This window comes from Pseudocitrobacter sp. 2023LY-00077, assembly GCF_055796175.1.
On the sequence record NZ_JBSPEI010000010.1, the window covers coordinates 1 to 57,671 of the forward strand.

At 54.5% G+C, this 57,671-nt stretch carries 52 protein-coding genes, 2 pseudogenes and 1 other annotated feature (1 of these 55 running past the window's edge); of the genes and pseudogenes, 39 read left to right on the top strand and 15 right to left on the bottom strand.

Annotated features, from left to right (window positions below; translation table 11 throughout):
• Positions 1 to 222 precede the first annotated feature (222 nt).
• On the top strand, positions 223 to 789 hold the full coding sequence (locus tag ACWWFX_RS13865) for a recombinase family protein (protein WP_473224065.1): 567 nt from the start codon (positions 223 to 225) through the stop codon (positions 787 to 789).
• A gap of 109 nt (positions 790 to 898) precedes the next feature.
• On the opposite strand, the pseudogene ACWWFX_RS13870 reads toward ACWWFX_RS13865, so the two are convergent.
• Positions 899 to 1,177 (bottom strand): annotated as a pseudogene (locus ACWWFX_RS13870) (DUF84 family protein); the annotation flags it as partial.
• A 52-nt stretch (positions 1,178 to 1,229) separates the two neighbouring features.
• On the opposite strand from ACWWFX_RS13870, the gene gpmB reads away from it, so the two are divergent.
• Positions 1,230 to 1,877 (top strand): 2,3-diphosphoglycerate-dependent phosphoglycerate mutase GpmB, encoded by a 648-nt coding sequence (gpmB, locus tag ACWWFX_RS13875; protein ID WP_015966010.1) that lies wholly within the window; start codon positions 1,230 to 1,232, stop codon positions 1,875 to 1,877.
• Here gpmB and robA read toward each other — a convergent pair.
• Positions 1,874 to 2,743 (bottom strand): MDR efflux pump AcrAB transcriptional activator RobA, encoded by an 870-nt coding sequence (gene robA / locus ACWWFX_RS13880; protein ID WP_108475467.1) that lies wholly within the window; start codon positions 2,741 to 2,743, stop codon positions 1,874 to 1,876. The genes gpmB and robA overlap by 4 nt on opposite strands.
• Before the next feature lie 212 nt (positions 2,744 to 2,955).
• Here robA and creA point away from each other — a divergent pair, with 212 nt between their 5' ends.
• The 4 genes from creA to creD are packed head-to-tail and all read left to right on the top strand — an operon-like array spanning position 2,956 to position 6,962.
• Positions 2,956 to 3,429 carry a protein CreA gene (gene creA, locus ACWWFX_RS13885; protein ID WP_015966008.1) on the top strand — a complete coding sequence of 158 codons (474 nt, stop codon included), beginning with the start codon at positions 2,956 to 2,958 and terminating at the stop codon, positions 3,427 to 3,429.
• A gap of 12 nt (positions 3,430 to 3,441) precedes the next feature.
• The gene (gene creB, locus ACWWFX_RS13890; protein ID WP_473224066.1) at positions 3,442 to 4,131 is read left to right on the top strand and encodes a two-component system response regulator CreB; all 690 of its coding nucleotides are present in this window, start codon (positions 3,442 to 3,444) and stop codon (positions 4,129 to 4,131) included.
• Positions 4,131 to 5,555: a two-component system sensor histidine kinase CreC gene (creC, locus tag ACWWFX_RS13895; protein ID WP_276221910.1), complete on the top strand. Its 1,425-nt coding sequence runs from the start codon at positions 4,131 to 4,133 to the stop codon at positions 5,553 to 5,555. Before creB ends, creC begins: the two co-directional genes overlap by 1 nt.
• A 57-nt stretch (positions 5,556 to 5,612) precedes the next feature.
• On the top strand, positions 5,613 to 6,962 hold the full coding sequence (gene creD, locus ACWWFX_RS13900; RefSeq protein ID WP_276221912.1) for a cell envelope integrity protein CreD: 1,350 nt from the start codon (positions 5,613 to 5,615) through the stop codon (positions 6,960 to 6,962).
• 88 nt (positions 6,963 to 7,050) lie between these two features.
• On the opposite strand, the gene arcA is transcribed toward creD, so the two are convergent.
• Positions 7,051 to 7,767 carry a two-component system response regulator ArcA gene (gene arcA / locus ACWWFX_RS13905; protein ID WP_015966004.1) on the bottom strand — a complete coding sequence of 239 codons (717 nt, stop codon included), beginning with the start codon at positions 7,765 to 7,767 and terminating at the stop codon, positions 7,051 to 7,053.
• Positions 7,768 to 7,862: 95 nt separating this feature from the next.
• Between arcA and yjjY the strand changes: the two genes are divergently transcribed.
• The 6 genes from yjjY (at position 7,863) to ACWWFX_RS13935 (ending at position 14,681) form a co-directional block, all read left to right on the top strand.
• A complete protein-coding gene (gene yjjY / locus ACWWFX_RS13910) occupies positions 7,863 to 8,003 on the top strand; it encodes a YjjY family protein (protein ID WP_001622273.1) in 141 nt (46 codons plus the stop codon).
• Between the two features lie 400 nt (positions 8,004 to 8,403).
• The gene (locus ACWWFX_RS13915; protein ID WP_276221916.1) at positions 8,404 to 9,090 is read left to right on the top strand and encodes a tRNA/rRNA methyltransferase; all 687 of its coding nucleotides are present in this window, start codon (positions 8,404 to 8,406) and stop codon (positions 9,088 to 9,090) included.
• Between the two features lie 220 nt (positions 9,091 to 9,310).
• Positions 9,311 to 9,428, top strand: a sequence feature (Thr leader region).
• A gap of 25 nt (positions 9,429 to 9,453) precedes the next feature.
• Entirely contained in the window at positions 9,454 to 11,916 is a 2,463-nt protein-coding gene (gene thrA / locus ACWWFX_RS13920; RefSeq protein WP_473224067.1) for a bifunctional aspartate kinase/homoserine dehydrogenase I, read from the top strand.
• 1 nt (position 11,917) lies between these two features.
• Positions 11,918 to 12,847: a homoserine kinase gene (thrB, locus tag ACWWFX_RS13925; RefSeq protein WP_276221920.1), complete on the top strand. Its 930-nt coding sequence runs from the start codon at positions 11,918 to 11,920 to the stop codon at positions 12,845 to 12,847.
• Positions 12,848 to 12,850: 3 nt separating this feature from the next.
• Positions 12,851 to 14,137: a threonine synthase gene (gene thrC / locus ACWWFX_RS13930; RefSeq protein WP_276221922.1), complete on the top strand. Its 1,287-nt coding sequence runs from the start codon at positions 12,851 to 12,853 to the stop codon at positions 14,135 to 14,137.
• 199 nt (positions 14,138 to 14,336) lie between these two features.
• Positions 14,337 to 14,681, top strand: coding sequence for a DUF2502 domain-containing protein (locus ACWWFX_RS13935; RefSeq protein WP_473224068.1), 345 nt, complete (start codon positions 14,337 to 14,339; stop codon positions 14,679 to 14,681).
• A gap of 36 nt (positions 14,682 to 14,717) precedes the next feature.
• Here the strand turns inward: ACWWFX_RS13935 and yaaA are convergent, their stop codons facing one another.
• Positions 14,718 to 15,494 carry a peroxide stress protein YaaA gene (yaaA, locus tag ACWWFX_RS13940; RefSeq protein WP_473224069.1) on the bottom strand — a complete coding sequence of 259 codons (777 nt, stop codon included), beginning with the start codon at positions 15,492 to 15,494 and terminating at the stop codon, positions 14,718 to 14,720.
• A gap of 77 nt (positions 15,495 to 15,571) precedes the next feature.
• Positions 15,572 to 17,002: an alanine/glycine:cation symporter family protein gene (locus ACWWFX_RS13945; RefSeq protein ID WP_276221927.1), complete on the bottom strand. Its 1,431-nt coding sequence runs from the start codon at positions 17,000 to 17,002 to the stop codon at positions 15,572 to 15,574.
• Positions 17,003 to 17,253: 251 nt separating this feature from the next.
• Between ACWWFX_RS13945 and tal the strand changes: the two genes are divergently transcribed.
• The 4 genes from tal to ACWWFX_RS13965 all read left to right on the top strand — a co-directional run bounded on the left by tal (position 17,254) and on the right by ACWWFX_RS13965 (position 21,339).
• Positions 17,254 to 18,207, top strand: coding sequence for a transaldolase (gene tal / locus ACWWFX_RS13950; RefSeq protein ID WP_276221929.1), 954 nt, complete (start codon positions 17,254 to 17,256; stop codon positions 18,205 to 18,207).
• 133 nt (positions 18,208 to 18,340) lie between these two features.
• Entirely contained in the window at positions 18,341 to 18,928 is a 588-nt protein-coding gene (mog, locus tag ACWWFX_RS13955; RefSeq protein ID WP_473224070.1) for a molybdopterin adenylyltransferase, read from the top strand.
• A gap of 102 nt (positions 18,929 to 19,030) precedes the next feature.
• Complete coding sequence (locus tag ACWWFX_RS13960; RefSeq protein ID WP_473224071.1) at positions 19,031 to 20,344, top strand: MFS transporter; 1,314 nt, start codon at positions 19,031 to 19,033, stop codon at positions 20,342 to 20,344.
• A 56-nt stretch (positions 20,345 to 20,400) separates the two neighbouring features.
• On the top strand, positions 20,401 to 21,339 hold the full coding sequence (locus ACWWFX_RS13965; protein ID WP_473224072.1) for an Rpn family recombination-promoting nuclease/putative transposase: 939 nt from the start codon (positions 20,401 to 20,403) through the stop codon (positions 21,337 to 21,339).
• 41 nt (positions 21,340 to 21,380) lie between these two features.
• Here ACWWFX_RS13965 and satP read toward each other — a convergent pair whose 3' ends face one another.
• From satP to ACWWFX_RS13980, 3 genes are all read right to left on the bottom strand, one after another.
• Complete coding sequence (gene satP, locus ACWWFX_RS13970; protein WP_231825430.1) at positions 21,381 to 21,947, bottom strand: acetate uptake transporter; 567 nt, start codon at positions 21,945 to 21,947, stop codon at positions 21,381 to 21,383.
• A gap of 141 nt (positions 21,948 to 22,088) precedes the next feature.
• On the bottom strand, positions 22,089 to 22,814 hold the full coding sequence (msyB, locus tag ACWWFX_RS13975) for an acidic protein MsyB (RefSeq protein ID WP_276221936.1): 726 nt from the start codon (positions 22,812 to 22,814) through the stop codon (positions 22,089 to 22,091).
• A gap of 38 nt (positions 22,815 to 22,852) precedes the next feature.
• Positions 22,853 to 23,257 carry a DUF2541 family protein gene (locus tag ACWWFX_RS13980; RefSeq protein WP_370516875.1) on the bottom strand — a complete coding sequence of 135 codons (405 nt, stop codon included), beginning with the start codon at positions 23,255 to 23,257 and terminating at the stop codon, positions 22,853 to 22,855.
• A gap of 374 nt (positions 23,258 to 23,631) precedes the next feature.
• Between ACWWFX_RS13980 and dnaK the strand changes: the two genes are divergently transcribed.
• From dnaK to nhaR, 4 genes are all read left to right on the top strand, one after another.
• Positions 23,632 to 25,554 carry a molecular chaperone DnaK gene (dnaK, locus tag ACWWFX_RS13985; protein WP_276221938.1) on the top strand — a complete coding sequence of 641 codons (1,923 nt, stop codon included), beginning with the start codon at positions 23,632 to 23,634 and terminating at the stop codon, positions 25,552 to 25,554.
• Between the two features lie 86 nt (positions 25,555 to 25,640).
• A complete protein-coding gene (gene dnaJ / locus ACWWFX_RS13990; protein ID WP_015965988.1) occupies positions 25,641 to 26,774 on the top strand; it encodes a molecular chaperone DnaJ in 1,134 nt (377 codons plus the stop codon).
• Positions 26,775 to 26,977: 203 nt separating this feature from the next.
• Positions 26,978 to 28,147: a Na+/H+ antiporter NhaA gene (gene nhaA, locus ACWWFX_RS13995; protein ID WP_456147105.1), complete on the top strand. Its 1,170-nt coding sequence runs from the start codon at positions 26,978 to 26,980 to the stop codon at positions 28,145 to 28,147.
• A gap of 71 nt (positions 28,148 to 28,218) precedes the next feature.
• Positions 28,219 to 29,115, top strand: a complete 897-nt coding sequence (gene nhaR / locus ACWWFX_RS14000) for a transcriptional activator NhaR (protein WP_276221943.1) — start codon at positions 28,219 to 28,221, stop codon at positions 29,113 to 29,115.
• Between the two features lie 64 nt (positions 29,116 to 29,179).
• Here the strand turns inward: nhaR and rpsT are convergent, their stop codons facing one another.
• Positions 29,180 to 29,443 (bottom strand): 30S ribosomal protein S20, encoded by a 264-nt coding sequence (rpsT, locus tag ACWWFX_RS14005; protein WP_041686324.1) that lies wholly within the window; start codon positions 29,441 to 29,443, stop codon positions 29,180 to 29,182.
• A 106-nt stretch (positions 29,444 to 29,549) separates the two neighbouring features.
• Here rpsT and ACWWFX_RS14010 point away from each other — a divergent pair.
• The 11 genes and pseudogenes from ACWWFX_RS14010 to caiF all read left to right on the top strand — a co-directional run bounded on the left by ACWWFX_RS14010 (position 29,550) and on the right by caiF (position 43,146).
• Positions 29,550 to 29,766, top strand: a pseudogene (locus ACWWFX_RS14010) (DUF2575 domain-containing protein).
• A 7-nt stretch (positions 29,767 to 29,773) separates the two neighbouring features.
• Positions 29,774 to 30,712: a bifunctional riboflavin kinase/FAD synthetase gene (ribF, locus tag ACWWFX_RS14015; RefSeq protein ID WP_276221946.1), complete on the top strand. Its 939-nt coding sequence runs from the start codon at positions 29,774 to 29,776 to the stop codon at positions 30,710 to 30,712.
• 40 nt (positions 30,713 to 30,752) lie between these two features.
• Positions 30,753 to 33,602, top strand: a complete 2,850-nt coding sequence (gene ileS / locus ACWWFX_RS14020; RefSeq protein WP_473224073.1) for an isoleucine--tRNA ligase — start codon at positions 30,753 to 30,755, stop codon at positions 33,600 to 33,602.
• Positions 33,602 to 34,099, top strand: coding sequence for a signal peptidase II (gene lspA / locus ACWWFX_RS14025; RefSeq protein WP_041686323.1), 498 nt, complete (start codon positions 33,602 to 33,604; stop codon positions 34,097 to 34,099). Before ileS ends, lspA begins: the two co-directional genes overlap by 1 nt.
• A gap of 117 nt (positions 34,100 to 34,216) precedes the next feature.
• On the top strand, positions 34,217 to 34,666 hold the full coding sequence (gene fkpB, locus ACWWFX_RS14030) for an FKBP-type peptidyl-prolyl cis-trans isomerase (protein ID WP_473224074.1): 450 nt from the start codon (positions 34,217 to 34,219) through the stop codon (positions 34,664 to 34,666).
• Position 34,667: 1 nt separating this feature from the next.
• Positions 34,668 to 35,618: a 4-hydroxy-3-methylbut-2-enyl diphosphate reductase gene (gene ispH, locus ACWWFX_RS14035; protein ID WP_473224075.1), complete on the top strand. Its 951-nt coding sequence runs from the start codon at positions 34,668 to 34,670 to the stop codon at positions 35,616 to 35,618.
• Between the two features lie 66 nt (positions 35,619 to 35,684).
• Entirely contained in the window at positions 35,685 to 36,599 is a 915-nt protein-coding gene (gene rihC, locus ACWWFX_RS14040; protein WP_473224076.1) for a ribonucleoside hydrolase RihC, read from the top strand.
• Positions 36,600 to 36,863: 264 nt separating this feature from the next.
• Positions 36,864 to 37,685, top strand: a complete 822-nt coding sequence (dapB, locus tag ACWWFX_RS14045; protein ID WP_473224077.1) for a 4-hydroxy-tetrahydrodipicolinate reductase — start codon at positions 36,864 to 36,866, stop codon at positions 37,683 to 37,685.
• Positions 37,686 to 38,140: 455 nt separating this feature from the next.
• Positions 38,141 to 39,289, top strand: coding sequence for a glutamine-hydrolyzing carbamoyl-phosphate synthase small subunit (gene carA / locus ACWWFX_RS14050; RefSeq protein ID WP_015965977.1), 1,149 nt, complete (start codon positions 38,141 to 38,143; stop codon positions 39,287 to 39,289).
• A gap of 18 nt (positions 39,290 to 39,307) precedes the next feature.
• Positions 39,308 to 42,529, top strand: coding sequence for a carbamoyl-phosphate synthase large subunit (gene carB, locus ACWWFX_RS14055; protein WP_276221959.1), 3,222 nt, complete (start codon positions 39,308 to 39,310; stop codon positions 42,527 to 42,529).
• A gap of 221 nt (positions 42,530 to 42,750) precedes the next feature.
• Positions 42,751 to 43,146 (top strand): carnitine metabolism transcriptional regulator CaiF, encoded by a 396-nt coding sequence (gene caiF / locus ACWWFX_RS14060; RefSeq protein WP_015965975.1) that lies wholly within the window; start codon positions 42,751 to 42,753, stop codon positions 43,144 to 43,146.
• 38 nt (positions 43,147 to 43,184) lie between these two features.
• On the opposite strand, the gene caiE is transcribed toward caiF, so the two are convergent.
• From caiE to caiT, 6 genes are all read right to left on the bottom strand, one after another.
• A complete protein-coding gene (gene caiE, locus ACWWFX_RS14065) occupies positions 43,185 to 43,775 on the bottom strand; it encodes a carnitine operon protein CaiE (protein WP_231825413.1) in 591 nt (196 codons plus the stop codon).
• Positions 43,776 to 43,846: 71 nt separating this feature from the next.
• A complete protein-coding gene (gene caiD, locus ACWWFX_RS14070) occupies positions 43,847 to 44,632 on the bottom strand; it encodes a crotonobetainyl-CoA hydratase (RefSeq protein ID WP_149463060.1) in 786 nt (261 codons plus the stop codon).
• 104 nt (positions 44,633 to 44,736) lie between these two features.
• A complete protein-coding gene (gene caiC, locus ACWWFX_RS14075; protein ID WP_473224139.1) occupies positions 44,737 to 46,278 on the bottom strand; it encodes a crotonobetaine/carnitine-CoA ligase in 1,542 nt (513 codons plus the stop codon).
• A gap of 60 nt (positions 46,279 to 46,338) precedes the next feature.
• Positions 46,339 to 47,559, bottom strand: a complete 1,221-nt coding sequence (caiB, locus tag ACWWFX_RS14080) for an L-carnitine CoA-transferase (protein WP_231825411.1) — start codon at positions 47,557 to 47,559, stop codon at positions 46,339 to 46,341.
• Between the two features lie 125 nt (positions 47,560 to 47,684).
• Positions 47,685 to 48,827, bottom strand: a complete 1,143-nt coding sequence (caiA, locus tag ACWWFX_RS14085; RefSeq protein WP_015965970.1) for a crotonobetainyl-CoA dehydrogenase — start codon at positions 48,825 to 48,827, stop codon at positions 47,685 to 47,687.
• Between the two features lie 30 nt (positions 48,828 to 48,857).
• Positions 48,858 to 50,372, bottom strand: a complete 1,515-nt coding sequence (gene caiT / locus ACWWFX_RS14090) for an L-carnitine/gamma-butyrobetaine antiporter (protein ID WP_276221963.1) — start codon at positions 50,370 to 50,372, stop codon at positions 48,858 to 48,860.
• Positions 50,373 to 50,854: 482 nt separating this feature from the next.
• Between caiT and ACWWFX_RS14095 the strand changes: the two genes are divergently transcribed.
• From ACWWFX_RS14095 to kefC, 8 genes are all read left to right on the top strand, one after another.
• Entirely contained in the window at positions 50,855 to 51,628 is a 774-nt protein-coding gene (locus ACWWFX_RS14095; RefSeq protein WP_015965968.1) for an electron transfer flavoprotein FixA, read from the top strand.
• 11 nt (positions 51,629 to 51,639) lie between these two features.
• Positions 51,640 to 52,581: an electron transfer flavoprotein subunit alpha/FixB family protein gene (locus ACWWFX_RS14100; protein ID WP_473224078.1), complete on the top strand. Its 942-nt coding sequence runs from the start codon at positions 51,640 to 51,642 to the stop codon at positions 52,579 to 52,581.
• A gap of 51 nt (positions 52,582 to 52,632) precedes the next feature.
• The gene (gene fixC / locus ACWWFX_RS14105; protein ID WP_473224079.1) at positions 52,633 to 53,919 is read left to right on the top strand and encodes an FAD-dependent oxidoreductase FixC; all 1,287 of its coding nucleotides are present in this window, start codon (positions 52,633 to 52,635) and stop codon (positions 53,917 to 53,919) included.
• A complete protein-coding gene (gene fixX / locus ACWWFX_RS14110; protein ID WP_149463066.1) occupies positions 53,916 to 54,203 on the top strand; it encodes a ferredoxin-like protein FixX in 288 nt (95 codons plus the stop codon). Before fixC ends, fixX begins: the two co-directional genes overlap by 4 nt.
• Before the next feature lie 123 nt (positions 54,204 to 54,326).
• The gene (locus ACWWFX_RS14115; RefSeq protein WP_473224080.1) at positions 54,327 to 55,658 is read left to right on the top strand and encodes an MFS transporter; all 1,332 of its coding nucleotides are present in this window, start codon (positions 54,327 to 54,329) and stop codon (positions 55,656 to 55,658) included.
• Positions 55,659 to 55,762: 104 nt separating this feature from the next.
• Positions 55,763 to 55,996 carry a YgdI/YgdR family lipoprotein gene (locus tag ACWWFX_RS14120; protein WP_276221975.1) on the top strand — a complete coding sequence of 78 codons (234 nt, stop codon included), beginning with the start codon at positions 55,763 to 55,765 and terminating at the stop codon, positions 55,994 to 55,996.
• Positions 55,997 to 56,133: 137 nt separating this feature from the next.
• Complete coding sequence (kefF, locus tag ACWWFX_RS14125; protein ID WP_276221977.1) at positions 56,134 to 56,664, top strand: glutathione-regulated potassium-efflux system oxidoreductase KefF; 531 nt, start codon at positions 56,134 to 56,136, stop codon at positions 56,662 to 56,664.
• On the top strand, positions 56,657 to 57,671 hold the 5' portion of the coding sequence (gene kefC, locus ACWWFX_RS14130; RefSeq protein ID WP_473224081.1) for a glutathione-regulated potassium-efflux system protein KefC. The gene runs 854 nt beyond the window's last position; the window shows 1,015 of its 1,869 coding nt (coding positions 1-1,015); it begins with the start codon at positions 56,657 to 56,659; its stop codon lies off the right edge, out of view. Before kefF ends, kefC begins: the two co-directional genes overlap by 8 nt.

Genomic DNA, 57,671 nt, shown 5'->3' on the forward strand with positions numbered 1-57,671 from the left:
CAGAGCCAAATCGAAACTTAACCAGTGGCGTGTCAATGAGGCCAACTCCGAACGTCCAGGAGGACATATCTGGTATCTGATTCGCACCAGTTCCCACGTTCCGTTTTGCGGCCTCTCCCAAACGAACCTTTTGTGGATGGCTCGATTTTAGTGTCGACGAACCTATTAGAAAAATGAGTGAGTCTGATAACCTGGTCTTACAGACACAGAGGAGAGCACTTTATGATTATTGGGTATGCGCGAGTATCGAGTAACCACCAGGACACGGAATTGCAGATGCAGGCTCTCACAGCAGCTGGATGCAAACTGATTTTTGAAGAGAAGGCATCTGGCCGTAAGACTAACCGTCCCATCCTCAAGAAGGTGGTGGACATGCTGGAACCAGGTGATGAACTGGTCATCTGGAAACTCGACCGTATTGGTCGCAACGTGCTTCATGCGCTGCTGACGTTCCAGAGCCTGGCTGAACGTAACGTTAATATTCGCTCTATTACCGACGGAGTCGACCTTAGTACAGCGAGTGGGCGGTATAATTTCCGTAATATTCTCTCAGCGGCGCAGTACGAATCGGACCTGAACAGTGAGAGGACATTAGCTGGCCTCGCAGTCGCTCGGGCTAAGGGGCGCGTGGGTGGCCGTAGACCTAAGTTTGATGATGAGCACTGGGCACAGGTTGAGGGGCTGCTTGATGCGGGATTATCGCATCGGGAGATCGCTCAGCAATTTGGTATCGGGCTATCGACTTTATACAAACGATACCCAGCCATGGGGGATGCAAGTTTGGGGTGATAAGGTCAGCGGCGATTAATTTTGCACAGTGCATAATGCAGGTTTTTGGGCTTCTGTTGGAGTGCAAAATCCAGCGCGTTTTGGTGCAAAAAAAATCGCCGCGCTACACTGCGCTCTCAATTACCACCCAACTGAAGGTACTACCTTCATCAATACCCGCTTCAATCGCCACCCAAAAATCGGCATTCGGGCGTACGGCACGGGCGTTCTCCACGCGATTTCGTGCGCCAGCGCGCGTTTCTACACTGCCAATCGGCTGTTCAGGCACGCCAGTGTCGACGGAGATAGCGTCAATATGGCAGGATCCTTCACCGTAGATCAGCTCAAATGCAGCAAGAATTGCCTGAATTTTGGCAGGATTGGTGGTAGCTGTGACAACATTGTGCATAATCAGAACAACTCATAAGATTTAACATCACCGCAGTATACGGAAGAAAGACATGTTACAGGTATACCTTGTTCGCCATGGCGAAACGCAGTGGAACGCCGAACGGCGTATTCAGGGCCAGTCTGATAGTCCGCTCACCCAGAAAGGTGAGGATCAGGCAAAGCAAGTGGGCGATCGCGTTCGCTCACTGGGGATCACCCATATCATCACCAGCGATCTTGGCCGTACCCGTCGCACTGCAGAGATCATCGCTGATGCCTGCGGTTGCGAAGTGATCGCCGACCCGCGTCTGCGTGAGCTGAATATGGGCGTGCTGGAACAGCGCCATATCGACACGTTAACGGCGGAAGAAGAAGCGTGGCGCCGTCAACTGGTCAACGGTACACCGGATGGCCGTATCCCGGAAGGGGAATCGATGCAGGAGCTGAGCGAGCGCATGCACAGCGCGCTGCAAAGCTGTCTGGAACTGCCGCCGGGAAGTCGTCCGCTGCTGGTCAGCCACGGTATCGCGCTGGGTTGCCTGGTGAGCACCATTCTCGGCCTTCCTGCGTATGCGGAGCGCCGTTTACGTCTGCGTAACTGCTCTATTTCGCGAGTTGATCACCAGCAGAGTGCCTGGCTGGCGTCGGGATGGGTGGTGGAAACCGCAGGCGACGTCTCACATCTGGACGCCCCTGCGTTAGACGAACTGCAGCGTTAACGACGAATTGGGATCAGGTATTCGCAGCGCAACTGAATTGGTGGCTCCTGGTCCCGCGCTTCGTCCTGCGGGAAGAAACGTTCGATATCCAGGCCCTTACGACGGGTCAGATTGAGCATTGGCATGCAGGTGCCGTAAAGCGTGAGGATAAATTCCTGTAGCCCCGTACCCAAACCTTCATACGTGAACATCACGTACTCGCCACCTTCCAGCGTCACCGGATGCGAATTATTCAGGTGGCCGTTAGCCATATCTGGCGTGACTGCCGTGGTGTAGAACACTTCCTGCTCATCGTCTTTTTCCAGACTCGGACGCGGCTCATGCAGGCCGTAAAGCGTTGGAGGAATAGACGGTGAATTGCCCAGAAACTCCTGCCAGAACTGCACGCGCATTTGCTGACGGAATTCGGAAATCTCTTCCAGTTTGCAGGTATAGCTTTGTGTTACCCCAACCAGCGGCGTAGCAGGCAGCGTGACAAACTCATACGGCGGCATGGTGAACTCACCCAGGCGCAGCGGCGGACGCATGCCGAAGGAGCTCCAGTCCGGCGAGCGGCGATAGAGCGCAGGCGTCAGAGCAAACTGCTTTTTGAATGCACGGGTAAAGGTTTGCTGTGAATCGAAGCGATATTGCAGCGCAATGTCTAAAATTGGGCGAGCAGTCAGGCGTAGCGCAACGGCGGATTTCGACAGACGTCGGGCGCGGATATAAGCGCCAATAGCATGACCGGTGACATCTTTGAACATCCGCTGCAAATGCCACTTGGAATAGCCCGCTTTTGCCGCAACATTATCAAGCGACAGGGGTTGATCCAGATGACCTTCCAGCCATACAAGGAGATCGCGAATAATCCCAGCCTGATCCATATAATGTCCTCGTCCTTAAAATTATAGGTGCCTGATACTAAGGTAGCGGATAATAGCATTTTTTGATGTTTTAGCATTCAGTGTTTTTTTTGTGCATTCATGCGCTTTTACATTGGGTTGCGGCGTAATATTTGTAAAGGTGTGATCTTTCAATACTTTATATCTGAAATGTTGAATAATCACTCAATCGAATCGTCAGGAATGGTAACAATATGAAATACAAGAAGTTAGTGGCGGGTCTGGTGCTGAGTGTCTGCGGTTTTAGCGCACATGCGGAACAAATTGGCTCGGTCGATACCGTTTTCAAAATGTTTGGCCCTGACCACAAAATCGTGGTCGAAGCCTTTGACGATCCGGATATCACCAACGTTACCTGCTACATCAGCCGGGCGAAAACCGGTGGCATCAAAGGTGGTTTAGGACTGGCGGAAGATACCTCCGATGCCGCGATTTCCTGCCAGCAGGTTGGCCCGATCGAACTCTCGGATAAGATCAAAAACGGGAAATCACAGGGTGAAGTGGTATTCCAGAAACGGACTTCTTTAGTCTTTAAAAAGCTGCAGGTTGTCCGCTTCTACGACAGCAAGCGTAATGCGCTGGTGTATCTCACCTATTCCGATAAAGTGGTCGATGGTTCGCCGAAAAACGCCATAAGCGCGGTGCCGATTATGCCGTGGGGCAAATAACAAGGAACGTCTATGCAACAACCGCTGATCTGGCTGGTGGAAGATGAGATAAGCATCGCGGATACGCTTATCTACATGCTTCAACAAGAGGGATTTACCGTCAGGGCGTTTGAGCGCGGCCTGCCCGCGCTGGAAGAGGCGCGGCATCGCTTGCCAGACCTGGCTATTCTTGACGTCGGCCTGCCGGACATCAGCGGTTTCGAATTGTGCCGCCAGCTGCTGGCGCGCCACGCGGCGTTGCCGGTGCTGTTTCTCACCGCGCGCAGCGACGAAGTGGACAAACTGCTGGGGCTGGAAATCGGCGCGGATGACTACGTCGCCAAGCCGTTTTCGCCGCGTGAAGTCTGCGCCCGCGTGCGCACGATCCTGCGTCGTTTGCAAAAGTTTTCCACGCCGCCTGCGCAGGTGCGCGTCGGTGATTTTCTTCTCGATGAACCCGCCGCGCAGGTGAGCTGGTGCGGCCAGCCGCTGTTGCTGACGCGCTACGAATTTCTGCTGCTGAAAACGCTGCTGCTGTCGCCAGGGCGCGTCTATTCGCGTCAGCAGCTGATGGATATCGTCTGGGGCGATGCGGCGGAAAGCTTCGATCGCACCGTGGATACGCACATCAAAACCCTGCGCGCCAAGCTGCGTGCGATCGACCCATCACGGCAGCCTATCAATACCCATCGTGGCCTCGGCTATAGTCTGGTGAAAGCCTGATGCGCATCGGCATGCGTGTACTGCTGGGCTACTTTCTGATCGTGGCGGTGGCGGGCTGGTTCGTGTTGTCGATCTTCGTGCAGGAGATCAAGCCCGGCGTGCGGCGCGCAACGGAAGGTACGCTGATTGACACCGCGACGCTGCTGGCGGCGCTGGCGCGTGATGACATGCTGGCGGGTAATCCGGCGCAGGGCAAGCTGGCACAGGCTTTTCGCCAGCTGAGCACGCAGCCGTTCCGCGCCAATATCAGCGGTATCCATAAAGTTCGCAATGAGTATCACGTCTACATGACCGATGCGCAGGGGCGGGTGGTCTTTGACTCGGCCAATATTGCCGTCGGGCAGGACTACTCCCGCTGGAACGATGTTTGGCTGACGTTGCGCGGGGAATATGGCGCGCGAAGCACCGCGCAGGACCCCAGCGATCCCGAAAGCACGGTGATGTACGTCGCCGCGCCGATTGTTGATAACGGCAGGATAATTGGCGTGCTCAGCGTCGGCAAACCGAATGCCGCCATCGCGCCGGTGATCAAGCGCAGCGAGCATCGTATGCTATGGGCGGCGGGCGCGCTGCTGGGTATTGCGCTGCTGATTGGCGGCGGCGTGATTCTGTGGATCAACCGCTCTATCGGTAAACTGGTGCACTACGCTGATTCGGTCACGCTTGAACAGCCGGTCCCGTTACCGGAACTGGGCAGCAGTGAACTGCGCAAGCTGGCGCAGGCGCTGGAAAGTATGCGCGTGAAACTGGAAGGCAAAAATTATATCGAGCAGTACGTTTATGCCCTGACGCACGAGCTTAAAAGCCCACTGGCGGCGATTCGCGGTGCGGCGGAGATCTTACGCGAAGGGCCGCCGCCGGACGTTGTTTTGCGCTTTACGGACAATATTCTTCAGCAGAACGCGCGAATGCAGGCGCTGGTAGAAACGTTGCTCCGTCAGGCGCGGCTGGAGAATCGCCAGGAGATTACGCTCATGCCGGTGTCTGTGGCGACGTTATTCAATCTGCTACAGGAATCACGTAGCGTCACGCTGGCGGCAAAACAAATTGCGCTGCATGTCGAACCGACAACCCTGAGCGTGGCGGCGGATGAAGCCCTGCTGATGCAGGCGATGGGCAATCTGCTGGATAACGCTATCGATTTTACGCCGGAGCAGGGGAGTATCACCCTTAGCGCCGATGCGCAGGGCGACAGCGTGGTGCTGAACGTTATCGATACCGGCAGCGGTATTCCTGATTTTGCCCTGCCGCGCATCTTTGAGCGTTTCTATTCGCTGCCGCGCGCCAACGGTCACAAAAGCAGTGGTCTGGGGCTGGCGTTTGTCAGCGAAGTCGCGCGTTTGCATCAGGGCGATGTCCGGCTACGTAATCGAGAGCAGGGTGGCGTGGAAGCCACGTTCACACTTCACCGTCCCTTCACATAACTTCAAACTCACCGCACATAGCCCGATTACTCTGCTGCCATTGCAAAGGAGAAGGTTATGTCGAAATCAAAATCACCGCTGGCTGTAAAAATTGTTACCCTCGTCGGCACTATGCTGTTGCTGTTAATCCCACTGATGGTGGTGAGAGGGCTGATTGTTGAACGCGCGGATTACCGCAGCGTGGTCGAAGAGGCGATCGGCCAAAGCACCAGCGGGCCACAAAAGCTGGTGGGGCCGCTGATCGCTATTCCGGTCACGGAAGTGTATAGCACACTGGAAAATAACCACGAGGTTTCGCAAAAGCGCACGTTTATACATTTCTGGCTGCCGGAATCATTGATGGTGGAGGGCAATCAGAACGTTGAACCGCGCAAAGTGGGAATCTATGAAGGGCAGGTGTGGAAGACGGACATTAACGTTAAGGCCGAATTTGATACTTCGCGGCTGGAGGCGCTCAACCGCGACAATATCACGTTAGGTAAACCGTTTATGGTGATGGCGGTGGGTGACACGCGCGGCATTGGTGCGGTGAATCCCCCGAGCCTGGACGGCACGCCGTTGCTGGTTGAGCCTGGCACCGGTATTGCCAGAGAGTCGCAGGGGTTGCACGTTCAGTTGCCGAATCTCCCCTTTACGCAGAAGAAATTTAACCTCGATTTCTCACTGGTTCTGAGTGGTACAGGCAATTTTTCGATGGTACCGCTTGGGCGGAACAGCGAGCTGGTGCTCAACAGCAACTGGCCGCATCCGAACTTTATCGGTGATTTTCTTCCCGTGACCCGCGAGGTCAGTCCCACTGGTTTTCAGGCACGCTGGCAGAGCAGCTGGTTTGCCAATAATCTGGGTGAGCGTTTCGCCGAGGCCGATAAATTTTCCTCACCAGCACTGCCTTCATTTAGCGTTTCCGTCGCGACACCCGCCGATCACTATCAGTTGACTGACCGCGCCACCAAATACGCGCTTTTGCTGATTGCCCTGACCTTTACGGCCTTCTTCGTCTTTGAAACGCTCACCGGGCGACGCATGCACCCGATGCAGTATCTGCTGGTCGGGCTGTCGCTGGTGATGTTCTACTTTTTGCTGCTGGCACTGTCGGAGCATATCGGCTTTACCCCGGCATGGGTCACCGCAAGCCTGGTCGGCGCGCTGATGAACGGCGTGTATTTGCAGGCGGTGTTGAAAAGCTGGCGCAGCAGCGTGTTGTTTACGCTGGCGTTGCTGGTGCTTGATGGCGTGATGTGGGGGCTTCTGCGTTCGGAAGAGAGTTCGTTGCTGTTGGGGACGGGCGTGTTGCTGATAGCCCTGTGCGGCGTGATGTTCCTGACGCGAAATCTTGACTGGTATGCGCTGGGTTTGCCAAAAGCTCCGAAACTGCCGGAAAGTGATGAGTTACGAATCTGGAAATAAGACTTTCAGGCCCGGGTAAGCGAAGCGCCGCCGGGCAACATCTGGATAACCGCAGAAACGAAAACGGCGCTTAACGCGCCGTTTTTAATTATTCCTGCAGTTCGCCGCAGAAGCGGTAACCTTCACCATGGATGGTGGCAATGATTTCCGGCGTGTCCGGCGTAGATTCGAAATGCTTACGAATACGACGAATGGTCACGTCAACGGTACGGTCATGCGGCTTCAGCTCGCGACCGGTCATTTTTTTCAGCAGTTCAGCACGAGACTGAATTTTGCCTGGGTTTTCGCAGAAGTGCAGCATCGCGCGGAATTCGCTACGCGGCAGCTTATACTGCTCACCGTTAGGGCTCACCAGAGAACGACTGTTGATGTCCAGTTCCCAACCGTTGAACTTGTAGCTTTCCACGCTGCGACGTTCTTCGCTGACGGTACCCAGGTTCATGGTACGAGAAAGCAGGTTACGCGCACGGATGGTCAGTTCACGCGGGTTGAACGGTTTGGTGATGTAATCGTCAGCACCGATTTCCAGGCCGAGGATTTTGTCGACTTCATTGTCGCGTCCGGTCAGGAACATCAGCGCTACGTTTGCTTGCTCGCGCAGTTCGCGTGCCAGCAGAAGGCCGTTTTTCCCTGGCAGGTTGATATCCATGATCACCAGGTTGATATCATTTTCAGAGAGGATCTGATGCATTTCCGCGCCATCGGTCGCTTCGAAAACATCGTAGCCTTCTGCTTCGAAAATACTTTTTAACGTGTTGCGTGTTACCAACTCGTCTTCAACGATAAGAATGTGCGGGGTCTGCATGTTTGCTACCTAAATTGCCAACTAAATCGAAACAGGAAGTACAAAAGTCCCTGACCTGCCTGATGCATGTCGTAAATTAACATCACCGGCGTAACATGACTAAAGTACGTAATTGCGTTCTTGATGCACTTTCCATCAACGTCAACAACATCATTAGCTTGGTCGTGGGTACTTTCCCTCTGGACCCGACAGTGTCAAAAACGGTTGTCATCCTAACCATTTTAACAGCAACATAACAGGCTAAGAGGCGCCAGACAGCCAATAAACCTACGCTTCGTTGACATATATCAAGTTCAATTGTAGCACGTTAACAGTTTGGTGAAATCATCGCTGCTAAATGCTAACGCTTATCACATTTTTTCCACAACTCAATTAGTTGCGTAGATTAACTGATAAATGCGTTGAATCCAATGGTGATGAGCTAAACAGCACGAAAATAGTATTTATAAACATGAGGATATATAAGCTCTGTTAACATTAAAGCACATAGTTTCCATCATGAATAGTTTAGTATCTTTTATATGTTATGAAACATCATTTCAGTGATTTTTGTTGCAATTTTGTAAATTCGCGCTGCGCAATATGTTGAACTACATCACATTTTTGCCGCGTCACCCGTGAGAAAGAGAACTTTAAATGCGCTTATCGATAGTGCTGGTTTCACCAGCAAGAGCTGAAAATATCGGCGCCGCCGCAAGAGCCATGAAAACCATGGGGTTTAGCGACCTGCGTATCGTGGATAGCGAGGCCCACCTGGAGCCAGCAACCCGCTGGGTCGCACATGGTTCTGGCGATATCATTGATAACATCACCTGCTATTCCACCCTTGCCGATGCGCTGCATGACGTTGATTTTACTGTCGCTACGACCGCACGCAGCCGGGCAAAGTTCCATTACTACGCCACGCCGCAGGAACTTTTGCCGATGCTTGTGGAAAAATCGCAGTGGATGGGACACGCCGCGCTGGTGTTTGGCCGCGAAGATTCCGGGCTAACCAATGATGAACTGGCGCTGGCTGACGTGCTGACCGGCGTGCCGATGGTGGCGGATTACCCGTCGCTGAACCTCGGCCAGGCGGTGATGGTGTACTGCTATCAACTCTCTTCCCTGTTGCAGCATTCGCCGCAACCGCTAACTTCCGGCGGTGAAAATCAGCTCCAGGCATTACGTGCGCGAATCACGGCGCTGCTGTCTCAACTTGAGGTCGCCGATGATGTAAAACTGGCTGACTGGCTGCAACAACGAATCGGCTTACTTGAACAGCGCGATACGGCAATGTTGCATCGTTTGCTGCATGATATTGAAAAAAAACTCACAGAGTAAAATTCTGTTAGTTTTTTGCTTTACGGTGAAAGTGTCTGCTTTGTTACGGTGGTGTTGGGTTTAAAGGTTGAAAATTCCCGCCCTGACGGCGGGTTGTGAAGTGGTTGCGAAACGTGACGAACTTAAAAATTCGTTGACTTAAGCGGGCAGATACTTTAACCAATATAGGTACAGCGCACAGACAGCGTAAAAATAACAGAGCACACAACATCCATGATTCGCATCAGCATGATTATCACCATGACAACCACCACTATTACCACAGGTAACGGTGCGGGCTGACGCGTACAGGAAACACAGAAAAAAGCCCGCACCTAAACAGTGCGGGCTTTTTTTTCGACCAAAGGTAACGAGGTAACAACCATGCGAGTCTTGAAGTTCGGCGGTACATCAGTGGCAAATGCAGAACGTTTTCTGCGTGTTGCCGATATCCTGGAGAGCAACGCCAGGCAGGGGCAGGTAGCGACCGTGCTCTCTGCCCCGGCGAAAATCACTAATCACCTGGTGGCGATGATCGAAAAAACCATCGGCGGGGTGGATGCCCTTTCCAATATCGACGACGCTGAACGCATTTTTTCCGAACTTCTTCAGGGGCTTGCTGCGGCCCAGCCGGGGTTCCCGCTGGTTGAACTCAAACAAACGGTCGACAGCGAATTTGCCCAAATCAAACACATTCTGCATGGTATCAGCCTGCTGGGTCAGTGCCCGGACGGCGTAAACGCCGGGCTGATTTGCCGGGGCGAAAAACTCTCTATCGCCATCATGGCGGGGCTGCTGCGTGCTCGCGGCCACAACGTGACGGTTATCGATCCGGTCGAAAAACTGCTGGCGACGGGCCATTACCTCGAATCTACCGTCGATATCGCCGAATCCACCCGCCGTATCGCCGCCAGCCAGATCCCGGCTGACCATATGATCCTGATGGCCGGGTTCACCGCAGGCAATGAGAAGGGCGAACTGGTTGTGCTGGGGCGTAATGGCTCTGATTACTCCGCCGCCGTGCTGGCTGCCTGTTTGCGTGCCGACTGTTGTGAAATCTGGACCGATGTCGATGGCGTGTATACCTGCGACCCGAGACAGGTGCCCGACGCCCGCCTGCTGAAGAGTATGTCGTATCAGGAGGCCATGGAGCTCTCCTACTTCGGCGCGAAAGTCCTTCACCCTCGTACCATTGCCCCTATCGCTCAATTCCAGATCCCTTGCCTGATTAAAAACACCGGAAACCCACAAGCGCCAGGTACGCTAATTGGCGGCAGCAGCGCGGAAGATGATTTACCGGTGAAAGGCATTTCTAACCTCAACAACATGGCGATGTTCAGCGTTTCCGGCCCCGGCATGAAGGGCATGGTAGGCATGGCGGCGCGCGTGTTCGCCACCATGTCGCGCGCGGGTATCTCCGTGGTGTTGATCACTCAATCATCGTCCGAGTACAGCATCAGTTTCTGCGTGCCGCAAAGCGATTGCGCGCGGGCGAAGAAGGCGATGGAAGATGAGTTCTATCTGGAGCTGAAAGAAGGGCTGCTGGAGCCGCTGGCGATCATGGAGCGCCTGGCGATTATCTCTGTCGTCGGCGACGGTATGCGTACCCTGCGCGGGATCTCGGCGAAGTTCTTTGCCGCGCTGGCGCGCGCCAATATCAACATCGTGGCGATTGCCCAGGGCTCGTCTGAGCGCTCGATTTCCGTGGTGGTCAGCAACGACGATGCCACTACCGGCGTGCGCGTCACGCATCAGATGCTGTTCAACACCGACCAGGTGATTGAAGTGTTTGTGGTTGGCGTCGGTGGCGTCGGCGGGGCGCTGCTGGAGCAAATCAAGCGCCAGCAGGCATGGCTGAAAAACAAACATATCGACCTGCGCGTGTGCGGCGTGGCTAATTCAAAAGCGCTGCTCACCAGTGTGCACGGCCTGAATCTTGAAAACTGGCAGGCGGAACTGGCAGAAGCAAAAGAGCCGTTTAACCTTGGCCGCCTGATTCGCCTGGTGAAAGAGTATCACCTGCTCAATCCGGTGATTGTTGACTGTACCTCCAGCCAGGCTGTTGCCGATCAATATGCTGACTTCCTGCGCGAAGGCTTCCACGTGGTCACGCCGAACAAAAAGGCGAACACCTCGTCGATGGATTACTATCACCAGCTGCGCCACGCGGCAGAGAAATCGCGGCGTAAATTCCTCTACGACACCAACGTCGGCGCGGGCCTGCCGGTGATCGAAAACCTGCAAAACCTGCTTAATGCGGGTGATGAGCTGCAACGCTTCTCCGGCATTCTTTCCGGCTCCCTGTCGTTTATCTTCGGCAAGCTGGATGAAGGCATGAGTTTCTCTGAAGCAACAAAAGTGGCGCGCGAAATGGGCTATACCGAACCCGACCCGCGTGATGACCTCTCAGGGATGGACGTGGCGCGTAAGCTACTTATTTTAGCCCGCGAAACCGGACGTAGCCTCGAATTGAGTGATATGGTGGTGGAGTCGGTGCTGCCGGAAAGCTTTGATGCTTCAGGCGATACTGAAAGCTTTATGGTGCGTCTGCCGCAGTTGGATGACGAATTTTCCGCCCGCGTGGCGAAAGCGCGCGATGAAGGTAAAGTGCTGCGCTACGTCGGTAACATTGACGAAGACGGCGTGTGCCGCGTGAAGATCGACGCCGTTGACGGTAACGATCCGCTCTACAAAGTCAAAAACGGCGAGAACGCGCTGGCGTTTTACAGCCACTATTATCAACCGCTGCCGCTGGTTCTGCGCGGCTACGGTGCGGGGAACGACGTCACGGCCGCCGGGGTGTTCGCTGACCTGTTACGTACCCTGTCATGGAAGTTAGGAGTTTAAGATGGTCAAAGTATATGCCCCGGCTTCCAGTGCCAATATGAGCGTCGGGTTCGATGTATTAGGCGCGGCGGTGACGCCCATCGACGGCAGCCTGTTGGGCGATAACGTGTCGGTAGACGCGGCGGAAAGCTTCAGTCTGCGTAATGTCGGGCGTTTTGCCGATAAATTACCGACTGAGCCAAAAGAGAATATCGTTTATCAGTGCTGGGAACGTTACTGCCAGGAAATCGGTAAAACCGTTCCGGTGGCGATGACACTCGAAAAAAACATGCCGATTGGTTCCGGGCTGGGTTCCAGCGCCTGTTCCGTGGTGGCGGCGCTGGTGGCGCTGAATGAATTCTGCGGTAAGCCGCTGGACGAAACCCGCATGCTGGCCCTGATGGGCGAGATGGAAGGGCGTATCTCCGGCAGCGTGCATTACGATAACGTTGCGCCGTGCTATCTGGGCGGCATGCAACTAATGATCGAGGAAAACGGCATCATCAGCCAGCAGGTTCCGGGGTTTGATGAATGGCTGTGGGTGCTGGCATACCCCGGTATCAAAGTATCGACGGCGGAAGCGCGGGCGATTTTGCCCGCCCAGTATCGCCGTCAGGACTGTATTGCGCATGGCCGCCATCTGGCCGGTTTTATTCATGCCTGTTATTCCCGCCAGCCTCTGCTGGCGGCGAAATTGATGAAAGATGTGATTGCCGAACCGTATCGCACCAAACTGCTGCCAGGCTTCAGCCAGGCGCGCCAGGCGGTGGCGGAGATTGGCGCACTCGCCTGTGGTATTTCCGGTTCCGGGCCGACGCTGTTCGCCCTGTGTGATAAACCAGATACCGCGCAGCGCGTGGCCGACTGGCTGGGCAAACATTATCTGCAAAATCAGGAAGGCTTCGTTCATATTTGCCGGCTGGACACGGCGGGCGCACGAGTAGTGGGATAACCGATGAAACTCTATAACTTAAAAGATCACAACGAGCAGGTCAGCTTCGCGCAGGCCATCACCCAGGGCCTGGGCAAGAATCAGGGGCTGTTTTTCCCGCACGACCTGCCGGAGTTCAACCTCACTGAGGTGGATGAGATGCTGGAAATGGACTTCGTGCCGCGCAGCGCGAAAATCCTCTCCGCGTTCATCGGCGATGAAATCCCGCAGGAGTTGCTGGAAGAGCGCGTTCGCGCAGCCTTTGCCTTCCCGGCGCCGGTAAGCCAGGTGCAGGAAGACGTCGGCTGTCTGGAGCTGTTCCACGGCCCGACCCTGGCATTTAAAGACTTTGGTGGTCGCTTTATGGCGCAGATGCTGACCCATATCAGCGGCGACAAACCGGTTACCATTCTGACCGCAACGTCTGGCGATACTGGCGCGGCGGTGGCGCATGCGTTTTATGGCCTGCCAAACGTACGCGTGGTTATCCTTTACCCGCGCGGCAAAATCAGCCCGTTGCAGGAAAAACTGTTCTGTACCCTGGGCGGCAACATTGAAACTGTGGCCATCGACGGCGATTTCGATGCCTGCCAGGCGTTGGTGAAACAAGCCTTCGACGACGAAGAGCTGAAAGTGGCGCTGGGGCTTAACTCGGCTAACTCCATTAACATCAGCCGCCTGCTGGCGCAGATTTGCTACTACTTCGAAGCGGTCGCGCAACTGCCGCAGGAAGCCCGTAATCAACTGGTGGTCTCTGTGCCAAGCGGTAACTTCGGTGACCTGACCGCAGGCTTGCTGGCGAAATCCCTTGGCCTGCCCGTAAAACGCTTTATCGCTGCCACTAACGTCAATGATACCGTGCCGCGCTTCCTGCAACAGGGCGAATGGGCACCGAAATCGACGCAGGCGACGCTGTCTAATGCCATGGATGTCAGCCAGCCGAACAACTGGCCGCGCGTGGAAGAGCTGTTCCGCCGTAAAATCTGGCGTCTGAACGAGCTGGGCTATGCCGCCGTGGATGATGAAACCACCAAAGCGACCATGCGCGAACTGCGTGGGCTGGGGTATTTGTCTGAACCTCACGCGGCGGTGGCTTACCGCGCGCTGCGCGATCAGCTCAACCCAGGCGAATATGGTCTGTTCCTTGGCACGGCGCATCCGGCGAAGTTTAAAGAGAGCGTGGAAGAAATTTTGCAGGAAACACTGCCGCTGCCGAAAGAACTGGCGGACCGTGCCGATCTGCCGCTGCTCTCCCATAACCTGCCGGCGGATTTTGCCGCGCTGCGCCAGTTGATGATGAGTCAGGCGTAATCCACAGGTGTCCTCTCCTGATTGCCCGCTAAGCGGGCAATTGTGGAGAGAATGTGGACGGAAAAAGCAGGAAAAACGCAGGAATTACCAATAGATGCGGGCCATCACAGAATAGGATTGCGGAGAATAACAACCGTCGTCCTATAAGGTTATTCTTATCTCATAGGCCGAAAGGCAGATGATGAATGAGGAATAACCTATGTCGAAGTTGAAACCTGTGATCCTTGCACTGTCTATGATGCTGGCGGCTCCGGCGATGGTTCATGCAGCAGAAATCACCCTGATCCCTGCTGTGAAGCTCCAGATTGGCGATCGCGATAATAACGGTAATTACTGGGATGGCGGCCACTGGCGCGACCGTGATTACTGGAATAACCACTATGAGTGGCGCGATAACCGCTGGCATGCGCATAACCCGCCAAAACCACCGAAACCGCATCATGATAATCGTGACAAGCACAAACATAACGATAACCATGGCGGCCCCGGTAATCACGGTGGCAAGAATGATTATCGCCCCGGCCAGGGGAACGGCCATCGTTAATGCTTCTACGGCGCGGTATTTACCGCGCCGTTTTGTTTATGCCTGCTCGTGACGCTTAAACACCAGTTCATCCGTCGTGGATGATGCCTCATCAAAGAAATACCCTTCACTGTTAAACGTCGACAGCTGTTCCGGCTTCGTCAGGCGGTTCTCAATCATAAAGCGGCTCATCAGCCCGCGCGCTTTCTTGGCGTAGAAGCTAATGACTTTGAACTTGCCGTTTTTTTCATCGAGGAAGACCGGCTTAATAATGCGGCCCTTAAGCGCCTTCGGTTTTACCGATTTGAAATACTCATCGGACGCCAGATTGACCACGATATCATCGCCCTGTGAGTCCAGCGCCGAATTCAGTTTTTCCGTGATGATGTCGCCCCAGAACTGGTACAGGTCTTTCCCGCGAGTGTTCTCCAGACGAATCCCCATCTCAAGACGATAAGGCTGCATTAAATCCAGCGGGCGCAGTACGCCGTACAGGCCGGAAAGCATGCGCAGGTGTTTCTGGGCGAAATCGAAATCCGCCTCGCTGAAGGTTTCTGCCTGCAGGCCCGTGTAGACGTCGCCTTTAAAGGCCAGTATCGCCTGGCGGGCGTTGTCCGGCGTGAAATCAGGTTGCCAGTCGTGGAAACGGGTGGCGTTGAGATCCGCCAGCTTGTCACTAATGCCCATCAGCTTTTTGATTTGCGGCGCGGAAAGTTTCCGCGCTTCGCGAATCAGCTGTTGAGAGTGGTCCAGCAGCTCGGGCTGGGTGTAGCGCGTGGTCGCCAGCTCGCTTTGATAATCGAGCGTCTTCGCGGGGGAGATCAGAATCAGCATATCCAGTCCTTACTAAAAATTTCACTCAACTTTAACAAAAAAAGCGGGTGAGCGGATCGATTGCTGTGATTGCCGCGCTATTCGCGCGGCGGCTCATCCCACGCGCCAGGGGCCAGCTGCTGTTCGATATCCGGATAATAGCGGGCATTGAACACCGGCTGCACGCCCAGTTTTCGCTGGCGCAGATAGTCGCGGGCAATGATGCGCACTACCGGAGAAAGCAGTAACAAGGCTGTCAGGTTGGTGATTGCCATGAGCGCCATAATGACGTCTGCCAGTTGCCAGATTACTGGCATACTCAACAGGCTACCCGCCAGCACCATAAGAAGGGTGACTACCCTCAAAATCCAAACGGTTACGCGGTTGTGCAGGCGTAAGAAAACCAGGTTGTTTTTGGCGTAGAGATAGTTTGCGACGATGGACGTTATGGCAAAGAGCACCATGATAAAGGCCACAAAACCTGCACCCCAGTCGCCAACCAACATATTCATCGACTGTTGGATCAGGTGAACACCGCTGTGAGTCACTATTTCAGTATCGTGGCCGGAGAGTAAAACGACCATTGCACTGGCGGTACAGATGATAACAGTATCGATAAATACCCCAATCATTTGGACGATGCCCTGAGCCGCAGGATGCGGTGGCCAGGAGGCTGCTGCTGCCGCAATATTAGGCGTAGAACCCATGCCGGCTTCATTAGAGAACATCCCGCGCTGAAAACCGTTAGTAATAGCCTGACTGATGGTGTATCCCACTGCGCCCGAGGCGGCTTCCTGCCAGCCAAAGGCACTGCGCACGATCATTTCGATAAGTGCCGGGATCTCCACGATGTGCCAGAGACTGATGATGAGACTGGCGCCGACCCACAGAATGGCCATCAGTGGTGCCAGCCATTGCATCATGCGCGCGAGTTGCCTCAGGCTACGTGTTATCAACAGCATAACGGCGATCCCGGCGATGATCCCGGTGGCGAGCTTCGGCGTATCGAAAGCAAATTCCAGCGAGCGGGCCATCGAATTGGCCTGAACAGTATTGAAGATCAGGCCATAAGCCAGCAGCAGGAAAATCGAAAAGACCACGCCCATCCAGCGCATGCCTAATCCGCGCTCCATGTACCATGCGGGGCCGCCGCGAAAATGTCCCGCGTCGTCTTTTTCTTTATAGAGTTGCGCCAGTGAAGACTCGGCGAAGCTACTGGCCATACCGACGATGGCTGAAACCCACATCCAGAAGACCGCCCCGGGCCCACCGACGGTAATGGCGATGGCGACGCCCGCCAGATTGCCGCTGCCAACGCGTGCGGCCAGGCTGACGCATAATACCTGGAAAGAGGTTAACCCCCCTTTTTGCGGCGTCAGGCTACCTTTCAGACTTTTGCCAAACTGGCGGATATAGCGAAACTGTACGTAACCGGTACGCCAGGTAAACCAGACTCCGCATCCGAGGAGCAGGTAGATCATCACGGAACCCCAAAGGATTTCGCCGATAAAAGAAAGGAAATCAGGCATTAAACGTCCTCTTGTTTATGCCGAAACAGGGGCCCAATGTGCAAAATGACCGCGAAAAGCACGATTCGATTCAGCCCGTGTAAGCGTTACCAATTTAAGGGCAAACCATTGCCAGCCCTGAATGTTGAATGAATCAGTTTATCATACTCTGCGCTCTCTGGACTCCGGCAGTTGCGCTGACGTTGGGGCGTGATATCATCGAAGAAGACCGGTTACATCCCCCTAACAGCTGTTTAAAGAGAAACACTATCATGACGGACAAATTGACATCTCTACGTCAGTACACAACCGTAGTGGCTGACACCGGAGACATCGCGGCGATGAAGCTGTATCAGCCTCAGGATGCGACAACTAACCCTTCTCTGATTCTGGGCGCCGCTCAGATCCCTGAGTATCGTAAACTGATCGACGAAGCGATTGCCTGGGCGCGTAGCCAGAGCAGCGATCGCGCGCAGCAGGTTGTCGATGCTACCGATAAGCTGGCCGTAAACATTGGCCTGGAAATCCTGAAACTGGTCCCGGGCCGTATCTCCACCGAAGTGGATGCGCGCCTTTCCTATGACACCGATGCGTCTATCGCCAAAGCAAAACGTCTGATCAAGCTTTACAACGATGCTGGCATCAGCAACGACCGTATTCTGATCAAACTGGCGTCCACCTGGCAGGGCATTCGTGCCGCTGAGCAGCTGGAAAAAGACGGTATCAACTGTAACCTGACGCTGCTGTTCTCCTTCGCACAGGCTCGCGCTTGCGCCGAAGCGGGCGTGTTCCTGATCTCCCCGTTCGTGGGCCGTATTCTTGACTGGTATAAAACCAATACCGACAAGAAAGAGTACGCACCGGCTGAAGATCCGGGCGTGGTTTCCGTGAGCGAAATCTACGAATATTACAAACAGCACGGCTACGAAACTGTCGTGATGGGCGCAAGCTTCCGTAATATCGGCGAAATTCTGGAACTGGCTGGCTGTGACCGCCTGACCATCGCTCCGGCACTGCTGAAAGAGCTGGCTGAAAGCGAAGGCGCTATCGAGCGTAAACTGGCTTACACCGGCGAAGTGAAAGCGCGTCCGGCGCGTATCACTGAGTCTGAGTTCCTGTGGCAGCACAACCAGGACCCGATGGCCGTTGATAAACTGGCGGAAGGTATCCGTAAGTTTGCTATCGACCAGGAAAAACTGGAAAAAATGATCGGCGACCTGCTGTAATTCAGCCTTAGGTTCCGCATAAATAACCCGCGCTTCGTTATGAAGGCGGGTTATTTTTTTATCTGTGTCATGCGATCGCCCGTTATTCCCGTGTATCATTTCGCCTAACAGTACAAGTTTGAACGGAATGACTATGAACACTTTACGTATCGGCCTGGTGTCAATCTCTGACCGCGCATCCAGCGGCGTTTATCAGGATAAAGGTATCCCGGCCCTCGAAGCGTGGCTCGGCAAAACGCTGACCACCCCTTTTGATCTCCAGACGCGCCTGATCCCCGATGAACAACCTATCATTGAGCAAACCCTGTGCGAGCTGGTGGATGAAATGAGCTGTCATCTGGTGCTGACGACTGGCGGTACGGGTCCGGCGCGTCGCGACGTCACGCCGGATGCCACGCTGGCGATTGCCGACCGGGTGATGCCGGGCTTTGGCGAACAAATGCGTCAGGTGAGCCTGCACTTTGTGCCTACCGCAATCCTCTCCCGCCAGGTTGGCGTGATCCGCAAACAGGCGTTAATCCTTAATCTGCCGGGTCAGCCGAAAGCGATTGAGGAAACGCTGGAAGGCGTTAAAGACGCGGAAGGAAAAGTGTTGGTCAACGGTATCTTTGCCAGCGTGCCCTACTGTATACAGCTGCTGGAAGGGCCGTACATTGAAACCGACAGCCAGGTGGTAGCAGCTTTTCGCCCGAAAAGCGCGCGTCGCGAAACGAACGCCTGAAAGTAACGCATTCATGAGATAACCTTCCGCTCCGCTGGAGTGGCAATTTCCTTACGGTATATTAACTTTTAGTTTACATATGCCGTAAGGGGCGAAGGTTTCATGTCACACTACGCACGACCTCTCAATCGACAGGATTATAAAACCCTGACGCTCGCCGCGCTCGGCGGGGCGCTGGAGTTTTACGATTTCATCATTTTCGTCTTCTTCGCTGCCGTCATTGGCGAGCTTTTCTTCCCGGCTGATATCCCCGAATGGCTACGCCAGGTGCAAACCTTTGGTATCTTCGCGGCGGGGTATCTGGCGCGCCCGCTGGGCGGCATTGTGATGGCGCATTTCGGTGACATTGTCGGGCGTAAGAAGATGTTTACCCTGAGTATTCTGCTGATGGCCCTGCCAACGCTGGCGATGGGCCTGCTGCCCACCTACGCCAGCGCCGGGCTTGCCGCGCCGTTGCTTCTGTTGTTGATGCGCATTCTTCAGGGGGCGGCTATTGGCGGCGAAGTGCCGGGGGCGTGGGTGTTTGTCGCGGAACATGTACCTGCGCGGCGTATTGGTATCGCCTGCGGAACGCTGACGGCAGGGCTGACGGTTGGCATTTTACTTGGCTCCGTGGTGGCGACGTTAATTAACACCAATATGACGACGCAAACAATTCACGATGGTGGCTGGCGAATTCCGTTCCTGCTGGGCGGCGCATTTGGCCTGGTGGCGATGTACCTGCGGCGCTGGTTGCAGGAGACGCCCATTTTTCTCGAAATGCAGCAGCGTAAGACGCTGGCGCAGGAACTGCCGGTGAAGGCTGTGGTGGTCCGCCACCGGAAAGCCGTGGTGGTATCGATGCTGCTGACCTGGCTGCTCTCCGCCGGGATTGTGGTGGTGATCCTGATGTCGCCGGTCTGGCTGCAAAAGCACTACGGCTTTGCACCTGCCCTGACGCTTCAGGCTAACAGTCTGGCGACCGTGATGCTTTGCATCGGTTGTCTGCTCGCCGGTCTGGCGGCGGACCGATGGGGAGCCAGTCGCACCTTTATCCTCGGCAGCCTGCTGCTGGGGGGCTCCAGCTGGATTTTCTATCATTTTGCCGGGCTCAGTGTGGTGCATCTGTTTGGGCTTTATGGGCTGGTCGGTTTGTGCGTCGGCGTGGTCGGCGCGGTGCCTTACGTCATGGTGCGCGCGTTTCCTCCGGCGGTGCGTTTTAGCGGGATCTCCTTTTCGTATAACGTCTCGTACGCCATCTTTGGCGGCCTGACGCCTGTGGTGGTGACGTTACTGATGAGCGTCTCGCCGCTGGCTCCGGCATGGTACGTACTGGCGTTGTCGCTACTGGGGCTGGTTCTGGGGATAGCGTTGCGCCAGGATGCGCAGGAGGAGGGTAATTACGAGCAGGCTTCCAGATTAGATACGCATTCCTGACAGGCACGCGCGGCGGAGTAATACTGCGCCGCGAATCGGCTTATCAGGAGGAAACGATGACAGGGAAAGTCTCAGCAGGGCCGCACGATGCCTTTTTTCGCCAGGTGATGACACAGCCCGATGCGGCGCGCGATTTTCTGGATATTCATCTTCCGCAAGATGTACGCGCGATGTGTGATTTAAGTACGCTCCAGCTGGAGTCCGGTAACTTTATTGAAGACGACTTACGCGCCCGCTATTCCGATGTGCTGTGGTCGGTGCAGATGAACCAGCAAAAAGGCTACCTGTATGCGTTGATTGAGCATCAAAGTAAACCGGATAAACAGATGACCCAACGGCTGATGCGTTACTCGCTGGCGGCGATGCAGCGCCATGTTGAAGCGGGTCATGAAACGTTGCCGGTGGTTGTACCGATTCTGTTCTACCACGGCGCGACGCGGCCTTATCCCTACTCGATGTGCTGGTTTGATGCATTTTCCGATGCGGAGCTGGCAAAGCGGATCTACACGGCTCCCTTTCCGTTAGTTGATATTACCGAAGTCCCGGATGACGCGATTCTTACCCATCGGCGGATCGCGATTCTTGAGTTCCTGCAAAAGCATATCCGTCAGCGCGATCTCATGGCCCTGACGGCATCGCTGGTCAAGCTTTTACAGGCGGGATACACTTCGGATAGTCAGCTGCGAACCGCGCTGACGTATATCCTACAGGTCGGTTTCACCGAAGATAAAAGCGCATTTTTTCGCGAACTGGCGGAAGGCGTATCGCAGCAGGGAGAGGTTATCATGACATTGGCTGAGGAACTGAGACAGGAAGGTCTTGCGCAGGGGCTTGAACAAGGAATTGAACAAGGTCTGGTGCAAGGCCTGGAAAAAGGCCGTGAAGAAGCCACGTTCAAAATCGCTCAGGCGATGATCGCAAGCGGTATCGATCGGCTACAGATTTTACAGCTGACGGGGCTTTCGGAAGAGATGCTGGAAACGCTGGCGCGCTGATGTCGGATATCGCTCCTGCCCGCAGGCAGGAGCCACAACGATTAGTGAGATTCACCAATCGGCAGTACGGTGCGGCCAAACTGTTCGTTCAGCACTTCACCCATCGCCAGGTAGATGGCGCTGGCGCCACACACCAGGCCAATCCAGCCTGCAACATGAACGATGCTTTCATTATCCACCAGGTGGCCGATTGCCAGCAGGGCAAACAGTACGGTCAGGCTCAGGAAGACGAACTGCAACGCGCGCGCGCCTTTCAGCGTACCGAAGAACATGAACAGGGTGAAGACGCCCCACAGGCCCAGGTACACACCCAGGAAATGAGCGTCAGCCGCATCGGCCAGACCCATTTTCGGCAGCAGCAGAATCGCGACCAGCGTCAGCCAGAAGGAACCGTAAGAGGTAAAGGCGGTTAAACCGAAGGTATTGCCTTTTTTAAATTCCAGCAGGCCGGCAAAAATTTGCGCGATACCGCCGTAAAAAATGCCCATCGCCAGGATGATGCCATCCATCGGGAAAAGCCCAATATTGTGCAGGTTCAGCAAAATAGTGGTCATGCCGAAACCCATCAGACCCAGCGGAGCCGGATTAGCCAACTTAGTGTTGCCCATAATTCCTCAAAAAAATCATCATTAAATGGTGAAATAATTTTCCCGCGCAACGATACAGGCAGCGGGGCGCGGCATAATAATCAGGCGAAGTGTGGCTGTCTATGATCTGATCAGGGGAAAATGAAATATTTCCCCCTTTTATCATTGATGCGCGCTTAACCGCGCGTTTTCGATGATTCGCCGCAGGCAGGCGATGCGCAATACGGCGGGGATCGTCACCCGATAAGCGCTGCCGCTCATGGCTTTTACGCCGTTGACTGCCGCGCCGACCGGGCCTCCAAGACCCGCACCGCGCATCATGCCGTGGCCAATGACGCTGACGGCGGCATGAGTACGCAAAATATGGCCGAGTTGATCCCCTAACAGGTGTGAAACCCCGTGCGCCAGCTTCGGTGACTGGATAAGCTGTGGTAACAGGGTTTCAAGCTCATGAACTCTGCATTCTACGGCTTCCAGAAAGCGTCCCTTCTGTGCGTCGGTCATTTTTTTCCAGCAGCTGCGGATAAAATGGGCCAGCAGTTCATGCTCAATTTCCCAGGTGGACATGGTTTTGTCCGGTTTCAGACTCAATCGCTTAGCGACGTCTACCAGAATTGCGCGATACAGCTTCCCGTGCCCGCGAAATTTATTGGCGATGCTGTCTCCGCCAAAATGCTGGAGTTCACCGGCAATTAATTGCCAGTTTTGCCGATGTCGCGCCGGATGGCCGTCCATCGCCATAAACAGTTCGTTATGCAACAGGCCGCTGGATAAACGGCGTTTACCTTTTTCATTATGGGTTAGCAACCGGGCAAAGCTTTCCAGTTGCTCCTCGCTACAGTGTTGAAGAAACTGCAGATCGTCATCGTTGAGATAGGGGACGTTCATAAATTGCTGACTATTTAGTATGTGGAGGACAGACGATGTTAGTCATCGCCGATGATTTTCAGCGTCGCCATATCGGAGGAGTTCACCGTATGGCCGGAGAAGGTGATTTTTGACACGCAGCGTTTGTTGTCATTGTCGCTGTTAATATTGATCCACTCTGTCGTGACGCCTTCTTTCAGTTCGGATGGCACAGATAAACTCTGGCTGGCGCTTTTGGCCGCTTTAAAGTAGACGGATGCGCCGCTGAGCTGCGCATCACCGTGGTCGACGGTGATTTGGATACGCTTTACGACCCGGCAAACGGGTAACTTGAGTGTCAGATCGTTGGTTTCATTGCGGGGGAGCGCAATCACGCCCAACAGCTTGTGATCGTTGGCGTGGGCCGCGTTGACCAGCAGCAGGCTTAATAACAGGCTGGCGGAGGCATGGGTGAATGGCGTCATGATTATCCCTGGCATAAAAAGGTTTTATTCCTCGCAGGATAATGATTTCAATAAGTGGGAGTTGAGCTTTTAGTGCCTGTTTTGTTTTTATTATCAATCGGTTAATGAATATTTTTGACGTTATTAATTCATTTGATAAATAAACTCCCGCAAACATCGCTTTCTGTTTATCGCGTTTTTTTCCGCCGTCTGTTTAGCAATACAAAAAATTTTTTACCTTTCCCCCTTGATGGATGCGGTTACGACCCCATCTTGTAATCAACCGCAGTGGTGAGTCTGAAAAAAAACGATTCAGGGCAGTTGAAACGGCACGTTTCGCCCTTATTACAGATTCACAACCACATGTTGACCGAATTTTTAGTGGAGACGTTTAGATGGGTAAAATTATTGGTATCGACCTGGGTACTACCAACTCTTGTGTAGCGATTATGGATGGCACTACTGCACGTGTGCTGGAGAACGCCGAGGGCGATCGCACCACACCTTCTATCATTGCTTATACCCAGGATGGTGAAACTCTGGTTGGTCAGCCGGCTAAACGTCAGGCAGTGACAAACCCGCAAAACACCCTGTTTGCGATTAAACGCCTGATTGGCCGCCGCTTCCAGGACGAAGAAGTTCAGCGTGACGTTTCTATCATGCCGTACAAAATCGTTGCCGCAGACAATGGCGACGCATGGCTGGATGTGAAAGGCACCAAAACTGCACCGCCGCAGATCTCTGCTGAAGTGCTGAAAAAAATGAAGAAAACGGCTGAAGATTACCTGGGTGAACCGGTAACGGAAGCGGTTATCACCGTACCTGCATACTTTAACGATGCTCAGCGTCAGGCAACCAAAGATGCTGGCCGTATCGCAGGTCTGGAAGTAAAACGTATCATCAACGAACCGACCGCTGCCGCACTGGCTTACGGCCTGGATAAAGAAGTCGGCAACCGCACTATCGCGGTGTACGACCTGGGTGGTGGTACTTTCGATATCTCTATTATCGAAATCGACGAAGTTGACGGCGAAAAAACCTTCGAAGTTCTGGCAACCAACGGTGATACCCACCTGGGTGGTGAAGACTTCGATACCCGTCTGATCAACTACCTCGTTGACGAATTTAAGAAAGATCAGGGCATTGACCTGCGTAACGACCCGCTGGCCATGCAGCGCCTGAAAGAAGCAGCAGAAAAAGCCAAAATCGAGCTTTCCTCTGCTCAGCAGACCGACGTGAACCTGCCGTACATCACCGCAGATGCGACCGGTCCGAAACACATGAACATTAAAGTGACGCGTGCGAAACTGGAAAGCCTGGTTGAAGATCTGGTTAACCGTTCTATCGACCCGCTGAAAGTGGCTCTGCAAGATGCTGGCCTGTCCGTATCCGACGTTCAGGACGTTATCCTGGTCGGTGGTCAGACGCGTATGCCAATGGTTCAGAAGAAAGTAGCTGAATTCTTTGGTAAAGAGCCGCGTAAAGACGTGAACCCGGATGAAGCTGTGGCTATCGGTGCTGCGGTTCAGGGTGGTGTACTGACGGGTGAAGTGAAAGACGTACTGCTGCTGGACGTTACCCCGCTGTCTCTGGGTATCGAAACCATGGGCGGCGTGATGACTGCGCTCATCAACAAAAACACTACGATCCCGACGAAACACAGCCAGGTGTTCTCTACCGCTGAAGACAACCAGTCTGCGGTAACCATCCATGTGATTCAGGGTGAACGTAAACGTGCGTCTGATAACAAATCTCTGGGTCAGTTCAACCTGGATGGTATCAGCCCGGCACCGCGCGGCATGCCGCAGATCGAAGTCACCTTCGATATCGATGCTGATGGTATCCTGCACGTTTCCGCGAAAGACAAAAACAGCGGTAAAGAGCAGAAAATCACCATCAAGGCTTCTTCTGGCCTGAATGAAGAAGAGATCCAGAAAATGGTGCGCGAAGCGGAAGCGAATGCCGAATCTGACCGTAAGTTCGAAGAACTGGTTCAGACGCGTAACCAGGGTGACCATCTGCTGCACAGCACCCGTAAGCAGGTTGAAGAAGCAGGCGACCAGTTGCCAGCTGATGACAAAACCGCTATCGAGTCTGCACTGACTGCACTGGAAGGTTCTCTGAAAGGCGAAGATAAAGCCGACATTGAAGCGAAAATGCAGGCGCTGGCACAGGTTTCCCAGAAACTGATGGAAATCGCTCAGCAGCAGCATGCACAGCAGCAGGCTGGCGCAGCAGGCGCTGACGCTTCCGCGAACAATGCTAAAGATGACGACGTTGTCGATGCAGAGTTCGAAGAAGTAAAAGATAAAAAATAATCGCCCTTTGATTGGGTAATTACTGACACGGGCGAAGAGGGTTTCCTCTCCGCCCGTTCATGCATGTTAGGGGCAGATAAAAAACAATGGCAAAGCAAGACTATTACGAGATTTTAGGCGTTTCCAAAACAGCGGAAGAGCGTGAAATCAAAAAGGCGTACAAGCGCCTGGCCATGAAATATCACCCGGACCGCAACCAGGGTGATAAAGAAGCCGAAGCCAAATTTAAAGAAATTAAAGAGGCTTACGAAATCCTGACCGACGCGCAGAAGCGTGCGGCCTACGACCAGTACGGTCATGCTGCCTTTGAACAGGGTGGTATGGGCGGTGGCGGCGGCTTTGGCGGCGGCGCTGATTTCAGCGATATCTTTGGTGACGTATTTGGCGACATCTTCGGCGGCGGTCGTGGCCGTCAGCGTGCTTCACGCGGTGCCGACCTGCGCTACAACATGGAATTGACCCTTGAAGAAGCGGTCCGTGGTGTCACCAAAGAGATCCGTATCCCGACGCTGGAAGAGTGTGACGTCTGCCACGGCAGCGGTGCTAAAGCGGGGACCCAGCCGCAAACCTGCCCGACCTGTCATGGTGCAGGCCAGGTGCAGATGCGTCAGGGCTTCTTCGCCGTACAGCAGACCTGTCCGCACTGTCAGGGCCGCGGTACGTTGATCAAAGATCCGTGCAACAAATGTCACGGTCATGGTCGCGTTGAGAAAACCAAAACTCTGTCGGTTAAAATTCCGGCGGGTGTGGATACCGGCGATCGCATTCGCCTTTCTGGCGAAGGTGAAGCAGGCGAACATGGCGCACCAGCAGGCGATCTGTACGTTCAGGTTCAGGTAAAACAGCACGCTATCTTCGAGCGTGAAGGCAATAACCTGTACTGTGAAGTGCCGATTAACTTCGCCATGGCGGCGCTGGGCGGCGAAATTGAGGTGCCGACGCTGGACGGTCGCGTTAACCTGAAAGTGCCTGGTGAAACCCAAACCGGCAAACTGTTCCGTATGCGCGGGAAAGGTGTGAAATCTGTTCGCGGTGGTGCGCAGGGTGACCTGCTGTGCCGCGTAGTGGTAGAAACACCGGTTGGCCTGAACGACAAGCAGAAACAGTTGCTGAAAGAGTTGCAGGAAAGCTTTGGTGGCCCGACGGGTGAGAAAAACAGCCCGCGCTCTAAAAGCTTCTTTGATGGCGTGAAAAAGTTCTTTGACGATCTGACGCGCTAACGCTCTGCTTGCGCAGCAAAATCTGAAACCCCGTGCCTGCATGGGGTTTTTTATTTGTGCCAGGTCGGAGTGGCGTAGCGCATCCGGTAAAAGTAAACCTCGTAAAAACTGAATTATAATCCAGATATAAACTGATTTTGCCGATCTTTCTTTCACGATACCCTAGTTTAATCGATGAATAAGCAGTAAAAGAGAGAGTAAAAGTGAAACATTTACAGCGTTTCTTTCATAGTGATGCTTCTGGCGGGATTATCCTGATTATTGCGGCGACTCTCGCCATGCTTCTGGCTAATATGGGCGCGACCAGCGGTCTCTACCATGCGTTCCTGGACACGCCGGTCCAGTTGAAAGTGGGCGCCCTTGAAATCAATAAAAACATGCTGCTGTGGATCAACGATGCGTTGATGGCGGTCTTCTTCCTGCTGATTGGCCTGGAGGTCAAGCGCGAGATGGTTGAAGGCGCGCTGGCGACCCGTCGGCAGGCGATATTCCCGGTAGTGGCTGCGTTGGGCGGTATGGTGGTGCCGGCGCTGGTCTATCTGGCGTTCAACTTCCAGGATCCGATTGCCAGCAGCGGTTGGGCGATCCCGGCGGCGACGGATATCGCTTTTGCCTTAGGTGTGCTGGCGCTGCTCGGCAGTCGCGTGCCTGCGTCGTTAAAAATCTTCCTGATGGCGCTGGCGATTATCGATGACCTGGGCGCGATCGTTATTATTGCGCTGTTTTATACCCATGACCTGTCGCTGTTGTCCCTGGCGATTGCGGCGGCGGCCATTGCGGCGCTGGCGATTCTCAACGTCAGCGGCGTGCGTCGCACCGGGCTCTATATTCTGGTGGGCGTGATCCTGTGGACAGCGGTGCTGAAATCGGGCGTGCATGCCACGCTTGCCGGGGTGATTGTCGGCTTCTTTATTCCGCTGAAAACGGAAAACGGTAAATCACCGGCCAAACAGCTGGAGCATGTGCTGCACCCCTGGGTGGCGTTTATGATTCTGCCGCTGTTCGCTTTTGCCAATGCGGGCGTATCCTTGCAGGGCGTGACGCTGGAAGGGTTAACCTCGCTGCTGCCGCTGGGCATTATCGCCGGTCTGTTTATCGGTAAGCCGCTGGGGATTTCCCTCTTCTGCTGGCTGGCGCTGAAACTCAAGCTGGCGCGTTTGCCGGAAGGGGCAAACTTCTCGCAGATCATGGCGGTTGGTTTGCTGTGCGGTATCGGCTTTACTATGTCTATCTTTATCGCCAGCCTCGCGTTTGGCGCGGTCGATCCAGAGCTGATCACCTGGGCGAAACTGGGCATTCTGCTGGGCTCGCTGCTGTCGGCAGTCGTGGGATACAGTTTGCTGCGTATGCATCTGAAGCCGGAGCAGGCATAATTAGCGTGAATGATTTGCCGGATGGCTACGTTGCCATCCGGCGCGATAACATTTCAGGGAGGAAACCACAGATGTCGCACATTAACTACAACCATCTCTACTACTTCTGGCATGTTTACAAAGAAGGCTCTGTTGTCGGTGCCGCCGAAGCGCTGTACCTGACGCCGCAGACCATCACTGGGCAAATCAAAGCCCTTGAAGAGCGTTTACAGGGCAAGCTTTTCAAACGCAAAGGGCGTGGCATTGAGCCGAGCGAACTGGGTGAACTGGTGTTTCGCTACGCCGATAAGATGTTCACCCTGAGCCAGGAGATGCTCGATATCATCAACTACCGCAAAGAGTCGAATTTGCTGTTTGATGTGGGCGTGGCGGATGCACTGTCAAAACGGCTGGTTAGCGGTGTGCTGGACGCGGCCGTCGTGGAAGATGAACAAATCCATCTGCGCTGCTTTGAATCGACACATGAGATGCTGCTGGAGCAGCTCAGCCAGCATAAGCTGGATATGATTATCTCCGATTGTCCGATCGATTCCACCCAGCAGGAAGGGCTGTTTTCGGTGAAGATTGGTGAGTGTGGCGTCAGTTTTTGGTGCATGAATCCGCCGCCGGAAAAATCGTTTCCCGCCTGCCTGGAGGAGCGTCGTTTGCTAATACCGGGTCGCCGCTCGATGCTTGGGCGCAAGCTATTGAACTGGTTTAACACCCAGGGGCTGAAGGTCGAAATCCTCGGCGAGTTTGACGATGCGGCATTGATGAAAGCGTTTGGCTCTGCGCACAATGCGATTTTCGTGGCACCCACGCTTTACGGGCATGATTTCTTTGCCGACGAGAGCATTATCGAGATTGGCAGGATGGAAAACGTCATGGAGGAGTACCACGCTATATTTGCTGAGCGAATGATTCAGCATCCGGCGGTGCAGCGGATTTGTAACCGGGATTATTCTGCGCTATTTGCGCTTCCGCAATAAAACGCAGACGTAAAAAAACCCGCACGAGGCGGGTTTTTTCAACAAAGCGATAACAAGCAGGCGATTAAGCCAGTTTGTTGATCTGAGCGGTCAGGTTTGCTTTATGACGCGCAGCTTTGTTTTTGTGGATCAGACCTTTAGCAGCCTGACGGTCCACGATCGGTTGCATTTCGTTAAATGCTTTAACTGCAGCAGCTTTGTCGCCAGCTTCGATTGCTGCGTATACTTTCTTGATGAAAGTACGCATCATAGAGCGACGGCTTGCGTTGTGCTTGCGAGCCTTTTCAGACTGAACGGCGCGCTTCTTAGCTGATTTGATATTAGCCAAGGTCCAACTCCCAAATGTGTTCTATATGGACAATTCAAAGGCCGAGGAATATGCCCGTTTAGCCTTCTTTTGTCAATGGATTTGTGCAAATAAGCGCCGTTAATGTATCAACGCTTCATTACGTATTGATGGCGCAGGATTCTACCAGCTTGTGGGCGACGAATACAGCCTTTCCGGCATAAAATTCGCACGACCGGCACAGATTTTCTTGCCTTTTATCGTGATGCTGATGAAATCATTGTCTCTTTCCCTGTACAAGGTGCAATCGCCGGTTAACGTCGCTTGCTGTACAAGGTATACTTTGGCGATTTTCACTCTTTTGAGCCAGACATGAAGCTGATACGCGGCATACAAAATCTCAGTCAGGCCCCGCACGGGTGTGTGCTGACCATTGGAAATTTCGACGGTGTGCATCGTGGCCACCAGGCGTTGCTACAGGGTCTGCGTGCCGAAGGGCGTGCGCGTAATCTGCCTGTCGTGGTGATGATTTTCGAACCGCAGCCGCTGGAGCTGTTTGCGGGCGATAAGTCCCCCGCGCGTCTGACGCGTCTGCGTGAAAAGCTGCGCTATTTGGCTGAGAGCGGTGTTGATTATGTCGTCTGTCTTCGTTTTGATCGCCGCTTTGCCGCGCTGAGCGCACAAGACTTTATCCGCACCCTGCTGGTGAAGCGTTTAGGCGTCCAGTTTTTGGCTGTGGGTGATGATTTCCGCTTTGGCGCTGGTCGTCAGGGTGATTTCTTGTTATTACAGAAGGCGGGCGCTGAGTTTGGCTTTGATGTCACCAGCACACAAACCTTCTGCGAGGGCGGTGTACGCATCAGCAGCACCGCTGTGCGCCAGGCGCTGGCGGATGACCAGCTCGAACTGGCTGAAAATTTACTGGGGCATCCTTTTACTATCTCCGGACGCGTGGTGCACGGCGATGAGTTAGGACGCACCATCGGTTTCCCGACGGCGAATTTACCGCTGCGTCGTCAGGTCTCCCCGGTTAAAGGGGTTTATGCGGTAGAAGTGACGGGGCTTGGCGACAAAGTGTATACCGGCGTTGCCAATATCGGTACCCGCCCAACGGTGGCTGGCGTGCGCCAGCAACTGGAAGTGCATCTGTTGGACGTTGTAATGGACCTCTACGGTCGCCATATAGACGTTATCCTGCGTAAAAAAATACGCAATGAGCAGCGATTCGCGTCGCTGGATGAGCTTAAAGCGCAAATCGCGCGTGACGAATTAACGGCCCGCGAATTTTTTGGGCTTTCAAAACCGGCTTAATGCCTGAATACGTACGTTTAAATACGGAATCGAGAATCTAATGAGTGACTATAAATCTACCCTGAATTTGCCGGAAACAGGGTTCCCGATGCGCGGCGATCTCGCCAAGCGCGAACCGGGAATGCTGGCGCGTTGGACCGAAGATGACCTGTACGGCATCATTCGTGCCGCGAAAAAGGGCAAAAAAACCTTCATTCTGCATGATGGCCCTCCATATGCGAATGGCAGCATTCATATTGGTCACTCTGTTAACAAGATTCTCAAAGACATTATTATTAAGTCCAAAGGTCTGACGGGTTACGACTCTCCGTACGTGCCGGGCTGGGACTGCCACGGTCTGCCAATTGAGCTGAAAGTCGAGCAAGAGTTCGGTAAGCCGGGCGAGAAGTTCACCGCCGCAGAATTCCGCGCCAAATGCCGTGAATACGCAGCGGGTCAGGTGGATGGTCAGCGTAAAGACTTCATCCGTTTGGGCGTGCTGGGCGACTGGCAGCACCCGTACCTGACTATGGATTTCAAAACCGAAGCCAACATCATTCGTGCACTCGGTAAAATCATCCATAACGGCCACATGCTGAAAGGCGCGAAGCCGGTTCACTGGTGCGTTGACTGCCGTTCCGCGCTGGCTGAAGCGGAAGTGGAATACTATGACAAAACCTCTCCGTCCATCGACGTGGCCTTCCACGCGGTTGACGCGGATGCGGTAAAAGCGAAATTCGGTGTTGCCAACGTCAACGGGCCGGTTTCCCTGGTTATCTGGACCACTACCCCGTGGACGCTGCCAGCAAACCGCGCAATCTCGCTTTCCAAAGAGTTCGACTACGCGCTGGTGCAGGTTGATGGCCAGGCCGTTATCGTGGCGAAAGATCTGCTCGATGGCGTGATGAAGCGTATCGGCGCGGCAGATTATACCGTGCTGGGGACCGTAAACGGCGCAGAGCTTGAACTGATGCGTTTCCAGCACCCGTTCATGGGCTTCGACGTGCCGGCAATTCTGGGCGACCACGTTACGCTGGACGCGGGGACCGGTGCGGTACATACCGCCGGTGGTCACGGCCCGGACGACTACACCATTAGCCAGAAATATGGTCTGGAAATCGCTAACCCGGTTGGCCCGGACGGCGCTTACCTGGCGGGTACGTACCCTGGGCTGGACGGCGTTAACGTCTTCAAAGCGAACGATAAAATCGTTGAGCTGCTGCAAGAGAAAGGCGCACTGCTGCACGTAGAAAAAATGCAGCACAGCTACCCTTGCTGCTGGCGTCACAAAACGCCGATCATCTTCCGTGCGACCCCGCAGTGGTTCATCAGCATGGATCAAAAAGGCCTGCGTATTCAGTCGCTCAAAGAGATCGACCGTATCGAGCAGGAAGGTCTGGCGAAAGAAAATCTGAGCGGTTGGATCCCGGCATGGGGTAAAGCGCGCATCGAATCCATGGTGGCGAACCGCCCTGACTGGTGTATCTCCCGTCAGCGTACCTGGGGCGTGCCAATGTCGCTGTTCGTGCATAAAGACACCGAAGAGCTGCATCCGCGTACCACTGAACTTATCGAAGAAGTCGCAAAATACGTTGAGAAAGACGGTATTCAGGCGTGGTGGGATCTCGACCCGCGTGAGCTCCTCGGTGACGACGCAGACAACTACGTGAAAGTGCCGGATACCCTGGACGTCTGGTTTGACTCCGGGTCTACCAGCTACTCCGTGGTTGATGCGCGTCCGGAATTTGGCGGCCATACGCCGGATATGTACCTGGAAGGTTCTGACCAGCATCGCGGCTGGTTCATGTCTTCCCTGATGATCTCCACGGCGATGAAAGGCAAAGCGCCTTACCGTCAGGTACTGACCCACGGCTTCACCGTGGATGGTCAGGGCCGTAAGATGTCTAAATCCATCGGTAACACCGTTTCTCCGCAGGACGTGATGAATAAACTCGGCGCGGATATCCTGCGTCTGTGGGTGGCATCGACCGACTACACCGGTGAAATGGCCGTTTCTGACGAAATCCTGAAACGTGCTGCCGACAGCTATCGTCGTATCCGTAACACCGCGCGCTTCCTGCTGGCGAACCTGAACGGGTTCGATCCGCTGAAAGACATGGTGAAACCGGAAGAGATGGTGGTGCTGGATCGCTGGGCGGTTGGCTGTGCGAAAGAAGCGCAGGAAGACATCCTGAAAGCGTACGAATCCTACGATTTCCACGAAGTGGTACAGCGTCTGATGCGCTTCTGCTCCGTTGAAATGGGCTCGTTCTATCTCGACATCATCAAAGACCGCCAGTACACCGCGAAAGCAGACAGCGTAGCGCGTCGTAGCTGCCAGACTGCGCTGTACCACATCGCCGAAGCGCTGGTGCGCTGGATGGCGCCGATCATGTCCTTCACCGCAGATGAAATCTGGGGCTACTTGCCAGGCGATCGCGAGAAATACGTGTTCACCGGTGAATGGTATGAAGGCCTGTTTGGCCTGGGCGAAACCGAAGCCATGAACGACGGCTTCTGGGACGTTCTGCTGCAGGTGCGTGGCGAAGTGAACAAGGTTATCGAACAGGCGCGTGCGGATAAGAAAGTCGGCGGTTCTCTGGAAGCGGCAGTGACCCTGTACGCGGAACCAGAACTGGCGGCGAAACTGACCGCGCTGGGCGAAGAACTGCGATTTGTCCTGTTGACCTCGGGTGCCAACGTTGCGGAATATAACGCAGCACCTGTTGATGCTCAGCAGAGCGAACTGCTCAAAGGGCTGAAAGTGGCGCTGAGCAAAGCCGAAGGTGAGAAGTGTCCGCGCTGCTGGCATTACACCCAGGACGTCGGCAAGGTGGCGGAACACGCAGAAATTTGCGGACGCTGTGTCAGCAACATCGCCGGTGATGGCGAAAAACGTAAGTTTGCCTGATGAGTAAATCGATGTGTTCAACAGGGCTACGCTGGCTGTGGCTGGTCGTCGTCGTGCTGATTATCGATCTGGGCAGCAAATTCCTGATCCTCCAGAACTTTGCTCTGGGGGATACGGTACCGCTGTTCCCGTCGCTTAATCTGCATTATGCGCGTAACTATGGCGCGGCATTTAGCTTCCTCGCCGACAGCGGCGGCTGGCAGCGTTGGTTCTTTGCCGGTATCGCTATTGGTATCTGCGTGGCGCTGACGGTGCTGATGTACCGCTCGAAGGCCACTCAGAAGCTCAACAACATCGCCTATGCGCTGATTATTGGCGGCGCGCTGGGTAATTTGTTTGACCGCCTGTGGCACGGCTTCGTGGTCGATATGATCGACTTCTACGTCGGCGACTGGCACTTTGCCACCTTCAACCTGGCTGATAGCGCAATCTGCGTCGGCGCGGCGTTGATCGTGCTGGAAGGTTTCTTACCTTCCAAAGAGAAAAAAGCCGCATAAAAAAATGCCGGATGGCGCTTGCGCTAATCCGGCCTACAATTATTGCGATCCTTGTAGGCCCGGTAAGCGTAGCGCCACCGGGCAGACAGGCGGCGCCATTTTAAAGAGCAAACCTGCATGTCTGAATCTGTACAGAGCAACAGCGCCGTTCTGGTGCATTTCTCACTGAAACTCGATGACGGTTCTACCGCCGAATCGACCCGCAACAACGGCAAACCGGCGCTGTTCCGCCTGGGCGATGGCTCGCTCTCTGAAGGGTTGGAACAACATCTGCTGGGCCTGAAAGCGGGTGACAAAAAAGAATTTTCTCTGGAGCCGGATGCCGCGTTTGGCGTCTCGACGCCGGACCTGATTCAGTACTTCTCCCGCCGCGAATTTATGGATGCGGGCGAACCTGAAATCGGCGCAATCATGCTCTTTACCGCTATGGATGGCAGCGAGATGCCAGGCGTTATCCGTGAGATTAACGGCGATTCCATCACCGTTGATTTCAACCACCCGCTGGCAGACCATACCGTTCATTTTGATATTGAAGTACTGGAGATCGATCCGGTACTGGAGGTCTGAAATGCAGATCCTGTTGGCTAACCCGCGCGGCTTTTGCGCGGGGGTAGACCGCGCTATCAGCATTGTTGAAAACGCGCTGGCGATTTACGGCGCGCCAATCTACGTGCGTCATGAAGTGGTACACAACCGTTATGTGGTCGACAGCCTGCGCGAGCGTGGCGCGATTTTTATTGAGCAGATCAGCGAAGTGCCTGACGGCGCGATTCTGATTTTCTCCGCTCACGGTGTGTCTCAGGCTGTGCGCAACGAAGCGAAAAGCCGCGATCTGACCGTCTTCGACGCTACCTGCCCGCTGGTGACCAAAGTCCATATGGAAGTCGCCCGTGCCAGCCGCCGTGGTGAAGAATCCATTCTGATTGGCCATGCTGGTCACCCGGAAGTGGAAGGCACCATGGGCCAGTACAGCAACCCGGAAGGGGGAATGTACCTGGTGGAATCGCCGGAAGATGTCTGGACGCTGGATGTTAAAAACGACGCCAAACTGTCGTTTATGACCCAGACCACGCTCTCCGTTGACGATACGTCTGATGTGATTGATGCGCTGCGCAAGCGCTTCCCGAAAATCGTCGGCCCGCGCAAAGATGATATTTGCTACGCCACCACTAACCGTCAGGAAGCCGTGCGCTCGCTGGCGGAACAGGCTGACGTGGTGCTGGTCGTGGGTTCGAAAAACTCCTCGAACTCCAACCGCCTGGCGGAACTGGCACAGCGAATGGGCAAAGCGGCCTATCTGATTGATGACGCGACGGATATCCAGGAAAAGTGGGTGAAAGACGCCGCCTGTGTCGGTGTCACCGCTGGTGCATCCGCGCCGGATATTCTGGTACAGAATGTCATTGCACGCCTGCAAACCCTCGGCGGCGGCGAAGCGATTCCACTGGAAGGCCGCGAAGAGAACATTGTCTTTGAAGTGCCGCGCGAGCTGCGTGTGGATGTTCGTGAAGTCGAGTAAGTTATTCCCTTCATAAATATGACAATATGCCAGACTTAATGTCTGGCATTTTTTTATGGAGGAAATATGCGCCTGCCGATTATTCTCGATACCGATCCTGGCATTGACGATGCCGCTGCCATTGCGGCAGCTTTGTTTGCCCCGGAGCTGGATCTCCAGCTTATGACTACCGTTGCAGGCAACGTTTCCGTTGAGAAAACCACGCGTAACGCTCTCCAGTTGCTGCATTTTTGGGAGGCTAACATTCCGCTGGCTCAGGGTGCGGCAAAGCCGCTGGTGCGCCCGCTGCGCGATGCGGCCTATGTGCACGGGCAGTCCGGCATGGAAGGTTACGACTTTACCGAACATCAGCGTCAGCCGCTGGAGAAACCGGCGTTTATCGCCATTCGCGATGCGCTGATGCACTCACCTGAACCTGTCACGCTGGTCGCCATCGGCCCACTCACCAATATCGCGCTGCTGCTCTCTCAGTATCCGGAGTGCCAGTTTAATATCCGCCGCCTGGTAATTATGGGTGGTTCGGCCGGGCGGGGTAATTTCACGCCAAACGCCGAATTTAACATCGCTATCGACCCGGAAGCCGCTGCGCAGGTTTTCCAGAGTGGGCTGGAAATTGTGATGTGCGGCCTGGATGTGACTAACCAGGCCGTGTTGACACCGGACTATCTGGCAACGCTCCCGGCTCTCAATAAAACCGGCAAAATGCTGCATTCGTTGTTCAGCCACTACCGCAGCGGCAGCATGCAAAGCGGCCTGCGCATGCACGATCTCTGCGCTATCGCGTGGCTGGTGCGACCGGAACTGTTTACCCTGAAACCGTGCTTTGTCGCCGTCGAGACGCAGGGAACCTATACCGCCGGTACCACCGTGGTGGATATTGAGGACCGACTCGGCCAACCGGCGAATGTGCAGGTTGCGCTGGGGCTGGATGTGGAGGGGTTCCGTAAGTGGGTGGCGGAGGTGTTCCAACTTGCGCCCTAGGTGTCTTCTTACGCAGAGAATAATTCTGTTGGGAAATGACAATAACTCAGACACTTTCCATTAGAACGGTGTAAAAGCGTTAGATTTACGCCTTAACCTTTCAGCTTTAGCCATGATTCGTCCTTTCCGATGAATCATGGCTTTTACTGATATTCCCCTCTGTTTATCATTTAATTCTAATTATGGGCGTTTTCGGCTGGCGGCCTCCGGGCGGGCTGGTTACTCTGAGAACGGTTTACGCAAAATTAACAAAAGAGAATAGCTATGCATGATGCACAAATCCGTGTCGCCATTGCCGGGGCCGGTGGACGTATGGGACGCCAGTTAATTCAGGCGGCGATTGCAATGGACGGCGTTCAGTTGGGCGCGGCGCTGGAGCGCGAAGGTTCCAGCCTGCTGGGCAGTGATGCGGGCGAACTGGCGGGCGCGGGGAAAACTGGCGTGACCGTTCAGAGCAGCCTCGACGCGGTTAAAGATGATTTTGATGTATTTATCGATTTTACCCGCCCGGAAGGCACGCTGACGCATTTGGCGTTCTGCCGTGAGCACGGGAAAGGCATGGTTATCGGGACCACCGGTTTTGATGATGCCGGCAAGCAGGCTATTCGCGATGCCTCTCAGGAGATAGCGATTGTCTTTGCGGCCAACTTCAGCGTAGGCGTGAACGTCATGCTGAAGCTGCTGGAGAAAGCGGCCAAAGTGATGGGCGACTATACCGACATCGAAATTATTGAAGCGCACCATCGTCACAAAGTGGATGCGCCATCAGGCACGGCGCTGGCGATGGGCGAGGCGATTGCCTCGGCGCTGGATAAAGATCTGAAAGAGTGCGCCGTTTACAGCCGTGAAGGTTATACCGGTGAGCGCGTACCGGGCACTATCGGTTTTGCGACCGTGCGTGCGGGCGATATCGTCGGCGAACATACGGCGATGTTCGCCGATATTGGTGAACGCGTGGAGATTACGCACAAAGCGTCCAGCCGCATGACGTTTGCCAATGGCGCGGTGCGTTCGGCTTTATGGCTCAAGTCGAAACAAAACGGTCTTTTTGATATGCGTGATGTGCTTAATCTTAATGAATTATAGTATTTATTACCCATCGTGATGTGGTATTGCAGTCAGTAAGGTATTGATTGCATAGGGCGATATTTTATCGCCCTTTATTTTATTAGTTTCGCATTATTTTGTGTGTGAAATGCATAAAATAACAACTTATCTTGGTGTTGTTGGTTGTTTAAATGTAAATTTTGACCATCTGGTCTACTTTTTTTCACGCCCAAGTCCATTTTTAACATTCTTTAAGCCCCGCAAGCGTTTTCCAGTGTGAGTTAGGTGATCTTTTTGCCTGTTAAAAGCGTCAGTTAAAGCCAGTGGCGCAAAATAATAATAAAAAATGCCCTTTAAGGTAGACTTTTGTCTGGGCTCTCTCTAGAATGCCGCCGTTTGCCAGAAATTCAAAGGTAAGCAGATTTGCATTGATTTATGTCACCATTGTGAATTAATATGCAAATAAAGTGAGTGAATATTCTCTGGAGGGTGTTTTGATTAAGTCAGCGCTATTGGTTCTGGAAGACGGAACCCAGTTTCACGGTCGGGCCATAGGGGCAACAGGTTCGGCGGTTGGGGAAGTCGTTTTCAATACTTCAATGACCGGTTATCAAGAAATCCTCACTGATCCTTCCTATTCTCGCCAAATCGTTACTCTTACTTATCCTCATATCGGCAATGTCGGCACCAATGCTGCTGACGAAGAGTCTTCTCAGGTTCATGCGCAAGGTTTGGTTATCCGTGACCTGCCGCTGATTGCCAGCAACTACCGCAATACTGAAGACCTCTCTTCCTATCTGAAACGCCATAACATCGTGGCGATTGCCGATATCGATACCCGTAAGCTGACGCGTCTGCTGCGCGAGAAGGGCGCACAGAACGGTTGCATCATCGCTGGGGATAACCTCGATGCGGCGCTGGCGCTGGAAAAAGCCCGTGCGTTCCCGGGCCTGAACGGAATGGACCTGGCGAAAGAAGTCACCACCCGCGAATCCTACAGCTGGACGCAGGGTAGCTGGACACTGGCAGAAGAGCTGCCGGAAGCCAAAAAAGAAGAAGAGCTGCCATTCCACGTCGTTGCCTACGATTTTGGCGCGAAACGCAATATTCTGCGCATGCTGGTTGACCGTGGCTGTCGCCTGACCATCGTTCCGGCGCAAACGTCTGCGGAAGATGTGCTGAAGATGAACCCGGACGGCGTGTTCCTCTCCAACGGCCCAGGCGACCCGGCACCATGTGATTACGCGATTACCGCGATTCAGAAATTCCTTGAAACCGACATTCCGGTATTCGGCATCTGCCTTGGCCATCAGCTGCTGGCGCTGGCGAGCGGTGCGAAGACCATCAAGATGAAGTTCGGCCACCACGGCGGCAACCATCCGGTGAAAGATATCGATAAGAACGTGGTGATGATCACCGCGCAGAACCATGGTTTCGCGGTGGATGAAGCAACGCTGCCTGCGAATCTGCGCGTGACGCATAAATCCCTGTTCGACGGCACGCTGCAAGGTATTCACCGTACCGATAAGCCAGCGTTCAGTTTCCAGGGGCACCCGGAAGCGAGCCCAGGCCCGCACGATGCCGCACCGCTGTTCGACCACTTTATCGAGCTTATTGAGCAATATCGTCAGTCCGCGAAATAATCAGGAGTTATAAGAGCCATGCCAAAACGTACAGACATAAAAAGTATCCTGATTCTGGGTGCGGGCCCGATTGTTATCGGCCAGGCGTGTGAGTTTGACTACTCCGGCGCCCAGGCGTGTAAAGCGCTGCGTGAAGAGGGTTACCGCGTCATTCTGGTAAACTCCAACCCGGCAACCATCATGACCGACCCGGAAATGGCCGATGCGACCTACATCGAGCCGATTCAGTGGGAAGTGGTGCGCAAGATTATTGAAAAAGAGCGCCCGGATGCGGTGCTGCCGACCATGGGCGGCCAGACAGCGCTGAACTGCGCGCTGGAACTGGAACGTCAGGGCGTGCTGGAAGAGTTCGGCGTCACCATGATTGGTGCCACCGCAGACGCGATTGATAAAGCAGAAGATCGCCGTCGCTTCGACGTCGCGATGAAGAAAATCGGTCTCGATACCGCGCGTTCCGGTATCGCGCACACTATGGAAGAAGCACTGGCGGTTGCCGCTGACGTTGGCTTCCCGTGCATTATCCGTCCATCCTTTACCATGGGCGGCACCGGCGGCGGTATCGCTTATAACCGCGAAGAGTTCGAAGAAATCTGCGAGCGCGGTCTGGATCTCTCCCCAACCAACGAACTGCTGATTGATGAATCACTGATTGGCTGGAAAGAGTACGAGATGGAAGTGGTGCGTGATAAAAACGACAACTGCATCATCGTCTGCTCTATCGAAAACTTCGATGCGATGGGTATCCACACCGGTGACTCCATCACTGTCGCACCAGCCCAAACGCTGACCGATAAAGAATATCAAATCATGCGTAACGCCTCGATGGCGGTGCTGCGTGAAATCGGCGTCGAAACCGGCGGTTCTAACGTCCAGTTCTCGGTTAACCCGAAAAATGGTCGTCTGATTGTTATCGAAATGAACCCGCGCGTGTCTCGCTCATCTGCACTGGCATCGAAAGCGACTGGCTTCCCGATTGCTAAAGTGGCGGCGAAACTGGCGGTGGGTTACACCCTCGACGAACTGATGAACGACATCACCGGTGGCCGTACTCCGGCTTCCTTCGAACCGTCCATCGACTACGTTGTGACCAAAATCCCTCGCTTTAACTTCGAGAAATTTGCCGGTGCGAATGACCGTCTGACCACTCAGATGAAATCGGTCGGTGAAGTGATGGCGATTGGTCGCACGCAGCAGGAATCCCTGCAAAAAGCACTGCGCGGCCTGGAAGTGGGCGCGATGGGCTTTGACCCGAAAGTGAGCCTGGATGACCCGGAAGCGCTGACCAAAATTCGCCGCGAGCTGAAAGATGCAGGCGCTGAGCGTATCTGGTACATCGCCGATGCATTCCGTGCCGGGATGTCAGTCGATGGTGTCTTCAACCTGACTAACATCGACCGCTGGTTCCTGGTTCAAATTGAAGAGCTGGTGCGCCTGGAAGAGAAAGTAGCGGAAGTCGGTATCAACGGCCTCGACGCGGACTTCCTGCGTCAGCTGAAACGCAAAGGCTTTGCCGATGCGCGTCTGGCTAAACTGGCGGGCGTGCGTGAAGCGGAAATCCGCAAACTGCGTGACCAGTACAACCTGCACCCGGTCTACAAGCGTGTGGATACCTGCGCGGCAGAATTTGCGACCGACACCGCGTACATGTACTCCACGTACGAAGATGAGTGCGAATCCAACCCGTCCACCCGTGACAAAATCATGGTCCTCGGCGGCGGCCCGAACCGTATCGGTCAGGGTATCGAATTCGATTACTGCTGCGTACACGCCTCGCTGGCGCTGCGCGAAGACGGTTACGAGACCATCATGGTTAACTGTAACCCGGAAACCGTCTCCACCGACTACGACACCTCCGACCGTCTCTACTTCGAGCCGGTAACCCTGGAAGATGTGCTGGAAATCGTGCGTATCGAGAAGCCGAAAGGCGTTATCGTCCAGTACGGCGGCCAGACCCCGCTGAAACTGGCGCGCGCACTGGAAGCCGCTGGCGTACCGGTTATCGGTACCAGCCCGGATGCCATCGACCGTGCGGAAGACCGTGAACGCTTCCAGCATGCGGTTGACCGTCTGAAACTGAAACAACCGGCAAACGCCACCGTCACCGCTATCGAAATGGCGGTTGAGAAAGCGAAAGAGATTGGCTACCCGCTGGTGGTGCGTCCGTCCTACGTCCTTGGCGGCCGCGCGATGGAAATCGTTTACGATGAAGCTGACCTGAAACGCTACTTCCAGACCGCCGTTAGCGTCTCTAACGACGCGCCGGTACTGCTCGACCGCTTCCTCGACGATGCGGTAGAGGTAGATGTGGACGCAATCTGCGACGGCGAAATGGTGCTGATTGGCGGCATCATGGAGCACATCGAGCAGGCGGGCGTACACTCCGGTGACTCTGCATGTTCTCTGCCAGCGTACACGCTGAGCCAGGAAATTCAGGATGTGATGCGCCAGCAGGTGCAGAAACTGGCCTTCGAATTGCAGGTGCGCGGCCTGATGAACGTGCAGTTTGCGGTGAAAGATAACGAAGTCTACCTGATTGAAGTTAACCCGCGTGCGGCGCGTACCGTACCGTTCGTCTCTAAAGCGACCGGTGTTCCGCTGGCGAAAGTGGCGGCGCGTGTGATGGCAGGCAAAACGCTGGCCGAGCAAGGCGTGACCAAAGAAATCATCCCGCCGTACTACTCGGTGAAAGAAGTGGTGCTGCCGTTCAACAAATTCCCGGGCGTTGACCCGCTGTTGGGGCCAGAAATGCGCTCTACCGGGGAAGTGATGGGCGTGGGCCGCACGTTCGCAGAAGCCTTTGCGAAAGCGCAGCTGGGCAGTAACTCCACCATGAAGAAACAGGGCCGCGCGCTGCTCTCCGTGCGCGAAGGCGACAAAGAACGCGTTGTTGACCTGGCGGCAAAACTGCTGAAGCATGGCTTCGAGCTGGACGCGACGCACGGCACGGCGATTGTTCTGGGCGAAGCGGGTATCAACCCACGTCTGGTGAACAAGGTGCATGAAGGTCGTCCGCACATTCAGGACCGTATCAAGAATGGCGAATACACCTACATCATCAACACCACCGCGGGTCGTCAGGCAATTGAAGACTCCAAGCTGATTCGCCGCAGCGCGTTGCAGTACAAGGTACATTACGACACCACCCTGAACGGCGGTTTCGCAACGTCCATGGCGCTGAATGCGGATGCGAAAGAGAAAGTGATTTCGGTGCAGGAAATGCACGCGCAAATCACCAAGTAAGCGCATTTCTCTCGTCTGATTAAACGGTTCCTGTAAAGGAACCGTTTTTTTTCGCCTTCAGAACATTCCTGGCGCCTTAATCTCTTTTCATTGTAACAACCACGATTTAGATCACATCCCTCAACATTTAAGTCGCATACCATTTCACATAACCCTGATTTTAATGTGGCTTAATGTGAGCAGGCCATAACAGATTTTTAATTCGTAAAAATGGTGTGAATATGAGTGAACAATGTGTTGGTAAGCCACTCTACTTGTTAATTGCCGAATGGATCATGGCAGAAGATCGTTGGGTAACCGCAAGAGAGATCTCCATTCATTTCGATATTGAACACAGCAAAGCGATTAATACACTTTCCTATATTCTCTCTGAGGTGGGAGAAATTAGCTGTGAAGTCAAAATGATCCCCAATAAGCTGGAAGGGCGAGGGTGTCAGTGTCAGCGGTTGGTAAAAGTGGTGGCCATTGATTCTCAACTGTATGAGCGAGTCAATCATCATGTACGGGAAAAAATGGCTGGTGTGAGGAAAACGCCGCACATACCTGCGGTACCGCCAGCCGGGCTTAATCGTGAGCAAAAATGGCAAATGATGTTGTCTAAGAGTATGCGTCGATAAGACTGCCTCGCCGGATGGTTCTGCGCCATCCGGCAACATCAGCGTTTCGGTTGTACCTCCGTCGTGCCCTTCAGGCGCGGTCGATTTTCTTCCTTCTCGGTTAACGGTTCGGTTAAACGTAATCCCGTTTTGCAGCGCGCTGCCAGGTCCTGATATTCCTGCGTGTTGAGCCGTTTCCAGCGCATCTCTTCGTCGGTCACCTCCCGCAGAAATCGTGCCGGGGAGCCGACCAGCATCTGCCGGGGCGCGCCGATATAACCGGCTTTCACAAAGCTCATGGCGGCGACAATGCTTTCATCACCAATTACCGCACCGTCCATGATGACGCTGTTCATGCCGACTAAAGCGTCGCGGCCAATCACGCAGCCGTGAAGAATCGCGCCGTGGCCGATATGGCCGTTTTCGCGCACGATGGTATCCGTGTCGCAATAGCCGTGCATGATGCAGCCATCCTGGAGGTTTGACCCGGCCTCAAGGATTAACCGCCCGTAATCGCCGCGCAGCGAGGCGTGAGGGCCCACGTAGACACCCGCGCCGATAATGACATCGCCAATCAGCACCGCGCTGGGGTGGACGTAAGCCTGCGGGTGAACGACGGGGATCAGGCCTTCAAAGGCGTATATGCTCATGTTGACTCCTGTGCCGTGATTTGCCGGATGGCGGCGTAAACGCCTTATCCGGCCTACGGGGTATTGCCGGGTTAACGCCCCTTCCACACCGGTTCACGTTTTTCGGCGAACGCTAATGGGCCTTCGATGGCATCTTCGGAATGCAGCACTGCCGGGTAATGTTTTAACGCGCCGCTGCGCATGAAACGGTAACCCTCTTCAACGGTCATTTCGCTGGTGGTGCGGTAAATTTCTTTCAACGCCGCCAGCGCCAGCGGGGCGCTTTGCACTAACTGCTGTGCCAGTTCGCGGGCGTTCGCCATCAGTTCTGGCTGTGACACCACGCGGTTCACGATGCCCCAGCGCTGCGCTTCTTCCGCCGTCATGCGACGCCCGGTCATGACCATTTCGTTGAGGATTGCCGGAGGCAGATATTTCGGCAGACGCAGCACGCCGCCGCTGTCCGGAACGATACCGAGTTTGGCTTCCGGCAGGGCGAAGCTGGCATTATCCGCGCACAGAATAAAATCAGCGGCCAGCGCCAGTTCGAAGCCACCGCCAAAGGCGTAGCCGTTTACTGCGGCAATGACCGGTTTATCGAGGTCAAAAATTTCGGTTAACCCGGCGAACCCGCCCGGGCCGAAGTCGGCATCTGGCGCTTCCCCTTCGGCGGCAGCTTTCAGATCCCATCCCGCAGAGAAAAACTTCTCGCCCGCGCCGGTAATAATGGCGACGCGCAGTTCCGGGTCATCGCGAAAATTGAGAAAAACTTCGCCCATTTCGAAGCTGGTTTTTGCATCGATGGCATTGGCTTTCGGGCGATCCAGGGTTATTTCCAGAATCGCGCCGTTACGGGTCAGATGTAATGAATCACTCATGTTCCACTCCTTTTTCTGTTTTCAGCGGGCAATAGCGGCCCCACAAAAACAGGTTCGTTTTTGTTTTCAGAGAATATTCAGCGGCATGACTGCCGCCAGAGTCGTTACTTCAGGTTCTTCTTAATTATTTTCCCTGAGCAGTTCCGGGGCAGGTCGGTTCTGATCTCCATATAAGACGGCACTTTAAATTTCGCCATATGCGTTTCGCAGAAGTGGAAAAACTCTTCATGACTTAAGGTTTCGCCTTCATTGAGTACTACAAAGGCTTTTATGGCTTCGTCGCGAATATCGTCTTTAATACCAATCACCACGATGTCCTGAATTTTGGGATGCGCAGCGATAATATTTTCCAGCTCAACGCATGAGACATTTTCTCCCCCGCGTTTAATCATGTTGCAGCGGCGATCAATAAAATAGAAAAAGCCTTCGTCGTCGCAGTAGCCTGAATCGCCGGTGTGCAGCCAGCCATCCGCCTGCAATGTGCTGGCGGTGGCATCCGGGCGCAGATAGTACTCTTTAAAGAGCGTTTTCCCCGGCTCGCCTTTAATGCAAATTTCACCGATTTCACCCGGCGGTAGCGGCCGGTTCTGGTCATCACGAATTTCCGCCTGGTAGCAAAAACCGGGGCGGCCAATCGACGGCCAGCGCCGTTTGTCACCGGGCCTGTCGCCAATAATGCCGACGATGGTTTCTGTCATGCCATACGAGGTGAGCAGCCGTACGCCAAAGCGCTCAATAAACGCGTCTTTCTCCGCGACCGAAAGATTCAGGTAATACATCACTTCGCGTAGCCGATGCTGACTGTCGGTCGGCGCAGGTGGCTGTACCATCAGCGTGCGGATCATCATCGGAATGCATTCCGTGACGGTCGCGCCGTAGTGACGAACCTGCCCCCAAAAGGCGCGGGCGCTGTATTTTTCAATCAGCACAAACGTCGCCCCGGCGGAAAAGGCAGCCATCGCTGCGGTACACTGACAGTCGATGTGGAACGCGGGCATCACCGTCAGATAAATATCGTCTGCGCGCAACGCGCACTGCCAGGAGGAGTAATAGCCTGCGAAACGCAGATTATAATGGGTGATCACCACGCCTTTGGGGCGCGACGTGGTGCCAGAGGTAAACAGAATTTCGGCGGTATCTTCCGGGCTTAACGGTGGCGTATAGCGCAGTGTGGCGGGTTGCTCCGCTTTCAGACGTTGGAAATCAAGTTCTTCATCTTCGCCATCTATCAGACAGATCGTTTCCAGTTGGGTGGTGTGCGCCGCGCGAATCTGGCGATACATCGGATAAAAACGTGTGGAGGTCACCAGCAGGCGTGCCTGGCAGTGATGTAAAATCCATGCGCTTTCTTCCTGTAACAGCCGCGCGTTAATTGGCACCATAATCGCGCCGATTTTGGCCAGCCCAAACCAGCAGAAAATAAACTCCGGGCAGTTATCGAGATGCAGCGCAACCTTGTCGCCTTTACGCACGCCCAGCGCGTGAAACAGGTTTGCTGTGCGCGTGATTTCCGCATTGAGCGATGCATAACTGAATTGCTGCACGTCGCCCGCGCAGGATTCCACTATCAGCGCCGTTTTCTCACCGTAAACTTCCGCCAGACAGTCCCACATCTGACGCAAGTGTTGCCCGCCAACCATATCCATTGCGCATTCACCCACAAAATAGTCCTGGTGGTTAGCCGGTGGCCCGGCTAACGCATCCTGTTAATCCTCAACTTTGGCCAGCCCTTTGCCAACCAGTGCCTGAATATCGCTCTCGCTGTAGCCGATATTTTTCAGAATGGCGGCGGTGTCCATGCCGTGCGACGGCATACCACGCCAGATTTTCCCTGGGTTGTTTTTAAATTTCGGCATTACGTTCGGGCCTTTGCAGGTGCGACCGTCCATGGTTTGCCATTCGGTGATGGATTCTCGAGCGACGTACTGTGGGTTGCCTTCCAGTTCAGGGATGGTCAGCACTTTGGCGCAGGCAATATGCAGCTCGGCAAAGCGGGCCTGGACCTCGGCGATCGTGTGCGCCGCCAACCATTCATCAAGCTTCTCTTCTACCAGTGGACCATAGGGACACTCAATGCGATGGATCAACTGTGTGCCTTCTGGTACTTCTGGCGTACCAAGAATGTGCGCGAGACCAATATCTTTAAAGCATTCATTGATTTGTGTGATACCTACGAGTTCCATCACGATGTAGCCATCGGCGCACTTATAGAGCCCGCAACCGGCGTAGTAGGGGTCTTTCCCTTTGGTCATGCGTGGGCAGATTTCTCCGCCGTTGAAATAGTCCATCATGAAGTACTGGCCCATACGGAGCATGACTTCATACATCGCGATATCAATGCTTTCGCCTTTACCCGTTTCGCGCACTTTATACAAGGCCGCGAGGGCGGAGGTGGTGGCGGTCATCCCCGAGAAATAGTCTGCGGTGTACGGGAACGCGGGCATGGGCTGGTCGACATCACCGTTTTGGATCAGATAGCCGCTAAAGGCCTGAGCGATAGTGTTGTAAGCCGGAAGATTGGTGTACTCCTCCGTGCCGTACTGACCGAAACCGGAGAGGTGGGCGATAACCAGTTTCGGGTTGTGCTGCCACAGTACTTCGTCGGTGATGCCGCGACGCGCAAAGGCCGGGCCTTTGCTGGCTTCGATAAAGATATCGGTGGTTTCCATTAACTTCAGAAACGCTTCGCGGCCTTCATCTTTGAAAATATTGAGCGACAGCGCGCGCAGGTTGCGGCGCGACAGCTGTGGGTAGTTGGGTTGCACGCGGATGGTGTCGGCCCAGGCGACGTTTTCAATCCAGATAACTTCCGCGCCCCATTCGGCAAACATTTGCCCGGCGAACGGCCCGGCAATTTCAATACCGGAAAAAACCACGCGTAGCCCGGCGAGAGGTCCAAAAGCAGGCATCGGTAAATGAGTGGTCATGATATAGCTCCTGTTGCCGGATGGCGGCTACGCCTTATCCGGCCTACAAAATCACAGGCCCGGGGTAGGTCGGATAAGGCGTAGCCGCCATCCGACATCGAAACCGCACCGGGCATGTTGCCTGGTTAACGATATTGTTTCAGCACGGCACGGCCCAGCGTCAGGATCTGCATTTCATCAGAGCCGCCGGAGACGCGGTCTACGCGCAGGTCACGCCAGAAGCGAGTGATACGGTGGTTACCCGCAATCCCCACGCCGCCGAGTACCTGCATCGCGGTATCTACCACTTCAAAAGCGGCATTGGCGCAGAAATATTTACACATCGCCGCGTCACCAGAAGTAATAGTGCCGTTATCTGCTTTCCAGGCAGCTTCAAACAACATGTTTTTCATGGAGTTAAGCTTGATGGCCATATGGGCAAATTTTTCCTGAATCAGCTGGAAGCGGCCAATGGTTTCGCCAAACTGCACGCGCTGGTTGGCATAGCGGGCGGCGTCTTCGAAGGCGCACATCGCGGTGCCGTAGTTGGTCAGCGCCACCAGGAAACGTTCGTGGTCAAACTCTTCTTTCACGCGGTTGAAACCGTTGCCTTCGCGGCCAAACATGTCTTTTTCTTCCAGCTCAACGTCGTCGAAGGTCAGCTCGCAGCAGCTGTCCATACGCAGGCCGAGTTTTTCCAGCTTGTTGATCTTGATACCCGGTTTGCTCATATCGACGCACCATTCGGTGTAAATCGCTTTGTCCGGGGATGCGCCATCGCGCGCCATTACCACCACGTATGGGGTATAAGCGCTACTGGTGATGAAGCATTTGCTGCCGTTGAGGTAGACCTTGCCGTTTTTGCGGGTGTAGGTGGTTTTCAGGCTGCCGACGTCAGAGCCCGCGCCCGGTTCGGTAATCGCCGAGTTCCACATCTGTTTCCCGGTGCCCTGGAAGGCCATGATCTTATCGATCTGCTCCTGGGTGCCTTCGCGCAGGAAGGTGTTGAAGCCGCCCGGCAACTGATAGAGCACGTAGGTCGGCGCGCCAAGGCGGCCCAGTTCCATCCATACTGCCGCCACGGTGACGAACCCGGCATCTAGTCCACCGTGTTCTTCCGGCAGCAGCAGGCTATCAATGCCCATATCAGCCAGCGCTTTCACAAAACGTTCCGGGTAGACGCTATCGCGATCGCACTCGGCAAAATAGGCTTCCCAGTTTTCACTGGCCATCAGTTCACGAATACCGGCGACAAACAGTTCCTGCTCATCATTCAAATTGAAATCCATCTTCTAACCTCTTAATCGTGTTGGGTTTAATTAGTCTTTCCAGTTCTGCTTCGCGTCTTTGATAAAGGAGAGCGTCACCATGATGTTGACGAAGAACAGCGGGCAGCCGCCGGCGATAATCGCCGTTTGTATTGGTTTGAGGCCGCCAAGTGCCAGCAGGACAATACCGATAACACCGACAAGTACAGACCAGCCGATACGTACCAGCAGCGGCGGTTCTTCACCATCGCGCACTTCGCGACAGGTGGACATCGCCAGGGTGTAGGAGCAGGCGTTAATCAGCGTGACGGTGGCAATAAAGCAGAGGATGAAGAATCCCCACATGGTGGCGGTGCTGAGCGGTAATGCGGCCCAGGTTTCAATGATGGCGCGCGCCACACCGTGTTGTTCAATCAGTTGCGGAATGTTGAGGACGTTTTTATCCATCAACAGCAGGGTGTTGCTGCCAAGGACGGTCCACAAAATCCAGGTCGATGCGGTCAGGCCCAGTACCATACCGAAGCAGAGTTCACGCACGGTACGACCACGGGAAATACGCGCGAGGAAGATACTCATCTGGATAGCGTAAATGACCCACCATGCCCAGTAGAAGACTGTCCAGCCCTGCGGGAAGCCGCCTTTGCCGATCGCGTCGGTATAGAACAGCATGCGCGGCAGATACATCAGCAGCATTCCGACGGAGTCGGTGAAGTAGTTCATGATGAAGCTGGCGCCACTGACGATAAACACCCAGCCCAGCATCAGGAAGCTTAAATAGCTGCGCACGTCACTGGCGATCCTGACCCCTTTTTGCAGGCCGCAGGCGACGCAGATGGCGTTCAGGATAATCCAGCAGGTGATGATGATGGCGTCGAGTTGCAGCGTATGCGGAATGCCAAACAGCCACTGCATACACTCGGTGACCAGCGGTGTCGCCAGACCCAGACTGGTGCCCATAGCGAAGATTAACGCTACCAGGTAGAAGTTATCGACGATGGTACCGAACAGACCTTTCGCGTGTTTTTCGCCAACCAGCGGCACCAGGGTGGAGCTGGGGCGAATCACGTCCATCTTGCGAACAAAGAAGAAGTAAGCAAACGCCACGGAGAGGAAGCTGTAGGTTGCCCACGGCAGCGGCCCCCAGTGGAACAGGCTATACGCCAGGCCAATCTCTTTCGCCCCGGTCGAGTTAGGCGCAAGCGCGAACGGCGGTGTGGAGATGTAGTAGTAGATTTCGATGGAGCCCCAGAACAGCACGGCAGCTGACGTACAGGAGGCGAACATCATAAAAATCCAGCTGGCGGTGCTGAATTCCGGCGGTTCGTTACCGAGTTTCTTTTTAGCGTACGGGCCAAACACCAGCCAGAACCAACCAAACAGCATGACGACCATGTACCATTCAAATGCCCAACCCCAGACATTGGTGACATAGCTAAATACGGCATTAATAACGATGTTCGCCGCGTCAAGATCGCGAACGGTTAGCCAACAAAGTATTCCGACAATAATTAACGGCGGAAAAAAAACCTTCGGCTCTATTCCTGACTTTCTCTTTTCATTTTTCATGAGTGAATTCCACTGTGAAGACTAAAATTATTTAGCGTTCCCGGTTGTTCCATTTTTTGTCTATTATTGTTAATAATTTATTAATAACTATTTAACCTCAAAGTGGCGTTAGAAAGTAATTCATAATGGGTATTCAAATTCAGGCATTCCGTGATATCTGTCACACTTTTTCGTGTGAGGATGTTTGCGGGAAAATCGATAAATTATCTTTATTAATCATTGGTATATTGGTTCTTTGGTGGCTAAATTAGGCCGTTGTCTTTCAATATTGGTGATCCGCCAAACAATATTGAAAATCTCGCAAATGAGAACCGTGTGTTCAATATTGTTGAGATAGATAACATTATTGAAAGTTGTATTTTTCAGCGTGTGACATTTTCAATATTGGTGATTATTGTTTTATTTCCGAATTAAAGTGCGTGATATCTATATTTACCACCGCCGATATGGACGATGATCCCTTCATGATTTCTGGAGATGCAATGAAGATAATTACTTGCTACAAGTGCGTGCCTGATGAACAGGATATTGCGATCAATAACGCTGATGGTTCATTAGATTTCAGCAAAGCGGATGCGAAGATCAGCCAGTACGATCTCAACGCCATCGAAGCCGCTTGCCAGTTAAAACAACAGGCCGCGGACGCTCAGGTGATTGCCATGAGCGTGGGCGGTAAGGCGCTGACCAACGTCAAAGGCCGCAAAGATGTGCTCTCTCGCGGGCCGGATGAACTGGTTGTGGTGATTGACGATCAATTCGAACACGCGCTGCCGCAGCACACTGCCGCCGCGCTGGCCGCCGCGGCACAGAAGTCAGGCTTTGATCTGATTCTGTGCGGTGACGGATCCTCTGACCTTTATGCGCAGCAGGTGAGCCTGCTGGTGGGTGAAACCCTGGGTATCCCGGCGGTGAACGGCGTCAGCAAGATCCTGTCACTTACCGACAACACGCTCACCGTTGAGCGCGAGCTGGAAGATGAAACCGAAACGCTGGCTATCCCGCTGCCGGCGGTCGTGGCTGTCTCAACCGATATCAATACCCCACAGATTCCTTCAATGAAAGCCATTCTGGGTGCGGCGAAAAAACCGGTTCAGGTGTGGTCGCCGGCGGATATTGGCTTCACCGCGCAGGAAAGCACCTCTTCGCAGCAGGTTGCCGCGCCGAAACAGCGCGAGCGTCAGCGCATCATCATTGAAGGTGATGGCGAAGAACAGGTCGCCAAATTTGTCGATCATCTGCGAAAAATCATTAACTAATAGGGGATGTTATGAGCAAGTTTTCCAGTGTCTGGGTATTCAGCGATACCCCTTCTCGCCTGCCGGAACTGATGACTGGTGCACAGGTATTAGGCGAAAAAATCCATACGTTCACCCTCAGCGACGCGGACAGCGCGCTGGCGTTCCAGTTGGGTGCCAATCAGGTATGGCAGCTGTGTGGCAAGCCGGACGATCGCATGATGGAAGATTATGCGGGCGTGATGGCCGATACCATCCGCCAGCAGGGGGCCAATGGCCTCGTGCTGTTGCCAAACAGCCGTCGCGGTAAATTGCTGGCGGCGAAACTCGGCTTCCGCTTGTCGGCGGCAGTCTCTAACGATGCCAGCGCAGTTGTGGCGCAAGAGGGTAGCGTTGCGGTTAAACACATGGTGTATGGCGGCCTGGCGATTGGCGAAGAGACGATCCGCTCGCCGTTTGCGGTGATGACGCTCAGTAGCGGAACGTTTGATGCCGTACAGCCGAACGCATCGCTCAGCGGTGAGGCGCAGAAAGTCGAGTGGCAAGCCCCTGCGGTAGCGATCGCCCGCACGGCGACGAAGCCGCGCCAGAGCAGCAACGTTGATCTGGACAAAGCACGTCTGGTGGTCAGCGTGGGTCGCGGTATCGGCAGCAAAGAGAATATCCCGCTTGCCGAGGCGCTGTGTCAGGCGATTGGTGCTGAACTGGCCTGTTCTCGCCCGGTCGCGGAAAACGAAAAATGGATGGAGCATGAGCGCTATGTCGGTATCTCCAACCTGATGCTGAAACCGGAGCTCTATCTGGCGGTCGGGATTTCCGGGCAGATCCAGCATATGGTCGGCGCGAACGGTGCGCAGACGATCTGTGCGATCAACAAAGATAAAAACGCGCCGATCTTCCAGTATGCCGATTACGGCATCGTGGGCGATCTGATGAAGATCCTGCCTGAGCTGACCCGCGCGTTAGCCCGCTAGCGCCTCTGTACAGGGCGTTTCGCGCCCTGTCTTCTGACTTCTGGAGTGGTTATGTCTGAAGATATCTTTGATGCCATTATCGTCGGTGCCGGGCTTGCGGGTTCGGTGGCGGCGCTGGTGCTGGCCCGTGAAGGCGCCGATGTGCTGGTTATCGAACGCGGTAACTCTGCGGGCGCGAAAAATGTCACCGGTGGGCGTATTTATGCCCATAGCCTGGAGCGCATCATTCCTGGCTTTGCCGAAATTGCGCCCGTTGAGCGGCGCATCACCCATGAAAAACTCGCCTTTATGACCGAAAAAGGGGCGATGACCATGGACTACCTCAACGGCGAAGAGGCCGGTGCATCGCAGGTCTCTTATTCGGTGTTACGCAGTAAATTTGACGCGTGGCTGATGGCGCAGGCGGAAGAGGCGGGCGCGCAGTTGATCACAGGGATCCGCGTCGATAACGTCGTACAGCGCGACGGCAAAGTGGTCGGCGTGGAAGCCGATGGCGATATCCTCGAAGCGAAGGTGGTGATCCTCGCTGACGGTGTGAATTCTCTGCTGGCGGAAAAACTCGGTATGGCGAAGCGCGTGGATGCCGCCAACGTGGCCGTCGGGGTGAAAGAACTGATCGAACTGCCGAAATCGGTGATTGAAGAGCGCTTCCAGCTTCAGGGCAACGAAGGCGCGGCCTGCCTGTTTGCCGGCTCACCGACCGATGGCCTGATGGGCGGCGGGTTCCTCTATACCAATGAAGACACGCTTTCGCTGGGTCTGGTCTGTGGCTTGCATCATCTGAAAGATGCAAAGAAATCCGTGCCGCAAATGCTGGAAGATTTTAAACAGCACCCGGCGGTCGCACCGCTGATCGCGGGCGGAAAAATGGTGGAGTATTCGGCGCACGTGGTACCGGAAGCGGGCATGAATATGCAGCCGGAACTGATCGGTGATGGCGTATTAATCGCCGGTGACGCTGCCGGGATGTGTATGAACCTTGGCTTTACCATTCGCGGTATGGACCTGGCGGTGGCTGCGGGGGAAGCGGCGGCGAAAGCGGTGTTATCCGCGAAACAGAATAATGATTTCAGCCGCAACGGCCTGGCTTCTTATCGCCAGCTTCTGGATAACGGCCCGATGCGCGATATGCGCATGTATCAGCGCCTGCCCGCGTTCCTCGATAACCCGCGCATGTTCACGCGTTATCCGGAAATGGTGGTGGGTGTCGCACGCGATCTGTTCACCATCGATGGCAGCGCGCCGGTGCCGATGCTCAAGAAAATCCTTCAGCATGCGAAGAAAGTGGGTTTTATCAATCTGATGAAGGACGGCATTAAAGGAGTGACCGTACTATGACTTCCCCTGTAAACGTCGACGTCAAACTGGGCGTCAATAAATTCAATGTCGATGAAGAAAACCCGCACATCATTTTGAAAACAGACCCCGATAAAGCGGCGCTGGATGTGCTGGTAAAAGCCTGCCCCGCCGGGCTGTATAAAAAGCAGGATGACGGCAGCGTGCGGTTTGATTACGCGGGATGTCTGGAGTGTGGTACCTGCCGCATTCTTGGCCTTGGGACAGCGCTGGAAAAATGGGAATATCCGCGCGGCACATTTGGCGTGGAATTCCGCTATGGGTGAGGTTTGTGCCGGATGGCGGCGACGCCTTATCCGACCGGGAAAAACTAACGAATGCTCTTCAGGAATATGTAGGCCGGATAAGCGTTAGCGCCATCCGGCAAAAGGAACAAACAGGACACCACCATGCCGCAGCCCAGAAACTTTGATGACATCAAATTCTCCTCTATTCACCGCAGGATCATGCTGTGGGGAAGCGGCGGGCCGTTTCTGGATGGCTATGTGCTGGTGATAATCGGCGTTGCGCTGGAACAGCTCACGCCTTTCCTCAAGCTCGATGCCGAATGGATTGGCCTGTTGGGCGCGGCGACGCTGGCGGGGTTATTCGTCGGCACCACGTTGTTTGGCTACATTTCCGATAAGGTCGGGCGGCGTAAAATGTTCCTGATCGATATCATCGCCATTGGGCTGATATCGGTCGCGACGATGTTTGTCTCTTCGCCCGTCGAGCTGCTGGTGATGCGCGTACTGATTGGCATCGTGATTGGCGCGGATTACCCCATTGCTACTTCCATGATCACCGAATTTTCCAATACCCGTCAGCGGGCGTTCTCCATCGGTTTTATCGCCGCGATGTGGTACGTCGGCGCGACCTGCGCCAACCTGGTGGGATACTGTTTGTATGACGTTGAGGGCGGCTGGCGCTGGATGCTCGGCAGCGCTTTTATTCCCTGCCTGATCATTCTGATTGGTCGTTTCGACCTGCCGGAATCGCCGCGCTGGCTGCTGCGCAAGGGAAGGGTGGAAGAGTGCCAGCAGATGATGATCAAACTGTTTGGCGAACCCGTCACATTCGATGATGAACCACCGAAAGAGACGAGCTTCCTGCAACTCTTCAATCGCCGTCACTTCCCGTTTGTGCTGTTTGTCGCGGCCATCTGGACCTGTCAGGTGATCCCGATGTTCGCCATCTACACCTTCGGGCCGCAAATCGTTGGCCTATTGGGCTGGGAGCAGGGCAGAAGCGCGGCGCTCGGCAACGTGGTGATCAGCCTCTTCTTTATGCTGGGCTGCGTACCGGCAATGTTCTGGCTTAACAGCGTCGGGCGGCGAATGTTGCTCATCGGCAGTTTTTTGATGATGACCCTGGCGCTGGCGTTGCTTGGCGTGGTGTCTAATCTGGGGATTGGGCTGGTGGTGTTTGCCTTTGCGGTGTACGCGTTTTTCTCCGGCGGACCGGGTATTTTGCAATGGCTCTATCCTAATGAGCTTTTCCCAACGGATATCCGCGCATCTGCGGTGGGGGTGATTATGTCGCTGAGCCGGGTGGGAACGATTATCTCGACCTGGGCGCTGCCGGTGTTTATTACCCGCTATGGGATTAACAATGTGATGCTGATTGGCGCGGGAATTTCTTTTATCGGGCTGGCGATTTCCGTGATGTTTGCGCCGGAAACGCGCGGAATGTCGCTGACACAGACGGCGAACATGACGATTCGTGGGAAGTCTGTGTCCTGAAAAGGTGACCTTAGGAGTGTTCTGGTTCTGTTATGTACATCAGCACGTTAGTCTATAGTTAACAATTAATTGACATAATGTGACTGAGAAGCAGGGAGAACACCATGCAAAAACGTATTTTGATTACCTCCATTTTTACCGCCGCAGCACTGTTTACTGTCGCGGGCTGTTCATCGAATCAGTCTGTGAAAACCACCGATGGCCGCACGATTGTGACCGACGGCAAGCCGCAGGTGGACGACGACACCGGGCTGGTCTCCTATGAAAATGCTGAAACCGGCAAAACTGAGCAGATTAACCGCGACCAGGTTAAATCCATGAACGAGCTCAACAACTGATTTTGATTTGACGATGGGTGGCCGCGCCACCCATGTACCTGTCGCGCAACTCCCCCCTAATTGTTCTGTTAGCCAGGCCTCTGGCGGTCTACACTGTTCCTGTTACATAACAATAATGCAGTGATAACAGGCTAAACATGATTCTCATTATTTATGCGCATCCTTATCCGCAGCACTCGCATGCGAATAAGCGGATGCTTGATCAGGTAAGGACGCTGGACGACGTAGAGGTTCGCTCGCTCTACAGCCTCTATCCAGATTTCAATATCGATATCGCCGCGGAGCAGGGCGCGCTTAGCCGTGCCGACCTCATCATCCTTCAACACCCCATGCAATGGTACAGCACGCCGCCGTTGCTTAAGCTGTGGATGGACAAAGTACTGTCGCACGGCTGGGCGTATGGTCACGGCGGAACCGCGCTGCACGGCAAAAGTATGCTGTGGGCGGTCACCACCGGCGGGGCGGAAAGCCATTTTGAGATTGGCTCACACCCTGGGTTCGATGTGCTGGCGCAGCCGCTGGAAGCAACGGCGATTTACTGCGGCCTGAAGTGGCTGCCGCCGTTTACTCTCCACAGCACCTTTATCTGCGACGAAGAAACGCTGCAGGCGAAGGCGCGTCATTACAAACAGCGTTTGCTGGCCTGGCAGGAGGATAATCGTGGATAACCATACTCTGATTCAGGCGCTGATTTATCTCGGCTCCGCCGCGCTGATTGTGCCGATTGCCGTGCGCCTCGGGCTGGGCTCGGTGCTCGGCTACCTGATTGCCGGTTGTATTATCGGCCCGTGGGGCTTGCGCCTGGTGACCGATGCCGAGTCTATCCTGCACTTCGCCGAAATTGGTGTGGTGCTGATGCTGTTTGTCATCGGCCTTGAGCTGGACCCAAAACGTCTGTGGAAACTGCGCGCCTCGGTATTTGGCGGCGGCCTGCTGCAAATGGTGGTGTGCGGCGCGTTGATTGGCCTGTTCTGTATGTTCCTCGGCCTGCGTTGGCAGGTGGCGGAACTGATTGGCATGACGCTGGCGCTCTCTTCCACGGCGATAGCCATGCAGGCAATGAACGAGCGTAATCTTACCGTTTCCCAGGTCGGGCGTAGCGCGTTTGCGGTGCTGTTGTTCCAGGATATCGCGGCAATCCCGCTGGTGGCGATGATCCCGCTGCTGGCAACCAGCGGTGCATCCACCACGTTGGGCGCGTTTGCCTTTTCTGCGCTAAAGGTTGCAGGGGCACTGGTGCTGGTTGTCCTGCTGGGGCGCTACGTCACGCGGCCCGTACTGCGTTTTGTGGCGCGTTCCGGCCTGCGCGAAGTGTTCAGCGCCGTGGCGCTGTTCCTGGTCTTCGGCTTCGGTTTCCTGCTGGAAGAAGTGGGCTTGTCGATGGCGATGGGCGCGTTTCTGGCGGGCGTATTGCTGGCGAGTTCGGAGTATCGACACGCGCTGGAAAGCGATATTGAACCGTTTAAAGGCTTGCTGCTGGGGCTGTTCTTCATTGGCGTCGGCATGTCTATCGACTTCGGTACGCTTATCGATCACCCGCTGCGTATTGTGACGCTGCTGTTTGGCTTCCTGATTATCAAATCGGTCATGCTGTGGCTGATTGCTAAACCGTTGCAGGTTCCGCGCTCTCAGCGCGCCTGGTTTGCGGTGCTGCTGGGGCAGGGGAGTGAATTCG

Bases quoted from the DNA above. Each gene is read 5' to 3' on its own strand.
- ACWWFX_RS13865 (WP_473224065.1), top strand. From the start codon at position 223: ATGATTATTGGGTATGCGCGAGTATCGAGTAACCACCAGGACACGGAA.
- gpmB (WP_015966010.1), top strand. From the start codon at position 1,230: ATGTTACAGGTATACCTTGTTCGCCATGGCGAAACGCAGTGGAACGCC.
- robA (WP_108475467.1), bottom strand. From the start codon at position 2,743: ATGGATCAGGCTGGGATTATTCGCGATCTCCTTGTATGGCTGGAAGGT.
- creA (WP_015966008.1), top strand. From the start codon at position 2,956: ATGAAATACAAGAAGTTAGTGGCGGGTCTGGTGCTGAGTGTCTGCGGT.
- creB (WP_473224066.1), top strand. From the start codon at position 3,442: ATGCAACAACCGCTGATCTGGCTGGTGGAAGATGAGATAAGCATCGCG.
- creC (WP_276221910.1), top strand. From the start codon at position 4,131: ATGCGCATCGGCATGCGTGTACTGCTGGGCTACTTTCTGATCGTGGCG.
- creD (WP_276221912.1), top strand. From the start codon at position 5,613: ATGTCGAAATCAAAATCACCGCTGGCTGTAAAAATTGTTACCCTCGTC.
- arcA (WP_015966004.1), bottom strand. From the start codon at position 7,767: ATGCAGACCCCGCACATTCTTATCGTTGAAGACGAGTTGGTAACACGC.
- yjjY (WP_001622273.1), top strand. From the start codon at position 7,863: ATGACTAAAGTACGTAATTGCGTTCTTGATGCACTTTCCATCAACGTC.
- ACWWFX_RS13915 (WP_276221916.1), top strand. From the start codon at position 8,404: ATGCGCTTATCGATAGTGCTGGTTTCACCAGCAAGAGCTGAAAATATC.
- thrA (WP_473224067.1), top strand. From the start codon at position 9,454: ATGCGAGTCTTGAAGTTCGGCGGTACATCAGTGGCAAATGCAGAACGT.
- thrB (WP_276221920.1), top strand. From the start codon at position 11,918: ATGGTCAAAGTATATGCCCCGGCTTCCAGTGCCAATATGAGCGTCGGG.
- thrC (WP_276221922.1), top strand. From the start codon at position 12,851: ATGAAACTCTATAACTTAAAAGATCACAACGAGCAGGTCAGCTTCGCG.
- ACWWFX_RS13935 (WP_473224068.1), top strand. From the start codon at position 14,337: ATGTCGAAGTTGAAACCTGTGATCCTTGCACTGTCTATGATGCTGGCG.
- yaaA (WP_473224069.1), bottom strand. From the start codon at position 15,494: ATGCTGATTCTGATCTCCCCCGCGAAGACGCTCGATTATCAAAGCGAG.
- ACWWFX_RS13945 (WP_276221927.1), bottom strand. From the start codon at position 17,002: ATGCCTGATTTCCTTTCTTTTATCGGCGAAATCCTTTGGGGTTCCGTG.
- tal (WP_276221929.1), top strand. From the start codon at position 17,254: ATGACGGACAAATTGACATCTCTACGTCAGTACACAACCGTAGTGGCT.
- mog (WP_473224070.1), top strand. From the start codon at position 18,341: ATGAACACTTTACGTATCGGCCTGGTGTCAATCTCTGACCGCGCATCC.
- ACWWFX_RS13960 (WP_473224071.1), top strand. From the start codon at position 19,031: ATGTCACACTACGCACGACCTCTCAATCGACAGGATTATAAAACCCTG.
- ACWWFX_RS13965 (WP_473224072.1), top strand. From the start codon at position 20,401: ATGACAGGGAAAGTCTCAGCAGGGCCGCACGATGCCTTTTTTCGCCAG.
- satP (WP_231825430.1), bottom strand. From the start codon at position 21,947: ATGGGCAACACTAAGTTGGCTAATCCGGCTCCGCTGGGTCTGATGGGT.
- msyB (WP_276221936.1), bottom strand. From the start codon at position 22,814: ATGAACGTCCCCTATCTCAACGATGACGATCTGCAGTTTCTTCAACAC.
- ACWWFX_RS13980 (WP_370516875.1), bottom strand. From the start codon at position 23,257: ATGACGCCATTCACCCATGCCTCCGCCAGCCTGTTATTAAGCCTGCTG.
- dnaK (WP_276221938.1), top strand. From the start codon at position 23,632: ATGGGTAAAATTATTGGTATCGACCTGGGTACTACCAACTCTTGTGTA.
- dnaJ (WP_015965988.1), top strand. From the start codon at position 25,641: ATGGCAAAGCAAGACTATTACGAGATTTTAGGCGTTTCCAAAACAGCG.
- nhaR (WP_276221943.1), top strand. From the start codon at position 28,219: ATGTCGCACATTAACTACAACCATCTCTACTACTTCTGGCATGTTTAC.
- ribF (WP_276221946.1), top strand. From the start codon at position 29,774: ATGAAGCTGATACGCGGCATACAAAATCTCAGTCAGGCCCCGCACGGG.
- ileS (WP_473224073.1), top strand. From the start codon at position 30,753: ATGAGTGACTATAAATCTACCCTGAATTTGCCGGAAACAGGGTTCCCG.
- lspA (WP_041686323.1), top strand. From the start codon at position 33,602: ATGAGTAAATCGATGTGTTCAACAGGGCTACGCTGGCTGTGGCTGGTC.
- fkpB (WP_473224074.1), top strand. From the start codon at position 34,217: ATGTCTGAATCTGTACAGAGCAACAGCGCCGTTCTGGTGCATTTCTCA.
- ispH (WP_473224075.1), top strand. From the start codon at position 34,668: ATGCAGATCCTGTTGGCTAACCCGCGCGGCTTTTGCGCGGGGGTAGAC.
- rihC (WP_473224076.1), top strand. From the start codon at position 35,685: ATGCGCCTGCCGATTATTCTCGATACCGATCCTGGCATTGACGATGCC.
- dapB (WP_473224077.1), top strand. From the start codon at position 36,864: ATGCATGATGCACAAATCCGTGTCGCCATTGCCGGGGCCGGTGGACGT.
- carB (WP_276221959.1), top strand. From the start codon at position 39,308: ATGCCAAAACGTACAGACATAAAAAGTATCCTGATTCTGGGTGCGGGC.
- caiF (WP_015965975.1), top strand. From the start codon at position 42,751: ATGAGTGAACAATGTGTTGGTAAGCCACTCTACTTGTTAATTGCCGAA.
- caiE (WP_231825413.1), bottom strand. From the start codon at position 43,775: ATGAGCATATACGCCTTTGAAGGCCTGATCCCCGTCGTTCACCCGCAG.
- caiD (WP_149463060.1), bottom strand. From the start codon at position 44,632: ATGAGTGATTCATTACATCTGACCCGTAACGGCGCGATTCTGGAAATA.
- caiC (WP_473224139.1), bottom strand. From the start codon at position 46,278: ATGGATATGGTTGGCGGGCAACACTTGCGTCAGATGTGGGACTGTCTG.
- caiB (WP_231825411.1), bottom strand. From the start codon at position 47,559: ATGACCACTCATTTACCGATGCCTGCTTTTGGACCTCTCGCCGGGCTA.
- caiA (WP_015965970.1), bottom strand. From the start codon at position 48,827: ATGGATTTCAATTTGAATGATGAGCAGGAACTGTTTGTCGCCGGTATT.
- caiT (WP_276221963.1), bottom strand. From the start codon at position 50,372: ATGAAAAATGAAAAGAGAAAGTCAGGAATAGAGCCGAAGGTTTTTTTT.
- ACWWFX_RS14095 (WP_015965968.1), top strand. From the start codon at position 50,855: ATGAAGATAATTACTTGCTACAAGTGCGTGCCTGATGAACAGGATATT.
- ACWWFX_RS14100 (WP_473224078.1), top strand. From the start codon at position 51,640: ATGAGCAAGTTTTCCAGTGTCTGGGTATTCAGCGATACCCCTTCTCGC.
- fixC (WP_473224079.1), top strand. From the start codon at position 52,633: ATGTCTGAAGATATCTTTGATGCCATTATCGTCGGTGCCGGGCTTGCG.
- fixX (WP_149463066.1), top strand. From the start codon at position 53,916: ATGACTTCCCCTGTAAACGTCGACGTCAAACTGGGCGTCAATAAATTC.
- ACWWFX_RS14115 (WP_473224080.1), top strand. From the start codon at position 54,327: ATGCCGCAGCCCAGAAACTTTGATGACATCAAATTCTCCTCTATTCAC.
- ACWWFX_RS14120 (WP_276221975.1), top strand. From the start codon at position 55,763: ATGCAAAAACGTATTTTGATTACCTCCATTTTTACCGCCGCAGCACTG.
- kefF (WP_276221977.1), top strand. From the start codon at position 56,134: ATGATTCTCATTATTTATGCGCATCCTTATCCGCAGCACTCGCATGCG.